The sequence below is a fragment of the uncultured Pelagimonas sp. genome (assembly GCF_947498515.1).
Classification (GTDB): Bacteria; Pseudomonadota; Alphaproteobacteria; order Rhodobacterales; family Rhodobacteraceae; genus Pelagimonas.
Genome location: NZ_CANMKO010000001.1, coordinates 53,507 through 109,709, shown reverse-complemented (window position 1 = coordinate 109,709; position 56,203 = coordinate 53,507). Strand labels below are relative to the sequence as shown.

The window sequence follows — 56,203 nt, the reverse complement described above, 5'->3', positions numbered from 1 at the left end:
GACATTGGCAAGCCGCATTCTGGGATTTGTCCGCGAAATCATGATCCTGAGCCTCATTGGCCCCGGCCCTGTCATGGATGCCTTTGTCGCCGCCTTTCGCTTGCCCAACATGTTTCGCCGTTTCTTTGCCGAAGGGGCGTTCAATGCCGCCTTTGTACCAATGTTTTCCAAGAAATACGAAGCGGATGAAGACCCGGTCGGATTTGCCCGCGATGCTTTAAGCGGCCTAGCCTTGGTTCTAACAATACTCACAGCGCTAGCCTTGATTTTCATGCCTGCCCTTGTCTATGCGACCGCTGGTGGCTTGGCGGGGGACGGACGTTTTGACCTCACCGTCGGGTACGGCCGGATCGTCTTTCCCTATATCTTCTTCATCTCGCTTGCGGCGCTGTTCTCTGGCGTTTTGAACGCGACCGGCCGCTTTGCCGCCGCCGCCGCCGCACCTGTCTTGCTCAACATTTTCTCCATTCTTTCTATGGCCATCGCGCATGCTGTGGGCGGTGAAGTTATCACTTGGCTGGTTTGGACAATACCTTTTGCAGGGATCGCGCAGCTGGCACTGGTTTGGATCGCCACTGATCGCGCCGGAATCAAGCTCCGGCCAACGCGTCCGCGCTGGACGCCCGACATGAAAATGCTGGTCGTGACCGCCGTTCCCGCCGCCCTCGCGGGTGGCGTTATGCAGATCAACCTGCTCGTTGGCCAATGGGTTGCGTCGAGCTTCGACAGCGCCATTTCATGGCTCTATTCAGCGGACCGTCTGTATCAACTACCGCTCGGCGTTGTCGGAATCGCCGTGGGGATTGTTTTGCTGCCTGACCTGTCCCGCCGCCTTAAGGCCCAAGATGAAACAGGCGGGCGCGAGGCGTTTTCGCGGGCTGGGGAATTGTCATTGGCGCTAACCATTCCGTCTGCGGTTGCTTTGATGGTTGTGCCTTTGCCACTCGTTTCTGTTCTTTTTGAACGCGGTGCGACATCCCATGCCGACGCCCAAGCGATTGCTTTGGCCGTTGCGATCTATGGCCTGGGCCTGCCGAGTTTTGTCTTGCAAAAAGTGCTGCAACCGCTGTTTTTTGCCCGTCACGACACCAAAAGCCCGTTTCGCTATGCGGCTTGGGCGATGGTGATCAACGCCGTGCTGGCCTTTGGGCTTGCACCCGTGATCGGCTGGTTTGCACCGGCGATCGCAACGACGGTCGCGGGTTGGGTCATGGTGGCGATGCTGGCCAATGGCGCGCGCAAAATGGGGGACGTCGCCCGCTTTGACGGCCGCTTTTACAGCCGCCTCTGGCGCATTTGTCTTGCTTCGGCCGTGATGGGCGGCGTTCTTTGGGCGGCACATCTGGCGTTGAGCCCATGGCTCTATACCCAATATGTCCGATATTTGGCGCTTTTGGTACTGATTGCCATCGGATCACTCGCCTATGGCGTATCGGGTCAGATGATTGGCGCGTTTAGCATTTCGGAACTGCGCGGCATAATACGGCGACGCAAATAATCAATTTCGCCGCATCAACTCCAAGAACCGTGACCAGCCGCCGGGAACCAGCAAAACGGTGATCACAAACCCTGTGGCAAATCCGGCCAGCTCGGCAACCCAAGAATTATCGCCACCGAATAAGAGCGCAAAAAGGAACTGGATCACCAAAAGCATCCCGATCAACCGGAACGCCAAAATCTGAGGCGCGCCCAAGGCCCCGAGCTTTGCCCACATGAAATATGTGAACCCGCCAATAAGACCGTAGGCAGGCGGATAGGCCCCGATCAAAATGCGCGGATCATCAAACACCAGCCCATAGGCCAAGGCCCCAACGGCGGCGGTTGAGAAATAGATTACCACAAATTTCCAAGCCCCGAGGGATTCGGCCACGATTTTGCCCATCGCCAAAAGGATCACCATCGCAAACAGCCCGTGGGTGAAATTGGCGTGGACAAACACGTAGCCGAAAAAGCGGATCAGGTGTTCGACCGGCCATTGCCCGGTGGTGATCATCCATTCAAAGACCTTGTCTGAAAAGCCAAACCGCTCCCACGCTTCGATGCGCCAACCAACGGCGGACCGATCACCGATCAATCCGCGCTCGGCGAGATTGAAGGCCAACTCCAAACCCGCCATCACCAGAAAGAGGGCCACCACAACCGGAGGAAGCGGGTTAACAGCGCGTTCATTATGCGGATGGGTCATTTCTGCTCTTTCTTGACGATGCCTGATGCCATGGGTAAGCCACACGAGTTCATTATTCCAGACGGAGATAGAAATATGACAGAGGGCGTCCAAACCCCATCTGCATTTACCCCACGCATCTTTTCGGGGATCAAACCCTCGGGAGGGCTGACGCTGGGCAACTACCTTGGCGCGATCCAGAAATTTGTCGCCGCTCAGGATGCTGGTACCGAAAGCATCTTTTGCGTGGTGGACCTGCACGCCATCACCGTCTGGCAAGACCCCAGCGATCTGCGCACTGCCACCCGCGAAGTGGCGGCGGGCTATATCGCCTCGGGCCTTGATCCGGCGAAATCGATCCTTTTCAACCAAAGCCAAGTGCACGAGCATGCGGAATTGGCATGGATATTCAACTGTGTCGCACGTGTTGGTTGGATGAACCGCATGACCCAGTTCAAGGAAAAAGCCGGTAAGAACGCGGAAAAGCAATCGCTTGGGCTATATGCTTACCCATCGCTGATGGCGGCGGATATTTTGTTGTATCACGCCACGCATGTCCCGGTTGGTGAAGACCAGAAACAGCACGTTGAGCTTACCCGCGATATCGCGGCCAAGTTTAACCACGACTACAAGGTCGACTTTTTCCCAATCGCCGAACCGGTCATCGAAGGCCCAGCCGTACGGGTGATGAACCTGCGCGACGGGTCCAAGAAGATGTCGAAATCTGGTGAAAGCGACATGGAACGCATCAACATGCTCGATGATGCGGATAAGATTGCCAAGAAGTTCAAGAAAGCCAAGACCGATCCGGAACCGCTTCCGGAGACGCTTGACGGATTAGATGGCCGCCCCGAAGCGCGCAATTTGGTCAACATTTATGCGTCGCTATCTGGTCAAACCTCTGAACAGGTGATCAGCGACTATGCCGGGGCCGGTTGGGGCAAATTCAAACCTGCGCTGGCGGATTTAGCTGTCGAGAAGCTTGCGCCAATTTCGGACGAAATGCGACGCTTGATGGATGACCCGACTGAGATCGACAAAATCCTTGCGCAAGGGGCCGAAAGAGCCCGTGCCATCGCGGCACCGGTCCTGAAACGGACCTACGACATCGTCGGAATGGTGCGTTAAATCAAAGGCGTCGCTGGGGTCGACTACCTATCAAGAACCCAGCGGCGCGCCTCTTCCAACTCTGCCCGTTTGAACGATTTCATCCGTATCCCCAAAGTGCTGGGAGCCGCAGAAATGATCGGGCAATACCAGCCGATATCCGACACAATCGCCACCCGGTCGATATGCGCCAAAAGCCCGCCATCTGCGGGCCCCGGTTCGGTGGCGATTTGCTCATCGAAACCCGCGAAACTGTCGATGATTTCGATGACCTGAATGCTTCCTTGTACCTCAATGAACCCGGCCATTGGCATCATAATAGATGCATAGTCTTCGCGGCACAGAGCGCCACGCACGGTAATCTCTATTGTGCGTCGCTCGGGGAATTCGGCATAGGCCATGGGCACGTTGGGCATCTCCTTTTGCTAAAAAGTAGAACCCCTTACCTTGCGTCACCTTGATCCCAATCAACTAGCGTCACTTACCCCCATAGACAAGACCCGGGCCGACAATCGCAGGGCATGGCTTGGGTCTTGGGCGACCGGCGGCATCACCGGGTCATAGGCGGCCTTGATGACCGCACCGATCTTGGGATGCAAAACAACCTGACCGCTTTCTAGCTTGGCCAAAGGTGAGCGTTCCGAAAACGCCGTTTCGGACCACAAGAGAAAGACTTGAGCGACTTGGCTGAGCGCCAAATCCTCGGCTGGCTGTTTCGCCATGACGTCATCCATCCGCAAAAAGACAAACGCAGCCTGAATGGCACCCGTGTTATCGAACCGAAAAACCCGGTATTGGTTTGCCCCAGCGTCTTTGAGGCGGGCCACCATGTCACCAAGCCCATCGATCAGGCGATCAAGGTCCGGGACGCCAAGCAACTCATCCCAATCGCGGAAAAAGAACATCATGACGTTTGACCCAAGCTCCGGGTCGGTTTCCGCCATTTTGTGATCGGACAAAACGCACAGCGCCTCAAACGCCCCTTTGACCATGCTCAGGGTCTCATCTTCGACACCAAAGACAATCGGCACGATCGGCCTGCCCCAGCGGGCGCATAGATAAGAGCCGTCATTGCGGGTAAACAGTTTCTCGATCTCTTGCGGTGTCATGACGTCTCCTGCGGCTGGGTCTGCCCGATATGGGTTTCAAAACCTGCGCGGGGTTTAGCCACAGTCGGGCTCGCAACACCAGTCGAAATTCCGACGCAGATCAGGCCAATCAAGAGACGCATCACTTACTTGGCAAACAGGTCCGTTTGGCCCGGTGGCTTGGGGGCTGCCATACCAAGATGAGTCCAGGCCTTTTGGGCCAACATGCGGCCACGCGGGGTGCGCTGGATCAGGCCCTGTTGCAACAGGTATGGCTCGACCACTTCTTCAAGTGCATCTCGGCTCTCGCTCAGGGCTGCGGAAAGGGTTTCGATCCCAACCGGGCCACCAGCATAGTTTTCGGCAATCAGTTTCAAATAGCGCCGGTCTGCGCCATCCAACCCAAGGGCATCCACGCCCAAACGGGTCAGGGAGCTATCGGCCAGCGCCTTGGTCACAATGCCACCGCCTTCGACAATCGCGAAATCGACGACACGTCGTAGCAAACGGCCAGCGATGCGCGGGGTTCCACGGGCACGTCGAGCGATTTCAAGCGCCCCGTCGCCCTTCATCGTCACGCCAAGTTTGCGCGCATTGCCGGCGACAATGGTTTCCAATTCAGGGATTTCATAGAAATTCAGCCGGGTCGGAATGCCGAACCTGTCGCGCAATGGCGTGGTCAAAAGCCCCAGCCGAGTGGTGGCTCCGACAAGCGTGAAGGGCTGCAACTCAATCCGAACCGTGCGCGCCGCGGGGCCTTCGCCGATCACCAGATCAAGCTCAAAATCTTCCATCGCCGGATAAAGCACCTCTTCGACGGCGGCATTCATCCGATGAATTTCGTCGATAAACAGAACGTCGTTGCGTTCCAGATTGGTCAGGATCGCGGCCAAATCACCAGCCTTGGCCAAGACCGGCCCGGAGGTCATGCGAAACCCGACCCCCAATTCGCGCGCCATAATCTGGGCCAGCGTGGTTTTCCCAAGGCCGGGCGGTCCATGAAACAACGTGTGGTCCATGGCTTCACCACGTTCACGCGCCGATTGAATGAACACCCGTAGGTTGGCACGGGCTTCGGCCTGACCGATGAAATCATCAAGCATTTGCGGCCGCAAAGCGCGGTCACGGTCGCCGGGCATTTGCTCGGGGCGCAGGGTTGGGTCAGGCTCTGTCATGGTGTGTCCCTAAACGCCTTAGCCCGCCGGTGCGAGCAGTTTCAGCGCCGCGCGGATCAAAGCTGGGGTCTCGGCCTCGGGGGCTTCTCCGGCGGCTTGTGCCACAGCGGCGGCGGCCTCGCTTGGGCCGTAGCCCAAATTACCAAGCGCGGACAAGGCTTCGGATTGTGCCGACGCATTGGTTTTCTTGGCGGGCGCTTTGGGTTTACGCGTCGGTTTAGACGGGGTTTCGATCACATCATCAATGACATCATCCGCCGTTGTCGGTTCCGATTGGCCCATGGCCATGACGGTCGGGGCCTTGTCCTTTAGCTCAATCACCACGCGTTGCGCGGTTTTCGGGCCAACACCTTTGGCCACTTTGATGGAATTCCAATCCTCAAGGGCGATTGCCCGGCTGACGCCATCCGCGCCCAACGCGCCCAAGATCGCAAGCGACGCTTTGGCCCCGATCCCCTGAACCCCCATCAACAGGCGGAACCATTCCTTTTCAACCAAGGTCGGAAAACCAAAGAGCTGCAAAAGGTCTTCGCGCACCAAGAGGTCAGTATAGAGGGCCGTCGCCTCGCCGACGCCCGGTAACGATGCCATGACACGGTCGGTGCAATAGACGACATACCCAACGCCACGCACATCGATCAAAACGTGATCCATGGTCTTGTATTCAATCCGCCCTGCAATACGTCCGATCATGCCCGCACCTTCATTCTGTTTACGCTTTGATGATGCGCGTGGCAGATGGCAATCGCCAAAGCATCCGCCGCATCCGGCCCCGCGAGATCAACGCCGGGCAATTGCATTTTCACCATGTGAGCAATCTGGTTCTTGTCGGCATGACCAACACCAACCACGGTTTTCTTGACGCTATTGGGGGCATATTCGCCAATCGGCAGGCCAAATTGCGCCGGAACCAACAAAGCGATCCCGCGCGCTTGCCCTAGTTTCAGGGTGCCAACCGCGTCTTTGTTCACAAATGTCTTTTCGACGGCCGCAATATCAGGCGCGTATTTGCGCAAAACATCGGTCAATTGTTCATGCAGGGACAGCAGGCGAACCGCCAGTTCTGTGCCTGTTGAGTGGCAAACGCCATTTCCGATATGCCTGAGTCGGCTTCCGTCGACCTCAATCACGCCCCATCCAAGGTTTCTGAGACCCGGATCAATACCTAATACTCGCATCGCTGCCCGCTTATGTTGCTTTTTAAGCACTTCTAGCACGAAAGGGGAACAAACACCAAGGTTAATGCGCTATGTCGCATTTGCGACGCGCGTTGTTCAATAGGCGACAGAGGGCGGCAAAACAGGCTTCTGCATCGCAGAAAAACGACATGCTCACAGTCGTATTTTCACCTTTTATTTTGGTCTGTTAACCACATTTTCCGCCATGCAGAAAACGCATAGAACCCATGCAAAAAACGCCACTTGTCCGGGCACCTCGCCCATTTTATGTGCGGTTTCAGAATTACCAAACTTACTCAAGGAGACTAGACATGGCCGCAATCGACCAGACCCGCCCCTTCGTAGCCGCTGGCTCCGCCAAAGGCTTCGGTTCCGTATTCGCAACACTCGCAGGAACGTTTTCTGCATGGAAAGATGCCCGCGAAACACGCAAAACATTGTCCTCGCTCACCGATCGTGAGCTGGATGATATTGGCCTGAACCGCGCCGACATCGACGTTATTGCGGGTCGCTACTAAGCGGCCCCAACCCCCGTCAACTTGGGTTGAAGGGGATCGTTATTCGCCTCACACTCCCGGGCGAAACAAAAAAGCCGCGTTCCAGAATTGGAGCGCGGCTTTTCTCTATTCATCAATAACGTCACACCACAAAGGGCGACATCACCTCGGCAATTTTGGCGGTGACCGGATCGATCTGCATCAAAAAGGCCCCGATCTTGTCCGACGTGGTTCCACCGGCCAAGGCATCAACATGGCCTTGATAGACGTCCTGACCCAACCAATAGAGCACAAAGCTTTTGAAGGTGAACAATCCGACAATGGCGATGACAAGGAACCGCAACGCATAGTTGCCGGTCTTGTTGTCAGGCACTTGGATAAACCGACCATCTTTGGTTTGTTTATTCACGTACCCCCGCGCCATGCGGGTGTGTTTCTTTCGTACCGCCTTCTGGCGGTTGTCAAATGACTTGAGGGAATCGTCCATGGCAGCCTCTGTTGGTCCGGCCCCCACCGGATACAAAAGAGGTACTGCCAAACTATGGCGAAAATTGGGCAAATGTGGCGAATTTTCCTTAACTCAGGCGAAAATTAACCAGCTTTGCGCAACGTGAGTGTCACCCATTCGCCAATTGTGTCGCGACGAACAAGGTTAACGCCGTTGCTTTCGTACACATCGATCACCTCATCGGCCTGACGCACAAGGATCCCCGATAGGATGGCATAGCCGCCCGGTTGCAGGCTTCGCGCCATGTCAGGGGACAGGTCGATTAACGGCTGTTTAAGAATATTGGCAAAAACCAAATCAAAGGGTGCGCGTTCTGATAGCTTGGTATGGCCAAAGCCCGCCGCCTCGACACAGGTAACTTTACCATTCAGGTTATTGGCGGTCACATTGGCTTCGGCCACTTCGACCGCAACCTCATCGATATCCGAAACAATCACCGGGTCGGGCCAGATGCTCGCCGCGCCCATGCCCAACACGGCCGTGCCACAGCCGATGTCAGCGACATTCTTGCCAACAAACCCCTCACTCGCCAAACGATCCAGCGCCTCAAGACAGCCCTGTGTTGTGCCGTGATGCCCGGTGCCAAAGGCCATAGCGGCCTCGATCAACAGCGGAACACTGCTCTCTGGGATTTTGTCGGCGTCGTGGCTTCCGTAGACAAAGAAACGCCCGGCAACCACAGGGGTCAGATCGCGGCGCACCTTGTCGACCCAATCGGTATCGGGAACCTCGGACACCACAAAGGGGTTAGCCCCATAGGCGGCGGCCAAAAGTGTCAGTTCAATATCATTGGGTTCCTCAAGGAAATACCCGCCAACTTCCCACGTTTCACTGCCATCTTCGATTTCGAAAACGCCGATGCCTGTGGGTTCCGGATCCATATCTTCGAGCGCCAGGCCCAACGCCTCGGCGGCGTCTTTGGCGGGCAATTTGGTAAAGGCGGTGAAGGTGGGCATGGCAGTCTCCGGATACGGGTTCCGCGCCCTCCTACACCACTGATCCTCTTTGCACCAGCGCGCCTATTCCGCCGGAGCCGCCAAACCGCGCGCAAAGATGGTTTCATAGCCGGGCACCGGGTGGCGCGGGATCATCAGCGCCAACCCCAGGCTGATCGCTGCCATCATCGCCGCGAGGATAAATACAGCCCCCGGCGAGACCAGCCACAAATACCCCAACAAAGCCGGCAAAAACACCGCTGCAATGTGGTTGATGGTAAACGCCACAGCCGCCGTTGGGGCAATATCGCCCGGATCGGCGATCTTTTGGAAATAGGTCTTTAGCGCCAGTGCCAGCGAAAAAAACAGATGGTCAAGCACGTACAGCACACAGGCCAGTAAAACGCCCCAGCCGAACCAATAGATGCCGCCATAGGCCAGAAAGACAAGGATCAACCCAATGTATTCAAAGGCCAATGTCCGACGTTCGCCAAACCGCGCCACGGCATGTCCAAAGACCGGGGCGAGAAGAATGGTTGCAACATAATTGACCAGATAGAGCGCCGTGATCTCGTGCACCTCAAAACCAAACCGCTCGACCATCATAAAGCCGACAAAGACGACAAAAATCTGCCGACGCGCACCAGCCATGAATTGCAGCGCATAATAGAGCCAATAGCGGCGGCGCAGAATGAACTTTTTGACCTGCGGGTTTGGGCTTTCGAATTGGCGGAAACCAATGGCGCAATAGGCAACAATCAACAGGGTCAAACCGCCAGAGGCCATAAAGACGGTGTTGTAAGACAACCCCAAGCTTTCCCATGTCAAAACGATCAGCGTGTAGGCAACCAGCGTCGCCGCGGACCCGGCCGCGATCAACCAGCCAAGCACCTTGGGCGCCTGGTCCTTGGGCAGCCATTGCAATTGCAGGCTTTGGTTGACGGTTTCGTAATAGTGAAACCCAATCGAGCTAAACAGAGTGACAAACATAATCCCCCCCACCGTCGGGAACCATGCGGTGACAGCGGTCGCCACGCCCAACAGGGTCAAGGAAAGCAAGGCAAGCACCTGTTCGCGCACAAATAGGATGACCAAAATCACCCCGACGGCAAGAAAACCGGGGATTTCACGGACAGTGTGGAGCCAGCCAATATCCGATCCGTCAAACTGCGCCACTTCGATGACAAAGTTATTGAGCAGGGCCAGCCATGTCGAAAACGACAAGGGCAATGCAATGGCCATCAAAAACAAAAGCGTCACAGGGCGCTGCCAGATTGGCAGAGACTGGGCATCAGATAGGGTAATGGTTTTCATACCCTCGGCTTTACGCCCCCTAAGATGCTTTGGCGAGTCGTCTATTGGTGCGTGAATGCGCATCAAAAGTGTGGCCCACACACATTCAGCAAAAACAAATCATAATTCATGCATGCGTATGATATAAGTCAAGGCGACTCTCATCACATTTGGCGCAGGTTCCGCCAAAGCGGGAAAGGAGCGGCGCATGGATTTGGTTCCCTTGGTAGAGAGCATCGGTGAAAACCCGACGGCGGCTCTGTTTGGTTTGATCACTGGCATCATCTTTGGTGTTGCTGCGCAACGATCCCGGTTTTGCCTGCGCGCCGCCACGGTCGAATTTGCCCGCGGCCGCATGGAAGACAAAGTCGCCGTATGGCTTTTGACCTTTTCAACGGCGGTTGTCTGGGTCCAAGGGGCACAGCTTTTGGGCCTTATGGACACCAGCGAAGCGCGAATGATGGCCGTTCCCGGCAGTTGGTCCGGCGCTGTGGTTGGTGGTTTGATTTTCGGCGCGGGTATGGTTTTGGCGCGCGGGTGTTCCGGACGCCTTTTGGTTTTGGCGGCGACCGGCAATATGCGCTCGATCGTGTCCGGGCTGATCTTTGCGGTCGTTGCCCAGATGAGCCTAACCGGCTGGCTGGCCCCGCTGCGCGATTCTATTGCCTCGCTCTGGATTACATCGGGGGGGCGCAACATGGATTTGCTCTCAGTCGCCCATTTGCCCAAGGAATCCGGTTTGATCCTTGGGCTTTTGATCGCGCTTTTGGCGCTTGAGCTGTCTCGCCGTAACAAGATCGGGTTTACCCGGCTTTTCTTTGCCTCTGGCGTCGGTTTTGCGGCGGCCGTGGGCTATGGGTTGACCTACGCCTTGTCTCAGGTTGCTTTTGAACCGGTGCAAATCGAAAGCCTGACCTTTACCGGCCCGTCGGCCAACACCTTGATGTTCTTTCTTGATCGCAACTCGATCTTGGAATTTGACATCGGTCTGGTTCCCGGCGTTGTAATCGGGTCCTTCCTATCCGCCGTTTTGGCCAAAGAGTTTCAGTTCCAAGCCTTTGAAGGCGCGGGCCCCATGCGGCGCGCAATGATTGGCGCGGTTATGATGGGCTTTGGCGGCATGTTGGCGGGTGGATGTGCCATTGGGGCCGGTGTGAGCGGTGGTTCGATCTTTGCCGGAACCGCTTGGCTTGCCCTATTTTGCATGTGGATTGGTGGCATGGCGATGGACATGGCCCTAGGTGGGCGAAACGAAACGGCAACGGCCTAACCCACACCGGGTCGCGATGGGTTGAAAACCGCCGCAAAGACCCGCACATCACTAGGCACGAGCAGCGTGGGTTTGGCAAAACAACGCAGCTTGCGGGACAGGAGCGGGGCGGTGAGGCCTTTCCGCTCCTGTTTCTTTGATCATGTGGTCATTGGCGGATGCGCCATCCGGTTTTGAAGATCCACCAGATTGCCCCAAGGCACAGCGCCGTAAAGCCACCAATGGCCAAAAGGCTTGTCGCAATAGGCACATCAGCAACCCCAAAAAACGACCAGCGGAAACCCGAAATCAGGTAAACCACCGGGTTAAATTTGGTGATGACTTGCCACACCGGGGGCAACATCGAGATCGAATAAAACGCCCCACCTAGGAACACCAACGGCGTAACCACCAGTAGCGGAATAAGCTGAAGCTGTTCAAAATTACGCGCCCAAATGCCGATGATGAATCCAAAAAGCGAAAAGCTTATGCAGGTCAGCAGCATGAACAGGATCATTGCCACCGGGTGGGCAATATGAATGTCCACAAAAAGCGCCGAGGTCACAAGGATCACAACGCCGATGAACATCGCCTTGGTTGCAGCCGCCCCAACATAGCCGAGCACGATTTCAAGGAAGTTCACCGGAGCAGACAAGAGTTCAAAGATCGTGCCGATGAACTTGGGGAAGTAGATGCCAAAAGACGCGTTGGAAAGCGCCTGTGTCATGACCGAAAGCATGATCAGTCCCGGCACAATAAAGGCCCCATAGCTCACGCCTTCGACCTGATCAATCCGCGAGCCAATCGCCGCGCCAAAGACGACGAAATACAAGGCGGTCGAGATGACCGGTGAAATGAAGCTTTGCGCCAAGGTTCGAAAGAACCTTGCCATTTCAAAGCGGTAGATTGATGCGACGGCTTGCCAGTTCATGCTGCGTCCTCCCCTTGACCATGAACAAGGCCAACAAAAATATCCTCGAGAGAGCTTTGGACCGTGTTCACATCACACACCTTGAGACCCGCATCAGGCAAGGCCGCCATCAAACGCCCAATCCCAGTGCGGTCGGCCTTTGCGTCAAAGGTGTAGACAAGCGTCCGACCATCGTCGTCAAGCGTGAGGTCGAATTGCGACAGGCTGTCGGGGATAGCATCTAGTGGATCGGTTAATTCAACACGCAACTCTTTCTGCCCCATCTGCGCCATAAGCGCTTCTTTTCCTTCAACCAAAAGGATCTCACCGCTGTTGATCACGCCGATCCGGTCGGCAATGGCCTCGGCTTCTTCGATGTAATGGGTGGTCAAAATGATGGTCACGCCATCGCGTTTCAGCTCCTCGACCGTTTCCCACATATCGCGGCGCAACTCGACATCAACGCCGGCGGTTGGTTCGTCCAGAAACAGCACCCGCGGTTCGTGGCTAAGCGCCTTGGCAATCAAAACCCGGCGCTTCATACCGCCAGAAAGCTCCATCACTTTGGCATCCCGCTTTTCCCAAAGCGACAGCTTGCGCAAGACCTGCTCGATAAATGCATCATTGCGCGGTTTGCCAAACAGACCCCGTGAAAACCGCACCGTGTTGATCACCTTTTCAAACGGTTCGAGATTGATCTCTTGTGGCACCAGGCCAATCAGGTTGCGCGCTTCGCGGTAGTTGTCGATGACATCATTGCCGCCAACGACAATGGTCCCGTCGGTCGGCAGCGTGATCCCGCAAATCGCCGAAATTAGCGTTGTCTTGCCCGCACCATTCGGCCCAAGCAGCGCCAAGATTTCCCCTTCTTCGATATCAAGCGACACGCCTTTGAGCGCTTCAAACCCGCCTTCATACACTTTCCGCACGTCGCGGATTTCTACCATTGCCATGTTTGGCCCCCTGATTTCGCCCGCTGTACCCTAAATGTGCACACCGCAAAGGCAATTGTTCAATCCTGCACAGCACCCATGCACAGACCTATTGGTTCGTCCTGTCGCAAACTGGCTGGACGCGTCGTAAACCGGCAGATAGGGCTGGTGCATGACCTCCGAAAAACTCAATCTTCCGGCCAAAGGGATCATGTTTATCCTGATTGGCACGGCTGCCATTTCCGTCAACGACCTGTTGGTCAAAATGTTGTCGGACGGCTATCCGCTGCATCAAACCATCTGGGTGCGATCCTTTGTCGGGCTGCTCTTTACGCTGTTGTTTTTAAAGTTCGAAGGCGGGTTTGCAGCGCTGCGCACCTCGACACCGGGCATTCACGCCTTGCGTGGCGCATTGATCGTCTTTGCGAATATGACATTCTACGCGGCGGTGGCGGTTATGCCGCTTGGCCAAGCCACCGCACTTTTCTTTGTCGCGCCCCTATTTATCACGCTTTTGTCGATCCCTATCCTTGGTGAAAAGGTCGGCATTTTGCGATTGGCGGCGGTTTTGGTTGGCCTCATCGGCGTTGTGATTGTTCAACAGCCTTGGAGCGGCGAATCCAGCGTTCCGCTTTTCGTCCTATTTCTGCCGGTCATCGCGGCGTTCCTCTATGCCTTTACCCAAGTCCTAACCCGCAAACTCGGCGTGTCTTCTCCGGCGTCCGCACTGGCGTTTTATATCCAGTCAACGTTTCTAGTGGTGTCGACCCTGTTTTTCCTGGTCGCAGGCGATGGTCGCTACGCAGAAGGTATCGATAATGACAGTGTCACCTTCCTATTGCGCGCATGGCGCTGGCCGGACACGGGCGACATTCCTGTTTTCATCGGCTTGGGCCTGTGTTCCGGGGCCATCGGCTACTGCCTGAGCGCCGCCTATCGCTCCGCCAATGCCGCCACCATAGCCCCGTTTGAATACATCGGCCTGCCGCTGGCGATCTTTTGGGGATGGATGATTTTTGGCGAATGGCCAGATGTCGCCATGTGGATTGGCTGTACCTTGATCATCGCAGCAGGGTTGTTTGTATTCCTGCGCGAGCAAATAAAAAACCGCCCCCTGCCCGGTCGTCGCAAGCTTTGGGGGCGGCGTTAATTTCGATGGTCGCGTCCGGACGCCCAAAATCCGTGCACGGATTTTGCTGCGCAGGCCGGAAAGGTTAGACCTTTCCGCGAACCGCGTCGATCATCAGTTGCACATTCTCTGGGTCCGCATCCGGTGTGATGCCGTGACCTAGGTTGAAGATGTGCGGCCCATTGGACAAGGCTTTGACGATACGCTTGGTCTCATCCACCAGATCCTGACCACCGGTCACCATATGACGGCTGGCCAGATTGCCTTGAACACAGCCACCGGTCTGAACATTGGCCGCGGCCCATTCGGCGGTGACACTATCATCAAGCGCCACACAGTCCGCCCCGGTCGCCTCGTGGAAACCAACGTATTTGTCGCCCGCCTGACGCGGGAACGCTATGACCGGCAGGTCAGGGAAGCGTGATTTCAGCTCACCGGTAATGATCCGCGCGGGTTCCTTGGCATAGCGGTCAAAATCGTCGCCCTGCAAAGACCCGGCCCAGCTATCGAAGATTTTAACAACCTCGGCACCGGCTTTGACTTGTTCGGTCAAGTAATCAATGGTCGATTCGGTCAAACGGTCGATGATCTTTTCAAACAGCGCCCGGTTTTCCCCTTTAAGCGCATGGGCAGGCCCTTGATCCTTGGTGCCTTTGCCAGCAATCATATAGGTCGCCACCGTCCATGGCGCACCAGCAAAGCCGATCAGCGTCGTTTCCTCGGGCAATTCCTTGCGCAAAATCCGCACGGTTTCGTAAACCGGATTGAGCGTTTCGTGGATCATCTCACCGCGACCCAGCTTGTCAAAATCAGCATCCGAACCGATGGTCGACAAACGCGGCCCTTCACCGGTCACAAACCACAAATCCATGCCCAGCGCCTGGGGCAGCAACAAGATATCCGCAAAGAGGATCGCCGCATCAAACCCATAGCGGCGGATCGGTTGCAACGTCACCTCGGCCGCAAGTTCGGAATTATAGCACAGCGACAGGAAATCCCCTGCCTGCGCGCGGGTCGCTTTGTATTCCGGCAAATAACGCCCGGCCTGCCGCATCATCCAGATCGGCGGAGTGGGCAATGTCTCTCCGGCAAGCGCACGCAAAATGGTTTTGGTCATGACGGCACCTTTGTTGTTTGTCACCCTCGTCCCGCGCCTGAGACAGGATGTCAAGCGCAGCCCATTGTCACCCCGCGCTTGCAGCGCTAAAGCTTCCTCCATGACACAGAAGCCCACAGCAGATGCCCCGTTGAAAATCGGCACCCGCGGATCCCCGCTGGCGCTGGCTCAGGCCCATGAAACCCGCGCGCGCCTGATGGCGGCCTTTGATCTGCCTGAGGATGCATTCGAAATTGTCGTGATCAAGACAACTGGCGATGATCGCAGCTTGATTGACGCGGACCGCCCGCTCAAGGAAATCGGCAACAAGGGCCTTTTCACCAAAGAGATCGAAGAAGCGATGCTAAACGGCGACATCGATATCGCGGTGCATTCGATGAAGGACATGCCGACGGAGCAGCCGGACGGCCTGATCCTCAACACCTATCTACCGCGCGAAGACACGCGAGATGCCTTTATCTGCCCGCAGTTCCAAAGCCTACATGACCTGCCCCAAGGCGCGGTGGTTGGCTCGTCTTCCTTGCGTCGCCGAGCGCAGCTATTGGCGCGCCGCCCCGACCTGCAAGTGGTTGAATTTCGCGGCAACGTCCAAACCCGCCTCAAAAAACTCAACGAAGGCGTCGCAGTTGCCACCTTCCTTGCCATGGCAGGTCTGAACCGTATGTCGATGACCGAGGTTCCCCGGACAGCCATTGAACCAGAAGACATGCTGCCAGCGGTTGCCCAAGGTGCCATCGGTATTGAACGCCGGACAGATGATACGCGGATGGAACTGATGCTGGCGAAAATCCACGACACAAACACCGGTATTCGTCTTGCCGCTGAGCGCGCCTTTTTGGCGGAACTCGATGGGTCTTGCGAAACACCGATTGCGGCTCTGGCTGAACTCGATGGCGGAACACTGCGCCTACGCGGCGAAATTCTCCGCCCAGATGGTAGCACATCTCATGCCGGTGAAATCAGCGGCAAGGCCTTTGACGGTCCGCAACTCGGCCGCCAATTGGCGCAAGAACTTAAAGGAAAGGCCGGTCCGGGTTTCTTTGACTGGCACTGACACCGATGATCCCGCCTTCTGCTTCTTCTTTCCCCAAATATCCTGGGGGTGAATGGAGCTGAAGGCTCCAGAGGGGGCTAGCCCCCTCCGCCACTGGTTTAATTATCCAACCTTCAGAACAATTTTCCCGATATGCCCCGAGCTTTCCATGCGGGCGTGGGCTTGGGCTGCGTCCACAAAGGCAAATTCCGAATCCATCACTGGCGCGATCTTACCTGCATCCAACATGGGCCAAACCTTGTCGCGCAGCGCGTCCGCAATCCGCGCCTTGGCCAGATCGCTTTGCGGGCGGAGCGTGCTTCCGGTGATTGTCAGACGGCGCGTCATCACCTGCGCAAAGTTCAACTCGACCTTGGGCCCTTGCAAAAACGCGATTTGGACGAGCCGTCCATCATCGGCCAAAGCTTTGACGTTGCGCGGCAAATACGGCCCGCCAACCATATCCAAGATTAGATCGGCCCCACCTTCGGCCCGGATCACATCGACGAAATCGGCATCACGGTAATTGATGGCTTTTTCCGCCCCCAACTCCAGACAGGCCTGACATTTTTCATCCGACCCTGCGGTTACAAACACCCGTGCGCCAAACTGCGACGCGAGCTGGATGGCGGTTGTGCCAATCCCGCTTGACCCACCGTGGATCAAGAACCGCTCTCCGGCCTGCAACGCCCCGCGTTGAAACACGTTGGAATAGACGGTGTAGAAGGTTTCCGGCAAACATGCCGCCTCTTTCAGACCCATGCCATTGGGAACAGGCAAGCAATGCGCCGCAGGGGTCGCCACATATTCGGCATATCCGCCACCGGGCAACAAGGCACAGACCTTTTCGCCGATCGCGGGCCACTCAACGCCGCTGCCGACCGCAACAACTTCACCCGATGCCTCAAGCCCCGGAAGGTCCGACGCCCCGGCGGGTGGGTTATACATGCCGGCACGCTGTAACGCGTCGGGGCGGTTAACCCCGGCATAGGCCACTTTGATCACAACCTGACCCGGTCCCGCCTCGGGCATCGGGCGTTCACAGGGTTTCAAAACCTCGGGGCCACCATGTTCGGTGATCTCAATTGCGCGCATGGTTTGTGTCATCGGGGGCTCCTCTTCCGGCTCCCCCTGTTGGTATCACCCTTGCGGCGCGGTGCAAGTGGGGCGCACGTCTTAGAACGGGCGTCCACCGGGAACATTGCGTGGGCCACCCTCGGGCGCTTTGACCTGCTCAAATAGCTTGCCCAAGCCATCCATCACACCGCCAATCACCGGGGCTTTGCGCATCGCCGCTTTGGTTTTCTCAAACTGCATGACGTTTTCAATACGACGGTCCAAGAACTCCCATGTGGCACTATGTCCGTCGGACTGATCCCCCAACCAATACAAAACCACCGAAGAATACACCGCCGAGAGCGTCGCGCGCTTTGAATACCAGTTCAGATCACGCGACGAATCGCCCATCGCAGTCCAAATGCGATCAGAAGTACCCCAGATCAATTTGGCCCCATCCGCCGCATTTTGCGGCAGGGCAAACAAGGTTGTTCCACGCTGAACCAACTCGCGATCATCAACCGCCTCGATCCGGGCGCGCACTGCAAAGGTGACCTTGTCGCGGATGCGCATGTCGTCGAATCCGGCCTCTACCATCCGTGCCACCATCGCGTCATCACCACGCTGATGATACAGTATAGCAAGGTCCAATGCCCCACGTGGGCACAGCGCGCGCGCCATTGCCATGTCCATTCCACAGTCTTGAACAGCGGCTTTAAATGTCTCTTCGTTCCAGCCATCAAACGGCACATGGATCAAAGCAGCATCCAATAGGGGATCAACAGGCGAGGTGGAAATTTGGTCCGACATGTCACGGGTTCCTTTGGTCTGTTCGCTAAGACTAGACAAATTTTAACGCGCTTGCTATAGGCCGAGCTCCTGCAAATCCTTGCAACACAAACTAGAAAGGTGGTGAAAACCACATGCAGGTCAGTGTTCGTGACAACAATGTCGATCAGGCGCTTCGCGCTCTGAAGAAAAAACTGCAGCGCGAAGGTGTGTTCCGCGAAATGAAGCTACGTCAGCATTTCGAGAAACCGTCCGAGAAAAAAGCGCGCGAGAAGGCCGAGGCCATCCGCCGTGCCCGCAAGTTGGCTCGTAAAAAAGCTCAACGCGAAGGCATGATGTAAGCAGTTATTGTTTACGCTGTAAAAGATAGACGACCCCCGAATGCCTTGGCGTTCGGGGGTTTGTCATTTTTGGGACCTTGATTTGCGGTCTAGGACGCTGAAAAGGTAGGGCATCCCTGCCCTTGTCATATTGCGTGCCAGCGGCGAAAATCAGTTTTCTTTGCTTGTCAGGAATTGGACCCCAAATGCCAATGCGCCCGCTGTTCGTGTTTTTAACGGTTTTGCTTGTGACCCCGCTGGGGTGGCAGACGGCGTCTGCGCAGGATATTTCGCGGGTGGTCAGCATTGACCGATTGGCCCAGAGTGACCCCCTTGCCGCGCTTCAGGAAACCGACGTCGCCCTACGTGATCCACGCGCAGTAGGCACCCCGCCTGATATTCGAATTTTGTTGGACCTGCTCCAGCTGCGCGCCGAGTTGCTCGAACAGATGGGCCAAACTTTGCAGGCGGCTGATGCTTGGGCGTCTGTTGCACGCACCCGTGCCTTTTCACGCGCGCATCTGCGCCAAGACCCGGTTCCCGCCTTTCTCAAATCTGCCGCCTTGTATGAGCAAGAACAAGCCCTTGGCCGCGCTCGGCAGGTCACCGAAGCCGCCATTGCCGCGGAAAAGGAAACCGGCCGCGACGACGTTGCTTTGCTAAGCCTTTATGAGCTTTTGGAGCGGCTGGCCAATCTGGATCGTGATCCCAAGGCCGCCGATATGGCATTGGCGGCGCGCGAAGCCCTGACCGGACCAACATTTGAAACACAGGCCGAAAACCCAAAAAACGGATTTCGCATTGTCGATGTCTATTATGCCACTGATCGCGCCCGGACCGGTCAAAGCGATCCGCGCGAGTTTTATGGAACACAGCGCAATACGCATTTGGAATTGGGTGTCGCGCAGGTCACGATCCCTGAAACCCATGTCGCCGGAACCGTCGAGCGCCCGTCGGTGTGGCGGTTGGAGTTCAACCCGTCGCCAACCAAACACATTTTGCTAAAATCGGTGGAACCGGTGAATGCCGATGCCTTCTTTGGCCGCTTACAGGGCGAGTTTACGGCCGATCCGCAGCGTGATCTCTTTGTTTATATTCACGGCTTTAACCATAGTTTCGAATATGCCGCCCAGCGTGCTGCTCAGATCACCTTTGATATGGGCAACGCCGCCGTTCCGGTGCTTTTCTCTTGGCCATCGCGCAATAAAACCGCCGGTTATTTTGCCGATGCCGCCGTTGTGCGCCTTTCGGGGCGGCGTTTGGCGGTTTTCCTTGAGGATTTGGTCCAACGCTCGGGCGCGCGCACGGTGCATGTTCTCGCCCATTCCATGGGATCACGGGCCTTGACCGATGCGCTGGAGATCATGGCCCTGCGCCGAAATGCAAAACCCCAAGACCCACCTGTTTTGGGCCAGGTTATGTTTGCCGCCCCGGATGTTGATACAGAATTATTCGCCGCAATGGCAAATGTTTTCAAACCCTTGGCCAAACGGACAACCCTCTATGCCTCGTCCACCGATTGGGCATTGGTTTCGTCTCACAAGTTGCATGGGACAACGCCGAGAGCCGGGTTGGGCGGCGATCTATTACTGGCCTCCAGTGGGATCGACAGCATCGACATGACCGCCATGGGCGAAGACATGTTGGCGCATAACTACTTTTCCAATGACAGTTCCGCCCTCGCGGATATGGCGACGTTGTTCTGGCAAGATGCCTCGCCGGCACAACGCTGTGGCTTGCAAATACGGTCCGACAGCCAGCAACCGGTTTGGGATTACCGTACCGGGCAATGCCCTTCAAATGACCTGATCAGTGTCTTTTCAAACTTGCAGCAAAAGAACATCCACCAAAGCGAAGACGCGAGAAAGCTGGTGGTAGAGTTGGTGCCCGATCAAGGCAGGATCGAAGTGATCCTATCCTTGATCGAACGCATTTTGACGGATCCGCAATAGGCCTAAATCAGCCCGGGCCGATCATAAAGCACGTCACCTGACGGGCCTGTAGGCGTTTGCAGGCCAATTCAGCAGTATCACGAGACAAGCCCATGAAGTTCGCGTCGAACCCGCGTTTGCCTTTGACCACTTTGCGCAATGAGCCATCCAAGGTGGTGGTTTCCGCCAGAGCGGTCTTTAACAATACCTTTTCGGCGGCAAAGCGGCTGGGATAGCGCCCAACGTTGATACCCCAATGGCGCCCACCGGATGTCGACAAACGTGTCACAACTTCGGCCTTGCGAGAGGGGGATGCCACATCTCTGGGGGCCACGGCTGCAACCGCAACACCCGCCGGTCGGATCACTGGCTTGACTGAGGCCGCTGGCGCAATACCCGGTTTGGTCGGGGCCACAGCCGCGACGTTTTGCACTTCTTTCAGGACACTTTCGATATCATCCTGAACGTCGGCAACCATACGGGATGTATCAGGAATTTTTATCCGTCGCGCTTGTGGTCGCAAGCTTCTTGTGACGGCGGCCGATGCAACGCGCACCGATTTGGCCCGTGCACCGGGTTTGGCCGTCGGTTTAGGCGCTGGCGCTTCAACGACGACCGTTTTTCCACGGCCGGACCCACGGTAGGGCGGCTTTTTGGGGGCCCGAAAGGCAACGCGCGTTGGCGCACGTTTGAACCCCAAATCCAGCAATTCAGCAACTTTGGCGTTGCGCGATGCCGTTGACCGACCACCAAACACCGTCGCGATCACCCGCTCCCGACCACGCTCGGCCGAGGCAACAAGGTTGAACCCAGCGGCTCGCGTATAGCCGGTTTTGATCCCGTCGGCACCACGATAGCTCGACAACAAGCGGCGGTTGGTATGTGAAACGGTTTTAATCCCCGCATCCGCTGTTTTGCGTGACCACAGGTTGTAATACATCGGATAGTCATAAATGACGTGACGACCCAAGATCGTCATGTCACGTGCCGTCGACAGGTGACCGCTTTCGGTTAACCCATGCGCATTGCGAAAAGATGTCCGCGTCATACCCAAGGCTTTGGCCGTGCGATTCATACGGCGCGCAAAGGCGGCTTCGCTACCTTCGATCGCTTCGCCAATCGCTGTGGCCGCGTCATTTGCGGATTTCACCGCAGCCGCCCGAACTAGATAGCGCAGCTTGATCTTTTGCCCAGCCCTAAGCCCAAGTTTCGACGGCGGCTCAGAGGCCGCATGCGTCGAAATCTTGACCGTGGTGTCCATGCTGATTTCGCCGTTCTGCACCGCCTCAAAGGCGACATAGAGTGTCATCATTTTGGTCAGCGATGCCGGATGCAAACGCGTGTCTGCGTTGCGTGCGTGCATAACTTTGCCTGATCGGGCATCCATCACCAAAGCTGCGTAGGGCGCAGCCATCGCGCTGAACGGCACCAATAGGGCCAACCAGATAAACGTGAATAGATACAGGCTCAATCGGCCTGTTTGCCTGCGACGTCCCGTCACGATCTCTGCCTTCTACTGCCTCGGTGGTCCCGGTTTTCCGGTGACCCAATATTGTTATTAGGAGTGACTCTAGCACGGAAACCACTTTCAGAAAAGCCCGCAATCCATTGATTTTTCGTAACTTTATGTTAACCGCCCATTCAACATCTAGGGGTTTCCCCCAAAAGCACCCCTAGACCGGCCATTAAGGCGCAATTGTGACGAATTAAGGCAAAAATGTGGCGACAAATTTTCAGCCAATTTGCGCGACCAAATCGGCCAATTCCGATAAGTTATTGAGAGTGTGAAACCGCGGTGATAGCGGCGGTTCCGCATGCTCAAGATCCCAAGCCAGATCATGGGGAACAAAAACGCCCCAGCTGCCGATCTCGATTGCCGGGCGCACATCAGACTTCATCGAATTACCGACCATCATCGCCGCCTCGGCACCGCCGGGTTTGGTTTCAAAAATCCGCGCATAGGTGGCGGGCACCTTGTCCGAGACAATTTCGACCGCATCGAATAGCTCCCCCAATCCCGATTGCGCGAGCTTTCGTTCCTGATGCAACAAATCCCCCTTGGTGATCAAAACCAGATGATGCCCGCCGCAAACCGCCTCAACGGCCTCACGGGCATGGGGCAAAATCTCCATCGGGTGATCCAGCATGTCGCGCCCTGCCTCCAACAATTGTGAGATAACCGACGCCGGCACCTTGCCATCGGTGACATCAATTGCTGTTTCAATCATCGAGAGCGTGAACCCTTTTACCCCAAACCCATAGTGGCCAATGTTGCGCCGCTCTGCATCGAGAAGACGGGCATCTAGATGCTCGGGCTCTGCGTAATCCCTTAACAACTCCGCGAATCGCTGTTGGGTTAGATGGAAAAAACGCTCGTTATGCCAAAGCGTATCGTCGGCATCGAAGCCAATTGTACGTAATTTCTTCACCTTTCACCTCTTAGCTTTCCCGCGCCCCCTTTTCGTCGCGGTCAGACAGGTTATATAACCGGGCTAACCGTATGAAGGCAAAGCACGCAGCTGATGACAAACACCCTGAACTTCCGGACGCTCGCCCAGAATTTCACCATGACCGACCCAAATGGGCCGGATGATGGCGAAGGGAATGCCGGTATTGCTGTGCAGACACGGCCAAAAACCAAACGGCCACCATTGTACAAGGTGATGCTGTTGAACGACGATTACACGCCGATGGAGTTTGTCGTTCACGTTTTAGAACGCTTTTTCGGCATGACCCATGCCCAAGCATTTGAGGTCATGTTGACGGTTCACAAAAAGGGTCTGGCGGTTGTGGGTGTCTTTTCCCATGAGATCGCTGAAACCAAAGTGAGCCAGGTGATGGATTTTGCCCGCCAAAATCAGCACCCCCTCCAATGCACCATGGAAAAGGAATAGGTCCGCGAGGGCCGTTCTGAGATGAGCATGGATCGCCTCTCCTACGCCACGTCTTCGGCGGGTCTGACCCTGCCTGACGGGAAAATTGCGCTGTTTGGCGCGTTGATTGCCGATGGTCTGGGTGATCTTGATCCCCAACAGGTTGAGGTTATCCAACGGTTTCACCCTGAGTTCACTACTTGGGAAAAACGTGTTGCCACCGGAACCGAGCCCAAAGGCCCCTATGCCACATCCGTTGTGACATTGCCTCGGGTGCGCGCCTTGGCGCAGGTCCGAATTGCGCAAGCCGCGCAGGCAACGCCAGGGGGTTTGGTGGTGATCTCCGGGGCAAAGACCGACGGGATTGACCCGATCGCCAAGGCGTTGAAAAAGAAAGTGACCTTGCTTGGCAATGTGGCCAAAGCCCATGGTCGCTGTCTTTGGTTTCAAGCCTCGGGTGCGTTGGACGATTGGCTTGCGCCAGAGATGAGCCGCAATGCCGAGGGTGATTTTACCGCACCGGGTGTGTTTTCCGCAGCCGGGTCCGATCCTGCGTCTAAGGCGCTTGCCGATGCTCTTCCAAAAACGCTCAAAGGGAACTTTGCCGATCTTGGCGCTGGCTGGGGTTGGCTCTCGCGTGAGATTCTCAAGCGAGATGGCGTTAAAACGCTGCATCTTGTCGAGGCGGACCAAACTGCTTTGACCTGTGCCAAGGCCAACGTCACCGATACCCGCGCAGATTTCCATTGGCATGATGCCACAACGTGGAAGGCCGCCGGAACATTGGACGGGGTTATTATGAACCCGCCTTTTCACACCGGACGCAAAGGTGACCCAAACCTTGGGCAGGCCTTTATCACCAGCGCCGCGCGCCTTTTGCCTGCCCATGGTCAACTGTGGATGGTTGCGAACCGCCACCTGCCCTATGAGGCAACCTTGGAAGCCCATTTTCGCGATGTCAGCGAAATTGCCGGGAATTCAAAATTCAAAATTCTACATGCATCCCGCCCCTCTCGCACACGACGATGAGTTCGGCTAACGTCGCCGCATAGGCGAAGGAGTCTCTTATGGGTTTTTCCATCGAAGGCAAAACGGCGATCGTCACAGGCTCTGCCAACGGCGTTGGTCTGGCGATTGCGCGGCATTTCGTCGACAAGGGCGCAAATGTCATGTTCGCGGATATGGACGAAGACAGTCTCGTCAAGGAATGCGGCACAACGCAAGAAGATGGCAATATGCGCTATTTTGCGGGCGATTTACGCGAACGTCTAACCATGGCTAACCTGCTCTCGGCCACATTGGACGCCTTTGATCGGGTAGATATTCTGGTCAATGGCTCCCGTCAGACGATGCAATCATCTCCGCTTGATTTTGACGATGGGTCGGTTGAGCAAATGTTGTCCCAGAACCTGATGACATCGCTCCGCCTTAGCCAATTGGTCGCCAAACGGATGATCAAACAGGCCGAAGGGCAGGATGAAGGGCAAGTGGGCTCAATTATTAACCTGTCGTCTATCGCCGCGCGTCGGACGCACCCTGAATTGCTCGGTTACTCCGTATCCTGCGCCGCATTGGATCAAATGACCCGGTCGATGGCGGTTGCCCTCGCACCCGAACGTATTCGCGTCAATGCCGTGGCCTTTGGGTCGGTGATGTCCGCAAGTTTGCGCGGCATTCTCAAAGAACACAATGACTATCGCGCCGACATTGAACAACACACGCCGCTCGGCCGCATCGCCGCCCCCGAGGAACTTGCCGAAGCTGTGCAGTTTCTGGCCTGCGAAGGCTCAAGTTTCATGACCGGGCAGATTATGACCATCGATGGCGGGCGCACCCTGCTCGATCCTGTCGCAGCCCCGGCACATTGATGCTTACCCTCTGTCGGTTTACACAACCGCCGACAGGGAGATGACCATGACCGAAATTTTTGCCGACGAGAAAGCCCGCGCCAGCGGCTGGTTTCGCAGCCTGCGCGACGAGATTGTTGCCGCGTTTGAAGGCTTGGAAGACAGCCACGACACCGGCCCCTTTGCCGATCAACCGGCTGGTCGCTTTGACGTGAGCGAAACCAAGCGCCACTCTGATGACGGGTCGGATGCCGGTGGCGGCTTGATGAGCGTTATGCGCGGTGGCCGTGTTTTTGAGAAAGTCGGGGTCAACGTGTCGGCCGTTTTCGGCACCTTGGGCGACGCGGCGCAAAAATCCATGGCGGCACGCGGTGTTCCCGGTATCGAAAAAGACCCGCGCTTTTGGGCCTCGGGCATCAGCTTGGTTGCCCATATGCAAAACCCGCATTGCCCGGCGGTTCATATGAACACCCGGATGTTTTGGACGCCAAATGCCTGGTGGTTTGGGGGCGGATCGGACCTTAACCCCTGCCTAGAATATGACGAGGACACCGCGCATTTTCATGCCACCCAACAAGCTCATCTCGATCCACATGGTGAAAGCCTTTATCCCGAGCTCAAAAAATGGGCCGATGAGTATTTTTACATCCCACACCGCAATCGCGCCCGTGGGGTTGGTGGGATTTTTATGGATGATCGCAATACTGGCGATTGGGAGGCCGACTTTGCGCTCACCCAAGACATCGGTCGCGCCTTCCTTCCGGCCTATGTGCCATTGGTTGAAAAACGCCGTGTGGATGCGTTTGGAGAGGCTGAGAAAGACGCGCAATTGGTGCATCGCGGCCTCTATGCCGAATACAATCTTGTCTATGATCGCGGCACTAAATTTGGCTTGGCGACGGGGCACGACGCCAACGCAGTGTTGATGAGCTTGCCCCCATTGGCGAAATGGGTGTGACGCGGGTCCAAATTCCGTGCACGGAATTTGCAAATCTTTTGCAAAAGATTTGGGTGCGCTTACGCCTTGCGCCATGCCCCTGTGGCCAAACCGTCTAGGCTCCAATCGCCCACGGACCAGCGCACCAAACGCAGGCACGGCAGCCCGACATGGGCTGTCATCCGCCGCACCTGACGGTTGCGCCCTTCGGTAATTGTCAAGGACAGCCATGCATCCGGCACCGTTTTGCGAAACCGTACCGGTGGAGTGCGCGGCCAGAGATCAGGCGGATCAATTCGTTCGGCTTTCGCTGGCCGTGTCAGCCCATCTTTAAGCTCAACCCCCTTGCACAGCGCCGCGATTTGGCTGTCCGAGGGTTCCCCCTCGACCTGAACCAGATAGGTTTTGGGCTTTTTGAATTTCGGGTGGGCAATCTTGGCCTGCAGTTGGCCATCATCGGTTAGAACCATCAAGCCTTCACTATCCCGATCCAAACGGCCCGCCGGGTAAACCCCCGGCACATCAATGTAATTCGACAGAGTTTCACGCTGGCTGCCCTCGGTCCCCTTGTCGGTGAACTGCGACAACACACCAAAGGGTTTGTTGAACAAAATGACGGTCATAGTCGGCGCTCCGCAAAAAAGTCTTTCAATAGATCCGCCGCATCTTGCGCGGCAATGCCGTCATAAATCTCGGGTATATGGTGACATTGCGGATGGTCAAACACCCGCGCACCTTGGGCCACGCCACCTGATTTCGGATCGCCCGCGCCATAGTAAAGCCGCCCGATCCGCGCAAAGGAGATTGCCCCGGCGCACATCGGACAGGGTTCTAGCGTCACATAGAGATCATGCCCCGGAAGGCGTTCAGCGCCCAACACAGAACAGGCCGCGCGGATCGCCAAAACTTCGGCATGGGCGGTTGGATCATTCATTTCACGGGTGCGATTTCCGGCTTTGGCAATGACGCCCCCAGATGGATCAACAACAACAGCCCCAACAGGGACTTCACCCCGGGCGGCGGCGGCGCGCGCCTCTGACAGCGCGATATCCATATAGCTACGAAAGGTCATGACGCCCTATAGCCTCTGCCACGCAAATGGGCTAGTCGTGTTGCCTTGATCCCAATTCGCCAGAGACTGCTAGACATGACAGCTTCCGACACCCCAAAGGGCGACCGTATCGCCAAGGTTATCGCCCGCGCCGGTATTGCCAGCCGCCGTGACGCCGAAAAGATGATCGAAGCCGGGTTGGTGGAGGTCAACGGCGAGGTGATCACCCGCGCGGCCCTAAACGTCACCGAAGCCGATCGCATTGTTGTCGATGGCAACGAGTTGGCGGAACCCGAAGAACCGCGCCTGTGGCTGTATCACAAACCCACCGGTTTGGTGACAACAACCAAAGACGAACAGGGCCGCCCGACGATTTATGACGACCTGCCCGAAGACATGCCCCGCGTCATGAGCGTTGGCCGTCTTGACCTGAATTCCGAAGGGTTGCTGTTGCTGACCAATGACGGCGGGGTGAAACGCAAGCTCGAGCTGCCGTCGACCGGCTGGTTGCGTCGGTATCGTGTCCGGATAAATGGCCGCCCAACGGATGAGGTTCTGGAACCGCTTCGCAAGGGGATTGTCGTCGATGGTCAGCGCTTTCAGCCGATGACCGTCACAATCGACCGCCAGCAAGGGGCCAACGCTTGGCTAACGGTCGGCCTCCGCGAGGGAAAAAACCGCGAAATCCGCCGCGCGATGAATGACATTGGGTTGTACGTGAACCGTTTGATCCGCATCTCGTATGGTCCTTTCCAACTTGGCCAGCTCAAGGATGGGGCCGTTGAAGAAGTGCGGCGCAAGATTGTGCGTGACCAATTGGGGCTTGCCACCGAGCAACCCACAGGAACGGCCAAACGCGCCGTATCCCGCACCCGCAAGCCAAGCACCACAGCAAGACCTAAAACCTTCAAACCAAACGCAAAAGCGCCCAAAGGCAAGGCCACACGTCCAAAGCGAAGCCGTTAAGCTCGGATTAACGTTTCTCGAAGTTACCCGTATCCTGCCCAGATTTCGCCCGGATTCGAGCGCATCACTATGGGTATGTTGACCACAGTTCTTGCCCTTGCGACTCTGCTCGCCACACTGTTTCTGATCCTCGGCAATCTTCGGATGCTCGCGCGCGACACCTATGACGCGCTGGCCCATTCGACGTTTCGCGCCCATTCAGAAGGACAGCTCATGCCACGTTTGGCCTTTGCTGCCTTGTGGTTCATGATCTTCGCCCTGAGCTGTTTTTGATGGAGGGTTTTATGCGTGATTTGAGACGACACCAGCGCCCATCTGATGCGCCAGTCTTTGATTCCGGCCTAAACGTCATGTTTTTGGCGGCGTTTCCCCTTGTTTTATGGATATTCCAGGGGTCTCTGAGCGGTGTTGCCACGGCGTTGCTTGAAATGGGCCTGTTCTCTGTGGCTTTACGGCTGATTTCCCGCGGTCAGGAACTTCAACGGGCTTATGATTTGGCACAGGTCGCAACGGCCCCGAAACTCCCGCGCAAAGTTATCGGCTCTGCCTTGATTGGCATTGTCGTGTTCATCCTTGCCGGACATCATTTCCCAACACTCGTTGCACCGTCCTTTGTCGGTTTGGTCGCAACGGGCCTAAGCTTGACCGCCTTTGGCGTGGATCCATTGGCGGACAAAGGGGCCGACAACCCTGAACTTCTCAATCGGATCGCCGCCGAACATGCTTGGGATCAAGCCGATGATAGCTTGTCGCAAATCACCGATCGCATTGCGCATTTGGACGACGCCGATTTGACCCTCAAGGCGGATGCAACACGTGCCATGGTTATGGGCCTCATGCGCAGCTTTGGAACCGATCCACGAGACCTAGCCAGAATCAGCAAATTGGTGACCAAATTCACTGAAATTTTGCGGGCTGAAACGGACCGCCTAGAAAGGTCGTGGCATGAGGATAACTATCTCTTCGCGCGCAAGCGTTTTATCCTCAAGCTGGATGTTCTCAGCGAAAGCTTTGAAACCCATGCTCGCGAAGGCAGTCAACGAAGCGGCCGCGATGCATTTGATCTCGAAGCTGACCTTCTTTTGGACAGGATGCCCCGAGAATCGGCGGCGTGATGCCGGTCTGACGCTCAAACGGGCCAGTTCCCCCTAGCAAGCACGATACTTTATCCCTAAGTTACAAGGCGAAACCAGACACAACCGGGGGGTTCCATGTCCGGAAGCGGCTTGCAAAAGCTTAGTTATATTTTGTTGATCGTCCTCTTGTTCGGCCTCTCCACTGGCTGGCTAGGGGGCCTTTGAAATGGCACAACGATTTGGTGGGCAATTTAGCCCCGACGGATCAGACGATCCTATAGATGACGTGCCAGCCAAGGGCGCGTATCACAAAGCCAAGGTAAGCCCGGTTGGGGCGCGGTCGAACGTGATGTTCATTCCGCCGATCATTTTGGCTGCGACGTCGATCAACGACGGGGCCGTTGGCTTGGCTGTCGGCCTTGTTGGCGCGGGCGCGTTGATCCTTGGGGCGTGGCTTTTGCGCGAAGGTTTGGAGGCCGAAGCCGCCTATAACGAACGCAAAGTGGCCCGTCGCCCCGGATTTCCGCGCAAAATTGCCGCTGCGGTTCTAACCGGCATCGGGGCCGCCATTGCCGCTTATAGTACCGAACCCGGCATTGTTGCGCCGATGATCTTTGGCAGCGCCGCTGGCGTGTTGCACCTAGGGGCCTTTGGCCTTGACCCGCTCAAAGACAAGGGCATGGAAGGCATCGACACCTTTCAGCAAGACCGTGTTGCGCGCGTTGTGGATGAGGCCGAGGCCCATCTTGATGCGATGACCGACGCCGTTAAACGCGCCGGTGATCGCAAGGTCGAAGCCCGTGTTGAGCGGTTCCAAATCAAGGTCCGTGAAATGATCCGGACCGTCGAAGAAGATCCGCGCGACCTGACCGCCGCCAAGAAGTATCTCGGCGTTTATCTAATGGGTGCCAAGGACGCGGCGGTTAAGTTTTCCGATATCTATGCGCGCAATGAAGACCGTCAGGCGCGCAGCGATTTCATGATGCTTTTGACCGATTTGGAAGAAAGTTTTGGCAAGAAGACCGAGACGCTTCTTTTAGATAATAACGCCGATTTGGCGATTGAAATAGATGTGCTGCGCGAACGGCTGCAGCGCGAGGGTGTACGCCTGTAAAAGGCGGAATTTAAAACGGGGGATCCCATGTCTGAGAATGTTCGTAAGCAAGCCGAAGAGGCGCTGGCCTTGGTCGAAGAAGTCAACGCAGTGATCCTGCCAGAGCCAGGTGAGGCGAACGCCGTTGTGCCATTGGCCCAAGCCGCGCCAGAAGTGGGCGAAGAAATTCGCACACGTATGGATGAGATCGACATGGGTGACACCAACTCGATCGTATCCTTTGGCTCGGCGGCTCAGGCCGAGTTGCAAGAGATTTCTCAGGCGATGTTGACCGATGTGCGCAACAAAGACGTCGGCCCCGCGGGTGACGGCCTACGTGACATGGTCACCACCATTCGCGGTTTTTCGGTTTCCGAATTGGACGTGCGTCGCAAACAAACATGGTGGGAAAAACTGCTGGGTCGCGCCGCGCCCTTTGCCAAATTCACCGCCCGTTTCGAAACGGTTCAGGGTCAGATCGACAAGATCACCGACAGCCTTCTCAAGCATGAGCACACGCTTTTGAAGGACATCAAATCGCTTGATCTTCTCTATGAAAAGACCCTGCAATTTTATGACGAGCTGGCACTGTATATTTCTGCAGGTCAGGAAAAACTGAACGTTTTGGATACCGTCGACATTCCGGCCAAAGAGGCCGAGGTTCAGGCGGCTGACGAAAACGATCAGGTCATGGTGGCGCAACAATTGCGCGATTTGCGCGCCGCGCGTGATGATCTGGAACGCCGCGTCCACGATCTAAAACTGACCCGTCAGGTCACGATGCAATCGCTGCCTTCGATCCGTTTGGTTCAGGAAAACGACAAATCGCTGGTCACCAAAATCAACTCGACCTTGGTCAACACCGTGCCGCTTTGGGAAACCCAACTGGCTCAGGCCGTCACCATCCAGCGCTCGGCCCAAGCTGCCGCCGCGGTGCGTGAAGCCAATGACCTGACCAACGAATTGTTGACCTCGAACGCATCCAACCTGCGCGAAAGCAACAAGATGATCCGCGAGGAGATGGAGCGTGGTGTATTTGACATCGAAGCGGTCAAACAGGCCAATGCCGATCTGATTGGCACCATCCAAGAGAGCCTTCAAATCGCCGACGAGGGCAAAGCACGCCGTGCCGCCGCCGAAGAAGAGCTCAAGAAAATGGAAGCGGAACTCCGCGACACCTTGGCCTCGGCCAAAGCGCGCAAAGACGGTGTTGGTGACAACGCTGCGACTGCGGTTCCGGCCTGATCCAGTTGCGCTGGCGCAAGACATTTGCCGCCTCGGCGGCTTTGATTGGCGTCATGGCCCTTGTGGGCTGTGACGCTTCAACGCTTGCGCCACGCAAAACCTCTGTGACACCGGCGGTGCGACCAACCGGCTTGGTCCCGCCTCCACCAGCGCCTGTTCAACCTGCGCGCCCCACTGGCCCCTCGGCGGCCAGCAAAGAGTTGATGGATTACTACGCACGGGTGCAGAACGACCTTCTCGTTCGCGGCTTATTGCGCACAGATGGCGGTGGCCCGGATACGGCGTTCACCGACACTATGTTGATCCGCAATTTCGAACAAATCGCGCTTGCTGAAGAATATGAACGCGGAGCTGGGTTAACTCCGTCCTCTGGTACGCCCAGCGCGGTCAAGAAATGGACCAAACCGATCCGGATGGTGACCGAATTTGGAGCCGGCGTTCCCAAAGATCAGATCGCCGAAGACCAAGCCCGCGTTGCGGCCTACGCGGCGCGTTTGGCCCGGATCACCGGCCACCCAATCCAAATGAGCGCGCAGGACCCGAACTTTCATGTGTTGTTCATGTCAGAGGACGACACCTCAAAAATCGCCCCTCGGATTCAACAATTGGTTCCCGATGTGACACCCTCGGCGCTTCGCGTGTTCGATGATTTGCCGCGCTCGATCCATTGTCTGGTTGTGGCGTTTTCTGACACGATCAACGGGTACGACTATGGTCAAGCCATTGCGATTATCCGGTCCGAACATCCAGACCTCTTGCGCCGTTCCTGTATTCACGAGGAAATCGCCCAAGGTTTGGGGTTGGGCAACGATGATCCGCGGGCGCGCCCGTCGATTTTCAATGATGATGACGAATTCGCCCTGCTGACCACGCATGATGAAATGCTGCTGAAAATCCTGTATGATCCGCGCCTACGTCCCGGCATGACGCGAGATCAGGCGCGGCCGGTGGTTATTGAGCGTGCGGCGACGTTGGTCAACTAGGGCTCCGCGCCCGTTGCTCAAAGCAAAACCTTCGCTTTAAGTATCCTCCGGTCAGGGACAAGCATACCTGTTTCGCCAACTGAATTATCATCGACTAGATATATGGGTACCTCTGACTTTGGAGAGGCGGACACCTATAGCGAACGGCGACCACGCAAAAGCCTCCCTCCCTTGTTTTCCGCCACCTATCCGCCGACTATCGCGCGTCAAATTCTGGGCCATAGGCGGAAAACTGGCACATTAATCAGCCTTTTCCCCCATGAGTTTCCGCATGTGACTGTAGAAACTCACGACGTGAATGGTTATCTTTTGCTCATCAACGACCCAGAAGGGACCGAGTTTTATGGGCATTTTCGATTTTCTTTCCGGCCAGTTTATCGACGTTATTCACTGGGTGGACGATACGCGCGATACATTGGTCTATCGTTTTGAACGCGAAGGCCATGAGATCAAATATGGGGCCAAACTAACCGTTCGTGAAGGTCAGGCCGCCGTCTTTATCCACGAAGGCCAATTGGCCGACGTCTTTACGCCCGGGCTTTATATGTTGGAAACCAACAACATGCCCATCATGACATCCCTTCAGCATTGGGATCATGGGTTTAATTCGCCGTTCAAATCAGAAATCTATTTTGTGAACACCAACCGGTTCACTGATCTGAAATGGGGCACCAAGAACCCGATCATGTTGCGTGATCCTGAATTTGGGCCGACCCGCATCCGGGCCTTTGGCACCTATTCGGTCAAAGTGGCCGATCCGGCGCTGTTCCTCAAAGAGATCGTTGGCACCGATGGTGAATTCACCATGGACGAGATCAGCTTTCAAATTCGCAATATCATTGTTCAGGAATTCAGCCAGTCGATCACCAAATCCGGCATTCCGGTTCTGGATATGGCGGCAAATACCGGTGACGTTGGCAAGCTTATTGCCCAAGCCATTAGTGGCACCATAGCGCAATACGGTCTTGAGCTGCCTGAGCTTTATATCGAAAACATCTCGCTTCCGCCGGAAGTCGAGAAAGCCATGGACACCCGCACCTCGCGCGGGATCACCGGCAACCTTGACGACCATATGAAATACAAGGCAGCCGAGGCCATGGGCCAAGGTGGCGCCATGGATCAATCCATGGGCATGGGGTTTGGTGCTGGTATGGGCATGAACATGGCCAACCAAATGGCCGGTGGTATGGTCCCAGCCGGGCAGCAACCTGCGCCGGGAATGGCCCCTCCTCCTCCGCCTGTTGAACATGTTTGGCACTTGGCGGTGAATGGACAGACAACTGGCCCGTTTTCCAAAGCTGATCTTGGTCGCATGACAACCACGGGCGAACTCTCTCGCGACACCCATGTCTGGACCCCCGGTCAAGACGGATGGAAAAAGGCCGGTGATGTACAGGAGCTTGCTCAACTCTTTACAGTCATGCCCCCGCCGCCGCCGCCCATGGGCTAACACCTAAGATTGGGCTTGTTTACGTAGGTTTACCAAGGCTTTTTAAGCATGTCGGTCGCCATAGCGTAAGCAGGCCCATCTAGTTCGATACCGGCAGGTGCCATATCACGGGCTTTGACCATGCCAGCTATGCGCCCTGCCTCTTTGTGAACGTGGCTGTGCGCCTTTTGGACAGTCTGAAATTCCGACACACTCGCAAGGTCAGAGCTCGGGCACCGCCTCAAATTGCACGGCGAGTCTAAACTTTACCTACCATTGGGAATGCGCGAACCAAGCTTTCGCAACTTTTGCGTCTATCTCGGTTTTGTTGACATCAAGGACTCCCACTTCAAATGCATTGAGCGTAATGTGTGCCAACGATCCTTAACCGAAGATTAAGAGTTCAAATGCCTGATATTTCTGCGCCTTCACCGCCGGAGACACCGACGGAGGAACACCGATTTCCCTGTGATCAATGCGGCGCAGATTTTCGCTTTGACCCCGATGCTGGGCAAATGGTTTGTGATTTTTGCGGCCATACCGCCCAAGTCACCGAGACAGGCCCTTGGGAGGGCGGCATACGCGAGCTTGATTTCAAGGCCGCGATAAACAACTTGCTCCCCTTGCAAGACATGGAAGAAACCCGCGTATCGAAATGCCCCAATTGCGCCGCCGAAGTAGAATTCGACCCTGATCTACACGCCTCCGAATGTCCGTTCTGCGCGACACCTGTGGTCACGGATACAGGGGAACACAGGCACATCAAACCCAAGGGCCTCTTGCCCTTTGCTTTGGATGAAAAGACCGCGCATGACGCCATGAATGACTGGTTGGGGCGGTTATGGTTTGCACCAAATGGATTGCAGGAATACGCCCGAAAGGGACGTAAAATGAACGGTATCTACGTGCCCTATTGGACCTATGATGCCGATACAAAATCCGCTTATCGTGGCGAGCGCGGTACGATTTATTACGAGACAAGGACCGTGACACGTGACGGGGAAACCCGACAGGAAAGGGTACAAAAAATCCGCTGGACCCCGGTGTCTGGACGCGTGGCGCGCTTTTTCGACGATGTGTTGGTTTTGGCCTCCAAAGCCTTGCCCAAGAAATACACCGACGCGCTAGAGCCGTGGGATTTAAGCGCTATGGAACCTTACCGGCCTGAATTCCTTGCTGGATTTCGGGCCGAAGGTTATCAAATTGACCTGGATGTTGGCTTTGACGAAGCCCGCGCCATAATGGATCGCCAAATTCGCCGCGATGTGAAATTCGACATCGGTGGTGATCGACAGCGCATCCAAGGGCTCGACACACATGTGTCTGATGTGACCTTCAAACACGTGCTGCTGCCGGTCTGGATGGCGGCCTACAAATATCGCGGCAATAGTTACCGGTTTGTTGTCAACGGGCGCACGGGGCGGGTCAAAGGCGAGCGCCCTTGGTCAGCATGGAAGATCACCTTTGCTGTTGTGTTGGGGCTTCTGGTCGCCGCCGGTATTGGCTACGTCGTCGCCATGAACCAATAAGAAGGCAAATGATATGCGCGCATTGTTGCAACGGGTTTCCGAAGCCCGCGTTGAGGTTGACGGGGAGACCATTGGCGAGATTGGGCCGGGTCTACTGGTGCTTGTCTGCGCGATGCAGGGCGACACCGAAGCTCAGGCCGACAAACTGGCCGCCAAAATTGCCAAATTGCGGGTTTTCAAAGACGATGACGGGCGCATGAACCGGTCGGTCAAAGACATTGGCGGAAGCGTATTGGTTGTTAGCCAGTTCACGCTTGCCGCCGATACATCGCGTGGAAATCGCCCAGGCTTTTCATCCGCCGCGGCCCCAGTGGACGGCGAAGCGATGTATGAATACTTCGCCAAGCAGATCGCCGCCCAAGGCCTCCCCATCGCGAAAGGCCAATTTGGGGCCGATATGAAAGTCAGCCTATTGAACGACGGTCCGGTGACCATTTGGATGGACAACGAGGCGTGAGCGACCAAAACCCGTGCACGGGTTTTGCAAATTTCGTCGACGAAATTTGGGAGCCTTACGGCTCCCGGAACGCCTCACGCGATTTATACAACGGCTTGAGAAGATACTGCAAAACCGTCTTTTCACCGGTGTGCAACTCGGCCTGAGCCAACATGCCAGGGCGAATTTCCATCGCCGCCTGACGGTCGGTCATCGACGACATATCAACCCGAATTGACACTTTGTAATGCGCCTCCGTCTCCGGACGGCGTTCATCTTTGTAGGTATCCGCCGAGATCACATCCACACGCCCTTTGAGGGTCCCGTAGATGGTATAATCATAGGCCGTCAATTTGATCGTTGTCTCTTGACCCGGACGGATATTCGCGATGTTTTCCGGTTTGACCTGCGCTTCGACAAACAGCTCTTCGTCCACCGGAATGATTTGCAAAATCTCTTCGCCGGGACGGACAACCCCACCAATTGTGGTGACGCTCAAGTTGTTGACGATGCCGTGCATCGGAGACGTCAGCACGGTCCGGTTCAACTGATCCTGTGACGCCTTTAGGTTTTGCTGCAGTGTAGCCAGCTCTTTGAGCGTGTCCGAATACTCTTCGGCCCGGCTCAATTCCGTCTGCGTGACAATCTCATCATATAGCTTCTTGGCGTCGGCCTGGGCTTTGCGGGCTCGTGTCACTTCGATCAAAGCAACAACCTTTTTGTCCAAAAGGTTTTCCATCAAATCAAGCTCGCTCTGGGCCTGATCCAAAACCCGGCGCGCACCTGAACTTCGGCTGATGAAGTCTGTGTAGCGCGCATAAAGCAATGCTTCTTCAGACGCGACCATCTGCGGCGAACGCATCGCCAAAGATGCGGGGACGTCAAAAGTCGACGCCCCCGCCAGTTCGGCCTCGAGCCGCAGGCGGCGGACCTCGAGGGCGGTGATTTGGTCGCTCAGGTCATCAACCGAGCTTTTGAATTGGGTCCCGTGCAGCCGCGCAAGCACATCGCCGCGCAAGACTTCATCCCCCTCTTTGACTAGCAATTCAGAGAGAATGCCGCCTTCGAGGTTTTGGATGATCTGGGGCCGTGACGAAGAGATGATCTCCCCCTCTGCACGCACAATTTCGTCGACCCAGGCAAAGGATGCCCAGATTACAAAGGCCCAGACCGAAATGGCGCAGAGCCAAATTGTCATGGACGGGCCATTCATGTCCTTTTGCAGCTGTGCTGCAAGATTGGTCGAAGACACAGCCATTATGCAGCCCCCTGTCCGGCCGTGCGCAGGTGATCAAGAACCTGATCGCGCGGGCCATCAATTGCCATACGGCCATTTGCCAAAATCATCGTGCGAGATGCCAAAGACAAGATTGGCACCCGGTGTGTCGCAATCACGGCTGTACGGCCTTGTAACCATGTTTCCAGCCGTGAAATCAGCGTCTTTTCAAGCGTTTGATCAAGGGCCGCCGTCGGCTCATCCAAAAGGCAAATGTCCGGATCCTGAAGCCAAAGCCGGGCCCAGCCGATGCTTTGACGTTGGCCAACCGAAAGGCCTTCGCCACCATCACGGATTTCCAGATCAAGCCCCTTGGGATGGCTTTTGACGAATTGCCCCAACCCGGCAAAATCCAGCGCTTCGAACAGACGTTCGTCATTGCGCTCCATCATATTGAGGTTGAGATTGTCGCGCAGCGTCCCATGAAACAGACGGACGTCTTGGCCCAGATAGCCAATGGTCCGGCGTAAATCACGCGGTTCGATCTGCGACATCTCGGTGCCATCAATCAAAAGCTTGCCCGATGTTGGCGCATAGAGCCCGGTCAGCATTTTCAACAGGGTCGATTTGCCCGATCCATTGGCCCCAAGGATGGCCAAAACCTGACCCTGTTGGATTTTGAGCGCCTGCAAATCCAGAACGGGGGACCCTTCGGGGTCATAGTGATAGCTGGCGTCGCGCAGCTCATATTCACCGTTTAGTTTTTCGCGGCGTAAATAGGTCCGTTCGGTCGAGCGGTCACAATCGACATGGGCAATCGCGTCCAACCCGTCCAGCGCGCTTTTGACATTGCCCCAGCGCGCCATGATACCCGACAGCTGCGTCAAAGGGGCCAGGGTGCGCGACGACAGGATACCAACGGCGATGATCGACCCGACGGTGAATTCACCCGCAAACACAAGGTATGTCCCGGTGATGACCGCGCCGACATAGGTGGCCTGCTGAACGCCTTGGCTCCAAAACGTCAGGGACGCCGCAAGTTTACGTTGTTCGGAAGATTTCAAAGCTTGGACAGCGGTCAGCTCTTCCCATGTCCGCTCAAACCGGTCTTCGGCGCGTTGGGTTTTGATCGTATCGAGCTCAACCACCACTTCTTGGAGCAGACGGGATTGTTTGGAGGATGCGCCCTGCATTTCCTGCGTAAGGCGGATCATTTTCTTTTGCATCAAGAAGCCAGGCACCACCATCATGATGCCCCCGGCGATCAAGACCCAGACAACCGACCCGGCGATCGACCAGACAAGGGCGAGAAAGACGAAGATAAACGGAATGTCGGCCAAGGCCCCTACCGTCGAAGCGGTAAAGAATTCACGGACCGAGCCAAATTCACGCATCGCAGAGAACAGCTGAGACGGTGAACGGCCAACGAGATCAGAGCGCATGCCCAGCAAGCGTTGCATTAGGGTTTTCTGCACCCCCAACTCGATCTGGCGCCCTGCCCCATCGAGCAACTGCGAGCGGGCGACCTTGAGGAAGGCCTCAAGCAACAACGCCAAACCAGCACCAGCGGCCAGGACCCAAAGGGTCGCTTCGGATTGATGCGGGATTACCCGGTCATAAACCTGTAGCGAAAACAGCGCCACAGACACGGCCAACAGGTTGGCAACAAAAGACCCCAAGGCGACTTCGCTGAAATGGCGCGAAAAGCGGCGAAATTCGCCCCAAAACCAATGGATGTTCTCGTCTAACTTGGCATGAGTTTCCGAAAGAACCTTGACCGGAGCCTCAGCGCGAACCAACCGACCCGAGAAAAATGGCCCAAACTCGGCGATGGCCACTTCGGAGCGACGGTCGGTGCCGCTTTCGTCATAGATGGTTAGACCGCCATCTTGTTGACCAAGCACCAAGACGGTCTGACCGTTGCTCATCAAGGCAATGGCAGGCCACAGGGTTGGAACCAAGCTGTCCGGCTCTTCAAGCTCGGCGATCAACCCAGCGGCTTCTAGCCCGGCCTTTAGCGCGACCTCATCATAACTGTCATCACATCCGGCCTCACGCACCAAAGCTTCGAGGATGTCATGCTTGCGGGCGTCCACACCAAGGCGGCTGGCCAGCATCAAGATCATATCAGCGCGCGATTCCGCCTTGTCAGAGTAACGCGATTTGCGTGCAGCGCCGATGCCCGTGCCGGTGGGAACGGCCCGCAACATCGCGTCTTTGGCGCGATCTGCCATGCGGAGGATCTGAGGCGAGGTCAAATCTGCGCCCCTTCGGCCAAACCGCCGCGCAAGCGCGCCAGTTCAAGTTCGGCTCGCGCCGCCTTGTATTTCAGATCGATTTCACGCTCCAGCGCCATTGCATAAGTCTCGTACACACCAACTACATCCATTACTTGTCTTTGACCGCCGTCATATTGCGCCTGGAACAGGTCGAGGTTCTCCTTGGCCCGCTTGGTCAAGGTCGTGGCCTCAATTGCTTGTCGGCGGTAGGATTCAAGCTGACGCGACTGTGCCGCAATATCGCGCGCGGCATCTTCGCGGGCTTCTTCGACCCGGCGGGCGGCAGTTTCCTTGGTCACTTCAAGGGCTTCGAACTCGGCCATTGTGCCTAGGCTAAACAGAGTATCTGTCGAGATCGTCGCCCCGATATCCGGCCCGCTTTGACCGCCCTTGGCGTTGACAAACAAACCCGGCAAATGCTGCGCCCGGCTGATCTTGGCTTCGGCAATGGCACGTTCCTGTTCGCCTTTTGAGCGCAACACACCAAGCGCCTCAGCGCCGCTATCGGACCGCAATCCGCCAATCCCGCGCAGGTCGTTTAGCTGACGGGCCGACATGGCGTTCAGCTCCGCCATGGCGGTTACGGTGGCTTCTTGTGCCTCAGAGGATCGGGCCTGCATCGACGACAGTTTTTGCTGCAATACATTGAGGTCGGACATATCCGATACGCCGCCATTTACGCGCTGCTGCATGACCCATTCGAATTGGCTCATATCCTTGATCGCAATGGCCAGATGGCTTGAGACGTCCCTGTTTTGCTCGGCCTTGAGGTAAAGGGACAAGGCGTCGTGAACCCGCTGATTGCCATCTTCAACAAGGGTTACGGCGGCGATTTCAACATTGGCTTTGGCGAGATCACGCTCGGCTTTCTTGCGCCCGTTGTCAAAGATCACCTGATTGATCACCAGATCGGTGACAAATTCGCCAAGCGAGTTCAATGAAACGTTGGGACCGATGGAGGGAAGCCAGTTGTATTTGGCCGCTTGCTCTCGCAATCGCGCAACCCGCAACTCGGCTTCGGCCACGCGGGCATCGGATGCGATCACGGCATCGGCCACGCGGTTATAGGGCGTTCCCGAGATCAAGACCGATGGTCGGCCCTGCAATGCCCGTATGATCTCGGATGAATCCGAGGCCCGGACAACCGCTTTCTTGGGTTTGCCAGCTGGGGCCACCGCATCCGGCTCAGCCCCTTTGAAGCGAGAGACTGCGCCCTCACCCATATCTTTCATGCATCCGGGCAGCATCGCAACAGCGATGATCAAGCCCAGGCTCCGCCTGCTCATACTCATAGTCGTGCCCCCGTATCGGCGCGATTAATTTTTATAATTTCGGGATCCAGGGCCCGGTTCAGCCGGGCCTCTGGACGTTTTATACTGGTACTTAAACGACGTTAGTCGACACGTTGGTGATGTCGTCGTCAATCAACAGAGTTGCATCACCCAAGGTAAAGACGTTGTAGGTCTCGCCACCTTCGGTCTGCGTACCGGCCGCCTGAGCACCGGTGATCGTAACGCTATCGTCAACCCCACCATGAACAACCAGAGTGTCCGAGTTGGACGACAAGGCCGTCAGCTGGGCTTCTGTGATGGTCAGATGGCTATCCTCGGCGAACTGCAAATCGATTGTTTCGATGTTGAAGCCGGACAAGGTCGATGCCAAATCGTCGGTCATCGTCACTTCGGACGTCGCCAGATCATCCGTCACCAGATAGGAGCTCGACACGTTGCCTGCGCCATCCGTCGAAGTAAGAACCAAGTGCGATCCATCCGGAACAGCGTCCGAGAAGCTATGGAATGTCAGATCCAGAGCATCAACATCAACTTGGCTTTCCAAGGCAACGCCGACAACGCTCGGGCTTGAACCTTCGCCACCAATGACGCGCCCGATTTCAACGGTATCATCGCTGATTTCGGTCCGGATTTGGTCGACACCTTCATGGTTGCGGCCATAGCCTTCCCAAGCAAGTTCGCCGGGGGCTTCGGTATCAACATTGATGGTTTCGGTCACAGTGCGGGTGTTGCCAGCAAGGTCCGTGGCTTCAACCGTTGCGATCTGAGGACCAGTGCCCGGCAAGATCGAGCCGGGAGGAATGTCCACAGTCCAGCCACCATTTGAGTTAACCGTCGCGGTGTGTGCAACGCCACCAAAGGTCACAACAACCGTCGATCCAACTTCGACCTGACCACTCATTTCAAAGCCCTGAGCCGCCTCTTCTGCGTTGACAATGTCATCGCGCGTGGTGGGATCAGTCGACACATTGAGGCGGTTGACCTCGGTATCGATGTCAAAATTGGTGGTGGTTTCGGCTGTGTTACCCGCAACATCCGTTGTCTGGATCAACGCGCTTGTCGCATGCTCACCCGCTGGGATTTCGCTTACCGAGAAATCCACAGACCAGTTGCCATCGCCATCAACCGTCGCCGCACGTGTCACCCCATTGAAGGTCACAGCAACGGTGCCTCCGGGTTCTGTTGTGCCCGCCAGTGTAAAGCCATCCGACGCCTCGTCAGCGTTGATAACATTGTCGCCCTCAACCGGGTCGCTGCTAACGCCAAAGTTCAGAACTTCGGTATCAACATCAACACTGTCGGTGCGGGTAAGCGTGTTACCTGCGCTGTCGGTGATCGTTGCGGTGATATCGGCCGTGTAGGTGCCCGGTGCAATTTCGCTAGCGGCAAAAGGTGCCGTCCAGATACCGCTGGCATCGGTTGTGACCGTGTGGGTCACGCCGTTCATGGTCACATCAACCGATTGGAACGGTGTCGATGTTCCGGTCAGGACCACACCATCCGACGCTTCGGCAAAGTTGACCATGTCATCCCCTTCGACCGGAGCCGGCGAGATGGTGAGCAACCCTGCGTCTGTATCAACGCGAACCTGCTGAGAGATCGTGTCCGAGTTGCCGGCCAGATCGGTAGAAACCGCCGTCATGGTGACCGTGCGGTCGCCGCTTGGCAATTGCGCCGCCGAGAAGCTGGCGGACCAGCTGCCATCAGCTGCAACCGTTGCCGGAACGGTTACACCGTCCAGCGTCACATCAACGGTGCCGCCCGGCTCGGTTGTGCCGGTCAGGGTTAGCCCTTGCGAGGCCTCTTCGGCATTGATCACACCATCGGCCCCACCGGGGGTCGATGTGAAGTCAAAGTCACGGACCAGCGTATCGACATCAACGGTGCCCGTTGCCGTCGCCGTGTTACCGGCGGCATCGGTAGAGACCGCGGTTACGTCCAAAGTGGTTTCACCAGTGGGCAAGTCAGAGGCCGCAAAATTCGCGGTCCAGCTACCGTCCGAGGCAACAACCGCCGTGTGTGTCACACTGCCCATTGTCACTTGAACCGAGGCACCTGCTTCGGCTTGGCCGGTCAGGACAACACCGTCAGAGCGTTCTGCCGCGTTTACGACGCCTTCACCTTCGACATTGGCCGTCATCACCGAGACATTGGTTTCGGTGTCGATATTGATCGTTCCGGTCGCCGTTGCAACGTTGCCCGCCGCATCGGTGGAGACCGCGGTTACATCCATTGTGGTGGTGCCGGTCGGCACATTGTCCGCCGGAATTGTGACGCTCCAGCTACCGGAGGCATCGACAACAGTGGTCAACACTGTGCCACCAACGGTGACTTCGATCGCGGCACCCGCTTCGCCAACACCGTTTAGAACCACACCATCGGCCCGTTCCGCAGCGTTGACGGTTCCGTCACCCTCTACGTTGCCGGTCGCCATGGCGATGTCGTTTTGGGTGTCGATGTTGATGCCACCAGACGCCGTAGAAATGTTCCCGGCCAAATCGGTGGAGGTCACGGAAACGTCCGCAACCGTGGTGCCCGCTGGCAAGAAGCCCGCGCCAATGTCCACAGACCAAGTGCCGTCATCACCAACCGTGGTTGACCACGTGTTGCCGTTGATTGCGACTTCGATCGACGAACCGGCTTCGCCCGTACCGCCAACAGTCACCGTGCCGCCATGTTCAACAGCGTTGACAATGCCATCTGCGGCCACTGTCGAGGTATCAACTGTCACACCGGCTTCGGTGTCGACATTGAACGTGTGCGACATGGTCACAACGTTGCCCGAAATGTCGGTCGAAACGATCTGAGCTGTGGTGCTGTAGGTGCCTTCGGCCAACATCGAGCTGTCGAATGTCACGCTCCAGTTGCCATCGCCATCTACGGTCACAGACTGCATCTGCCCTTCGATGGTCACCTCAACGGTTGATCCCGCTTGGCTTGTACCGGTCAGGGTCACACCCGCCGCATATTCGCCCGCATTGATCATGTCGTCACCGGTCAAAGGCGCATTGCCCAAGGTGACTTCGTTAACCGTATCGATCTGAATTTGTTCGTTAATAACCGTCGAATTGCCGAAACTATCGGTCGCGGTGATCACCACGTCTTGGGTGTATTCACCCGCAGGCAGTACCGTCGCATCAAAGGTAAAGGACCAGCTGCCATCTTCGCCAACAACAACTGTCTCGCTGTACTCGCCGATGGCGATTGTCAGAGAAGAACCAGCTTCGGCCGACCCCGAGATTTCAACACCGTCCTGATGGTCTTCGCCGTTGAACAAATCGCCCAACGAAACGGTGCCTTCCGTGGCTTCTAGTGCCGGAGGTGTCGTATCAATTTCGAAGGATGGCCCGTCAAGGTTGGTAACGTCGCCGTCGGGATTGGTCACAACGACTGGGATGTCGTTATAGATGCCGTCCGCAGGGAAATCTTCCCCGGTGAATATAGCTTCCCATGTTCCGTCTTCACCGATTTGGGTTGTGACTTCTTCTTCGCCGATTGTCACGACAACATCGGACCCCGGTTCGCCGGTTCCAGTGATTGTGATCGCCGGATCGTCGCCGCCACCGATGTCATAGCTATTGTCAGGGTCATCAACAGTCGGAACGATAGGGTCATCACTACCGCCTCCGCCGCCACCACCACCTGAGCCAGCACCGGCAATCAATGCCGCGGTCCCAAGACCAGCGGCGCCAATTCCGCTCATGCCAGCACCCGCAGCCCCCAAGAGACCAGCGCCAAGCATCGAGACTTCTTCACCTTCAGGATCATAAGGAAGGGTGCCGTCAAGCGCGACCTGAGGATCATCAACAAAGATCAACTCTTCGGTCGGGCTCCATTTGCCCCATGTTTCGGTCGGCCCGTATTGCGCAAACAACGCACCACCGTCGGCCTCTACAAAACTCACTTGGTTCAGCTCGCCGCCGGAGCTGAGGAACAGACGGCTTCCATCGCCGCTGTCCGAAAAATAGCCCTCAAGCACGATTACCCGACCATCTGCCAGAGTAATCAACAAATCATCTGCCGCGCGGTCGTACCCACGCAAGTCAGATTGACTCAAATTCAAGGAAATGTCCTGTCCGCCCTGGGCATTGACGAGAAAATCCTCGTCACCACCACCAACAGAACCACGCTCAATCGCACCCGCACGGGTGCGCACCACGAAATCGATCGCGCTCATGATAACACCGCTCTACCTCTACGTGACCGTTTGTTTTTTTATGGTCACTTTTTTTTGCTCTGCCCATCTTTTAACGCAATTCCCTGAAACGCGCTAGAAGGAATATGGGGGAGGTAGCAAAATCTTGGGGTTAGAGGGCGAATCGGCACGAATTGGGCGCAAAGCTGTGGCAAAAAAGCGGCATTCCCGCCGGGTCAAAGGTTAACGCAAGCCCCCGTCTCGGCGGATTTTTGGGCCGCGTGGCCAATGCGCACCGCCCATGCTCCATCGCTTAGGGTGACATCTACGGGCTTTTCACCACGCACCACGGCCAAAAAGTTCTGATGCTGATAGAAGGTCGATCCGTTGTGATCCCCTGCCTCCAAAAGCGCCTCTTCGACCGGAATTTCCAGAGCAACAGGCCCCTTTGGTGCCCGCGGGCTCACGATCACCTGCGACACCGGTGGTTCGCCCAAATGCTCTGGCCAAAATCGCCCTGGCCCCGGAACCAAAGCTTCGATTTTGCCTTTTGGCCCCACGGCACTCAGCTCTTCTTGATAACGAGAGCCTTCTGCAAACATGCACAGTTCCAACATGGCCCGCGTGCCATTGGCAAAATCGACAATCACATAGCCACTGTCCCAAATATCGGAGTCGGCACCGTCATAGGTTTCGCCAATATGATTAACCGCCTGCCCAGCGCTGGCCATGACCCGCACCGGATCGGACCGCAACGCCACCCGCATCAGATCAAAGAAGTGACAACATTTCTCGACCAACGTCCCGCCGGTTTTGGCGTTGAAGCGGTTCCAATCCCCAACCTTTGTCAAAAACGGGAAGCGGTGTTCGCGGATGGTGAGCATTTTAACACCGCCCGTGGCGCTTTCTAGCTCGTCCAGAAACTTAGCCACTGGCGGCATATAGCGATACTCCATCGCGACCCAAATCGGGGCAGGATAGGATGCTTTGACCGCGTCGATCCGCGCGGCGTGATCCGGGTCGGTATAGAGCGGCTTTTCCATCAAAAGTGGCAAGGGACGCGTGCGGGCGATTTCTTCGAGCTGCTCCACATGCAGGTAATTGGGGCTTACCACCAACAGGCAATCCAAGGCGTCATCCGCCAAAAGATCACCAACCGAAGCGTAAAACACAGCGTCCGGCACAATCGCACCGGCCTTGTCTGCCATTCCAGCGTCAGGTTCAAAAATCGCCTGCACACGCGCACCATCCAACAGGGCGATATTGCGCAAGTGCTCTTGCCCCATCATGCCGCAGCCGATGACGCCATAGTTGATGATCTTAGTCATTCTCTTCCCTGTCTTATTTTAGTCGCGACACGTAGGTGGCCACGTTTGTATCGATCCAGCCGCGCGAAACCTCGACCCGGCTGCCATCATTTGCGAGGCTGACCCGTGTCGCCAAAACCGTTGGCGTGCCGGGCGCAAGGCCATAGCTGTCCGGGGCCCAGTCAGGAACTTCGGACACAGAGAACCGGTCTTCGGCTGATTTTATCCATAGACCCAGCTTTTCGCGGTAATAAAGGTAAAGCGATTCCGAAAGATCACCCTCGGACACTTCGCTCGTATAAGACGCGTCCAGCCAGATTTCCTCGACGACCGCCGGTTTGCCGTTCAGGCGACGCAAACGCCGAATGCGATGCGCCTCATCACTTGCCCCAAACTCTGGAAGGTCATCTGGCTTTGTCACGCGATCCACCGACAACAATTCCGCAGTGGGCAAGCCCCCCCCCTCATGGAGCTCGACCCGGAAAAACGTATACACTGACTGCACGTCGCTTTGGGCGCGCACATAGTTTCCAGACCCTTGAATGCGCTCAAGCATACCCTTTTTCGTCAAATCTGCCAATGACTTGCGCAACGTGCCAACCGAGGTCCCAAGCTGCGCCGCATATTCCCGTTCGGGTGGAAGCCGTTCCCCTTCGGCCAATCGGCCAGCATTGATTTCACGGATCAGCATTTCACTGATCTGAAGGTAAAGCGGCAGGGAATGGCGGTCTCTCATCAGGCGGTATTCCAAAATTGATCCACCATTGATTTACTCAGAATCGGATGCTACGCAAGAGAAAATGCATGGGAGGTGCACCTTAATGACAATCGTACCCATCACGTCCCCCGATCTGGACGCGGCAGAAGTTTCATGGTTCGCAGCGCTGTGCTCGGACGACTACGAATTCCTTGGCGTGCCGGATGGCAAGCTACGCTCAAGCTGGGCGCATTGTTCGGGCATCGTCAAAGAGGCCGAAGCACAAGGGTTTCGCAATATCCTGTGCCCATCCTCCTATCAAGTCGGCCAAGACACCCTCAGCTTTGTTGCCGGATGCGCGCCGATTACTGACAAGATCAACATGCTGGCCGCCGTGCGCTGTGGTGAGATGCAGCCCATCATGCTGGCCCGCACGCTTGCCACGCTCGACCACATGCTCGAAGGGCGCCTAACGGTGAACATCATTTCTTCTGACTTTCCCGGTCAAAAAGAAGAGAGCAGTTTTCGCTATCAACGCTCCCGCGAAGTGGTTGAGATTTTGAAACAGGCCTGGACCCAAGACAAAATCAACCACAAGGGCGACGTGTATGATTTTGCCGAACTCGGGACTGACCCGGTGGTGCCTTATCAAACCGGTGGGCCTTTGCTCTATTTTGGCGGCTATAGCCCTGATGCGCTTGAGCTTTGCGGCCAGCATTGCGACGTTTACCTGATGTGGCCCGAACCCAAAGACCAGCTTGCGGAACGCATGAAAGCGGTGAATGCCGTCGCCGAACGCTATGGTCGCACGCTTGATTATGGCTTGCGGGTGCACTGCATCGTGCGCGACACCGAAGCCGAAGCCCGCGAATACGCCCAGCACATCGTCAGCAAGCTAGACGACGATAAAGGTACGGAAATTCGCGACCGCGCCTTGGATTCCACCTCTCTTGGCGTCTCCCATCAGGCCAAAAACCGCGAACTCGCGGATATGGAAGGCTTTGTTGAGCCGAACCTTTGGACCGGTGTTGGACGGGCGCGATCCGGCTGTGGCGCGGCGCTTGTTGGCTCAACCGATCAGGTTCTGAGCAAGCTGGAAGAGTATCAGAAAATGGGCATGCGCGCCTTTATCTTGTCGGGCTATCCGCACATGGATGAGTGCAAGCATTTTGGCGAAAAGGTCCTTCCTCAGATGAAGACTTGCTCGCTCCCCCAAGCCTATGGACGGGTGCCAACATCGGCCCCGGCCACACCTTTGGCGGCAGGTCCACGCCGCTAACCCGATCGCTTTGGTGATGTCGCTGTTGAACCCTTCCTTTCAAAGCGATATCGCCCAAGCACCTTTAATTTAGGTAACTTTTGAAATGGCTGCCGCGCCTCGCCCGGCCTGACGGAGATCAAAATGGATCGTATCAAACTCAATGACGCGCTGGACATGAGCCGCCTCGTTTATGGCATGTGGCGTATTGGCGATGACGCAGACACCAGCGCCGCCCACATCCAGAACAAGATTTCCGCCTGCCTTGATCAGGGCATCACCACAATGGATCAGGCCGACATTTATGGCGGTTACGAGGCCGAGGAAATCCTTGGCAACGCTTTGACACCCGAGCTACGCAACCAGATCGAGATCGTCACCAAATGCGACATCGTCGCGCCGATGGGCCGCTATAGCGATGCGCCGGTCAAGTATTACGACACCAGCCGCGCCCATATCATGGCCTCGGTTGACCATTCGCTGCGCCTGATGAAAATCGATCACATTGATCTCTTGCTCATTCACCGCCCCGACCCTCTTATGGATCACAATGAAACCAGTGCTGCGCTGGATGATGTTGTAGCAAGCGGCAAGGTTCGCGCCGTTGGCGTGTCAAACTTCCGCCCCTATGATTGGGACCTGCTGCAATCAGGCATGAAAACCAAACTGGTCACCAACCAGATTGAAATGAGCCTGCTGTGCCACGATGCATTCACAAACGGCGATTTGGCGCATCTCCAGCGCCTCGGCATTGCACCGATGGCTTGGTCGCCGCTTGGTGGCGGTGCCTTGTTTGATACCGACAACGCCGGATTGCGCAGCAAGCTTGCCGAAATCGGTGCCGCACAGGGAGTGGATGAGGCTGCCGTCGCGGTTGCGTGGCTTTTGGCCCACCCTGCAAGCATTCTGCCGGTTCTAGGCACCAACAATCTGGACCGGATCAAACAGATCGGTGATGCTGCCAAAGTAGAAATGGATCGCCAGACTTGGTTTGCGCTTTATACAGAAGCGCTTGGCCACGAAGTCGCCTGATCCAGAGAAAGCGAAGAACGTGACGATGCAAACCACCCGATTTGATCCGGCCCAGTCCGACCCACGTGCCTTTCGCGATGCGCTGGGGCGGTTTGGCACCGGTGTGACCGTGATCACCTGTGCGACCCCAACCGGGCCGCTCGGGATCACCGCCAATAGCTTTGCCAGCGTCTCGCTTGACCCGGCCTTGGTGCTTTGGTCGCCGGCCAAAGGGTCGTCACGCTATCCGTTTTTCATGTCCGCTGAACATTTTGCGATCCATGTGATTGCGGAGGAGCAAAAGGACATCTGTCAGGGCTTTGCCCGGTCGGGTGACGCATTTGATGGGCTGGATTGGGAAAACAGCCCGCGTGGCGTTCCCCTGATCAACAATTGCCTGTCGCGTTTTGAATGCCAAACGCACGCCACGCACGACGGCGGTGATCATTCCATTATCGTGGCCAAAGTGATCGAAGTGGCGACCCGCACCGGGGATCCATTGATGTTCTTTGGCGGGCAATACGGCGGCTTTGCGCCCCAATGAGACGAATCATCATTTTCGCCATTGTGGAAACAATACCCGCGCGCAACATCCCATTGTTGCGCGTGCCTTTTGCTATCCTCGCGTAAACAATAGAGGAATCCGCTACTTGTCAGGTGGCGCTGGCTTGGGCAGTCTGAAAGAATTGCAGATAACATTTTCGTGACCAGCCCAAGGGTAACCCTATGCGTATTCTTTCCCGGCTTTCCATTTCTCTGGCAACGGCCTGTGTCATGGCCACATCTTCGGCCAATGCCGACACCATGTCCAAATCGGATTTCATCAATTTTGATCCAAAGCAGGCCGCGCTGGGGCAGCTTTTGTTTTACGATAAAATCCTGTCGGGCAATCAAAACATCAGCTGCGGCACCTGTCACCATCATACGCTCGGCGGAACCGACGGCGTTAGCCTTGGCATCGGCGAAGGGGGCGAAGGGCTAGGGCCAAATCGCAACCCCGGCAGCGGTGAGACCAAAATCGCATCACGGATTCCGCGCAATGCCCCGGCCCTGTGGAACTTGGGGCACCGCGACGTGCGCGTGCTGTTTCATGATGGTCGCGTCGAGGTTACAGACGCAAAGGGCGGCCGTTTTGAGACACCGGCCGAGGCGCGCCTCCCTCACGGATTAAACTCGATCCTTGCGGCGCAGGCGCTATTCCCGATGAGTTCAGACGCCGAAATGGCCGGAATTGCCTCCGAAAACCCGGTCGGAGCCGCCTTTGAAGAGCGAATTGATCATGGCTGGGAAGCGGTCGCCAATCGGGTGCGCAACACCCCTGAATATGAGCCACATTTTGCCAAAGCCTTTCCGCATGTCGCCGCGGCCCAAGACATCACAATTGTCGAAATCGCCAACGCGTTGGCCGCGTTTATCGGCACTGAATGGCAAAGCTTTGACAGCCCCTATGACACCTACCTAACCGCCGGAACGCCGTTGCCTGCAGACGCAGAACGCGGTCGTCAGCTCTTCTTTGGGGAGGCGGGATGCGCACAATGTCACAATGGCCCGCTCTTTTCAGATCAGGATTTTCATTCTGTTGGCGTGCCGGCTTTTGGCCCCGGACGCATCGACGGGCAACGCGATATCGGACGTATGGAAACCACCGGCGATCCCGATGACGCCTACAAATTCCGCACACCATCCCTTCGCAACATCGCGCTAACCGGCCCCTATGGCCACAACGGGGCCTTTCCGACCCTGCGCGACATGATCCGACACATGGCCAACCCCGAAGGATCACTCGCAGATTGGACGCCGGATATGGCCAGTCTCCCCAAGGTCGCCTGGCTTCAGGATGCGGATTTCAAAGTCATGTCAGACCAGAACGAAATGCAGCGTCTATTGGCCAATCTCGACACCACCAAGGTCTCGCTTAGCGACGCTGACATTTCCGATATCGAGGCCTTCTTGCATACCCTGACCGGCGCAAGCGCAGAAGCGCTGCCAATGGGCCGCCCCGACACCGTGCCAAGCGGCTTGCCGGTCGATTAACGTCAAGATGCCTTGAGCAATTCTCGGATCACAGGCTGCTTGCGCGGCTTGCGATCCAGAGACCGCAACATCTTTGCCAATTGCTTTTCCTGAACACGCCGCGCCGCCGCTTTGGGGGTAAACCAACGGCGGGTCCGCTGTTTGCGTTCTTTCCAATCGCGCTTCAGCTTTTCAACGATCATTGGGTAAACCCGCACGACACAAGGCAAGGGTTTGCCGTTGTCTAACACCTTGTTGTATTTATAGGTTCCGATCACATCGCGGCTAATTCGGCCTTTGATGCCCGCCTCTTCCAACGCTTCGATCGACGCGGCCTTCCAGGGTTTGGTGTTATCCATTTCCCAACCCTTGGGCACAATCCAGCGCCCCGTCCCGCGCGAGGTAACCATTAACACTTCTAACTTGCCGTCTTCGTCCCATCTCAAGGGTAAAGCAGCGATTTGTTCGCCTTTTTTAGCCATACTCGTCCTCATTCGCGCGTTGAGTACATAACGCCTGATTTATGACTTTTACAGGCTAAACAGGTGAAATTTTTGTTAACATGGCCCTTTTTGACCCAAATTGTAGCGTTTCAAGCAGAACAACGCACCGCATGTAGCGCATTTCAGTCACGTTTCGACCAACTCTGTGACACCGCAACAATGCGTTTGTCTGTGCATGCGTACAGGAATGGCCCATCGCACCACGCGCGATCTCGGCTGAGCTAAATTGGCACTACCAGCCGGATAAGCTTTTAAGTCCCGGCCACAAAAATCCCGACAAGTGATCAGTGAAACATATAGCGCGGGATGCAAGAACCTGAGTTTTCCGGAAAGCTCGCAGTCAACGGCAACTGTCCAAAGATTGGCGCAAACCGCTGTAGGGTCGCTAACGACCGGAGCCGGACTAAAAATTGCGTGTAAAACAAAGCGGTTGCCACTGCTTTATAATTCAAAAACCACCAATTTCTTGAAAATGGCGGACCGAGGAGGATTCGAACCCCCGACCCCCTGATTCGTAGTCAGGTACTCTATCCAGCTGAGCTATCGGTCCGTGAGGGCGGGGTTTAGAGTTAGTCGCGAACAAGCGCAAGAGGCAATTTCAACTTTTTACGTCAATTTTCCCATTGGCAGACGAATGACAAATACCGTGCCGGTTTCATCGCTGTTTTTCAACGTCAATTCCCCGCCATGCCCCCGGATCAGCTCAGCGACAATGGCAAGGCCAAGCCCGGACCCGCCCTTGCGGACCCCGCCTTGAAATGCCTGAAACAGGTGCTCCTTGGCTTTGGGGGGCAACCCTGGTCCTGTGTCGGAAACGCGGATGAACCAATCAGTTTCCGATGCCTCCGCCTTGACCGCAATCTCACCGGGTTGACCGCTTGCCACGATGGCTTGCCGCGCATTGCGGATCAGATTGCCCAGCGCGCGATAAAGTTGTTCGGGATCGCCGCGCACCATCATTCCGGCGGGGATGTCTTCGGTGATGGTGAGGTCATAATCACCAATTGCCAATCTTTCGGCTTCTATGACTTCGTTCGCTAGGCTGGCGAGATTGAAATGCGTCAAGGACGGCGCGGGTTCTTCTGCGCGACCAAAGGCCAAGGTGTTTTCACAAAGCGACACCGCCCGCGTGATTGAGTTCACCAGCTTGGGGGCCATGCGCTTGACGGTTGGATCTTCGGACATCTCAATCCGATCCGTAAATAGCTGCGCCGCCGTTAGAATGTTGCGCAAGTCATGGCTGACACGGGCCACAGCGCCCCCAAGTTGCGCCAAGCGATCCTTTTGCTTCAACGCATGGGTTAGTTGGGTTTGCAAGCTGTGCAGCGCTTCTTCGGCCTCGCGCAATTCGCGAACACTGGCCGATGGCTCAATCACTTGACGTGCATCCTCAGGCGCGGCGGAATAGGCCTTCATATGGCCGACCACCCCCTTGATTGGCTTGACCAACAACACCCGCACCGCAAGAAACAGCAAAAACGCTGTGATCACCGAGATAACGGCCGACAAGACCAAGATGTTTAGACCGTAATCAATCATCGCCCGCCGCAATGATCCGGTTTCCATGGTGATTTCGATTTGCTGACCGGCATTCAAGGACGGATTGCCGATCACCCGGATCACTTCGGCTTCGGGTTCGGCCAGCCGCATCATCGCATCGCGGATCAGCGGCATCGCCGTCGCCCCACGCAAGTCAAAGCTCGCCGTGATTTCCGCCGGCATGGGCGAGGACAGCATCAATTCGCTGACCTCATCCCGCCTTAGGGCCACGTTGAACACACCCGCATTCTTGAGAAGCTCTGCCTCCAACTCTTCGGAAAGCATGTCATCCGCCAAAAGAGCCAGCGACGCGATTTGCGCCCGTTCAAGCCGGGTGATCAAATAATCCTCGCGAAAGCGCGCCACCGAAGGGACAAAGATCATGACTTCGGCCAGCATCACAAAGATGGTGGTCAGGATAAGAAAGCGACCTGAGAGTGAATTCAACATAGGTTCTTACGGCAGCCAGCGTTGCACAAATCGGACGACCTTTTTCACGGTGTCATTTTCGAACAATCTAGGCGAGAAATACGCCCCCGCCACCCGCTTGTTCATTTCCGCAACCGTGGGGTACGGCGCGACCATGTTCGACACTGCGCTCATTTTCAAGCCGTTGGCAATGGCAAGTGACCATGTCGAGATTAGCTCACCGGCTTGATAGCCCGCGATTGAGGCCCCGACGGGCTTTCCTTTGACCACCATCACCTTGATCAACCCTTTGGTTTTGCGCTCGGCAATGGCGCGATCATTATGGTGATAATGGAACCGGGCGACCTCAAGCTTGTCACCATATTCTGCCCGTGCCTGCGCTTCGGTCAAACCGACTTGCGACAGCTCGGGCTGGGTATAGGTCGCCCAAGGTATGTGTTTTGTGGTAGCCTTTGCAGGTAGCCCAAAGAGCGCCGAGCGAATAATGATCCCGGCGTGATACCCGGCCACATGAGTGAATTGCAGCCCGCCTGCGGCATCGCCAATCGCGTAGACCTTTTTGTTGGTGGTGCGCAGGCTGTCATCGACCTTGATACCGGTGCGGGTGGTTTCGATCCCGGCTTTGTCTAGGCCAAGCTTATCGACATTGGCCTTTCGACCCACCGCCATCAAAAGATGCGTGCCTTTGAACACCCGGCCATCTTGGGTTTCGACCTCAATCGCTCCGGCTTCACCGCGAATTTCCTTGGCCAAGGCCTCCTCTTCGATCTGCAACCCTTCGGCGCGTAGGTTCTCCAAGACAACCTCAGCCATCTCTGGGTCGTCCTTGCCAAGCGCCTTGGCCCCTTCGATCACCGTGACCTGCGATCCTAGTCGCAAGTGCGCCTGTGCCATTTCCATTCCAATCGGCCCGCCGCCGATCACCAAAAGGTGCCCGGGCTTTTCGCGCAATTCCCATAGGGATTCGTTGGTGAGATAGGGTACCGAATCCAAACCGGGGATCGGCGGCACAAAGGGCGAAGAACCGGTCGAAATCACCACCCGACGCGCCTTGATCTTATATGGGCCGGCTTCAACTTCGGTTGGCGACACAAAGCGCCCGTATTCCCGGATCACCCGAACGCCAAAGCTTTCGAAACGTTCCTGACTGTCCACCGGTTCAATGGTGGCAATCACATCGTTCACATGATCCTTGGCGGCGGCGTAATCCACCTTTGGCACCACATTGGCAACGCCGTAATCGGCTGCATGGGTCATTTCAAACGCGGCCTTGCCGCTGGCGATCAAGGCCTTGGACGGGACACAGCCATAATTCAGGCAATCACCGCCCATCTTGTGCCCTTCAAGCAGGATAACATCCGCGCCCATCTGAGCAGCCCCCGCCGCCGTCGACAATCCGCCGGATCCGGCACCGATAATCAAGAGATCCGTTTTAATCGTTTCCATGATCACAGTTCCTTTTTGCCGCGCAGGGCTTTGATAACAATAGGAAGGGCAGACAAGGCAGCAAGTCCAAGGATTGGGCCAATGATGTGGGGTTCAAAAATAATCCCAAGGTCGGGGCTTTCACCACGGGCGAAGACTTCGCCAAGACCGGCCCCAACCGAGGTGTAGACGACTGTGCCGGGAATGATCCCTAGGAAGGTCGAGACAACAAACCGATAAAGCGGCACCTCAAGAAACGCAGGGATAAGATTGGCGAGAAAGAAAGGCACCGCGGGCACGAGACGGATCAGGAACAGCATCGACCATTGGTTTTCGTCAATGCCATCTTTAATCTGCTTCACCTTGCCTTCTGAGTTTTCCAGCTTGGCCCCCAGACGTGCGCCCAGCCCCCAGCGCGCTGCCAAAAAGATTGCCGTGGCTCCAATAGTGGCCGCCATGACGTTGACCGTAGCCCCCGTCAAAGTGCCGAACAAAAACCCGCCTGTTAGCGTCGCAATCGACGCGCCCGGCAATGAAAACGCCACAATGGCGACATAGGCGGCGGCAAACACGCTAATCGTCAAAACGAAATGGCTATCCCGAAAGGCCAAAAGCGCCTCGCGATTGTCGCGCAGTGTTTCAAAGGTCAGATAATCGCGCAAAGTGACCGCACCGACAATCGCAACAAGCGCGATTGCAATTAGGGGCAGGTACCTTTGAAAACTGTTTGGGGGTGTTTGGGTCATATCGCTCATATCGTTGGGGCTTTCGGTTGTCGCTGTTGTGCAGCAAACATGCGCATGAATGCTACGCAACAACACCTTCCTCACATCCGCTTGATCGGGAGTTATCGCCAGCGTGAGAATTCGCGGTTAATATTGCCAGAGTGAAACATTCAAAGGCGCTTTTCGGGGTAAATGTTGCAAAGACACCCCGATTGACGTTTGACATACCCCAATGACCTCCCTATAGCACGGACTTCAATTAGCACTGGTCTGGCGAATCCGCGCCCTACAGACCAAGGATCTCGGAGTAGCCGCTATGAAACGCACTTTTCAGCCGTCGAACCTCGTTCGCAAGCGCCGTCACGGTTTTCGTTCGCGCATGGCCACCAAAGCTGGCCGCAAGATTCTTAACGCCCGTCGTGCACGTGGCCGCAAGAGCCTGAGCGCATAACTCTCGGCGCTTCGCACATGGCGAGGCCTGATGAGCGACTTCAAAAG

56 protein-coding genes and 1 tRNA gene (2 of these 57 cut by a window edge) are annotated in these 56,203 nt (G+C 56.2%); 27 read left to right on the top strand and 30 right to left on the bottom strand.

The genetic code is table 11. The features are described from left to right. Window positions 1-1,498 carry the 3' portion of a murein biosynthesis integral membrane protein MurJ gene (gene murJ / locus Q1A43_RS00635; RefSeq protein WP_299931696.1) on the top strand. The gene continues 47 nt to the left of window position 1, outside the view, so the window shows 1,498 of its 1,545 coding nt (coding positions 48-1,545); its start codon lies off the left edge, out of view; it ends in the stop codon at window positions 1,496-1,498. Here murJ and Q1A43_RS00630 read toward each other — a convergent pair whose 3' ends face one another. Then, on the bottom strand, window positions 1,499-2,185 hold the full coding sequence (locus Q1A43_RS00630) for a rhomboid family intramembrane serine protease (protein ID WP_299931694.1): 687 nt from the start codon (window positions 2,183-2,185) through the stop codon (window positions 1,499-1,501). A gap of 75 nt (window positions 2,186-2,260) precedes the next feature. Between Q1A43_RS00630 and trpS the strand changes: the two genes are divergently transcribed. Further along, window positions 2,261-3,292, top strand: a complete 1,032-nt coding sequence (gene trpS, locus Q1A43_RS00625; RefSeq protein WP_299925341.1) for a tryptophan--tRNA ligase — start codon at window positions 2,261-2,263, stop codon at window positions 3,290-3,292. 23 nt (window positions 3,293-3,315) lie between these two features. On the opposite strand, the gene Q1A43_RS00620 is transcribed toward trpS, so the two are convergent. The 5 genes from Q1A43_RS00620 to ruvC all read right to left on the bottom strand — a co-directional run bounded on the left by Q1A43_RS00620 (window position 3,316) and on the right by ruvC (window position 6,712). After that, the gene (locus Q1A43_RS00620) at window positions 3,316-3,687 is read right to left on the bottom strand and encodes an STAS/SEC14 domain-containing protein (protein ID WP_299931693.1); all 372 of its coding nucleotides are present in this window, start codon (window positions 3,685-3,687) and stop codon (window positions 3,316-3,318) included. A 51-nt stretch (window positions 3,688-3,738) separates the two neighbouring features. Beyond that, window positions 3,739-4,380, bottom strand: a complete 642-nt coding sequence (locus Q1A43_RS00615) for a hypothetical protein (RefSeq protein ID WP_299931692.1) — start codon at window positions 4,378-4,380, stop codon at window positions 3,739-3,741. A gap of 125 nt (window positions 4,381-4,505) precedes the next feature. Beyond that, window positions 4,506-5,534 (bottom strand): Holliday junction branch migration DNA helicase RuvB, encoded by a 1,029-nt coding sequence (gene ruvB, locus Q1A43_RS00610; RefSeq protein ID WP_299925332.1) that lies wholly within the window; start codon window positions 5,532-5,534, stop codon window positions 4,506-4,508. Window positions 5,535-5,552: 18 nt separating this feature from the next. After that, the gene (gene ruvA / locus Q1A43_RS00605) at window positions 5,553-6,227 is read right to left on the bottom strand and encodes a Holliday junction branch migration protein RuvA (protein ID WP_299925329.1); all 675 of its coding nucleotides are present in this window, start codon (window positions 6,225-6,227) and stop codon (window positions 5,553-5,555) included. Further along, window positions 6,224-6,712 carry a crossover junction endodeoxyribonuclease RuvC gene (gene ruvC, locus Q1A43_RS00600; protein WP_299925327.1) on the bottom strand — a complete coding sequence of 163 codons (489 nt, stop codon included), beginning with the start codon at window positions 6,710-6,712 and terminating at the stop codon, window positions 6,224-6,226. The genes ruvA and ruvC overlap by 4 nt, the downstream gene beginning before the upstream one ends. Before the next feature lie 311 nt (window positions 6,713-7,023). On the opposite strand from ruvC, the gene Q1A43_RS00595 reads away from it, so the two are divergent. Further along, a complete protein-coding gene (locus tag Q1A43_RS00595) occupies window positions 7,024-7,230 on the top strand; it encodes a DUF1127 domain-containing protein (protein WP_299925326.1) in 207 nt (68 codons plus the stop codon). A gap of 121 nt (window positions 7,231-7,351) precedes the next feature. Here Q1A43_RS00595 and Q1A43_RS00590 read toward each other — a convergent pair whose 3' ends face one another. From Q1A43_RS00590 to Q1A43_RS00580, 3 genes are all read right to left on the bottom strand, one after another. Then, window positions 7,352-7,696: a hypothetical protein gene (locus Q1A43_RS00590; RefSeq protein ID WP_299925323.1), complete on the bottom strand. Its 345-nt coding sequence runs from the start codon at window positions 7,694-7,696 to the stop codon at window positions 7,352-7,354. 104 nt (window positions 7,697-7,800) lie between these two features. Then, a complete protein-coding gene (locus Q1A43_RS00585; protein WP_299931690.1) occupies window positions 7,801-8,673 on the bottom strand; it encodes a 50S ribosomal protein L11 methyltransferase in 873 nt (290 codons plus the stop codon). A 63-nt stretch (window positions 8,674-8,736) separates the two neighbouring features. Beyond that, window positions 8,737-9,966 (bottom strand): MFS transporter, encoded by a 1,230-nt coding sequence (locus Q1A43_RS00580; protein ID WP_299931688.1) that lies wholly within the window; start codon window positions 9,964-9,966, stop codon window positions 8,737-8,739. A 187-nt stretch (window positions 9,967-10,153) separates the two neighbouring features. On the opposite strand from Q1A43_RS00580, the gene Q1A43_RS00575 reads away from it, so the two are divergent. Next, a complete protein-coding gene (locus Q1A43_RS00575; RefSeq protein ID WP_299931686.1) occupies window positions 10,154-11,215 on the top strand; it encodes a YeeE/YedE family protein in 1,062 nt (353 codons plus the stop codon). A 148-nt stretch (window positions 11,216-11,363) separates the two neighbouring features. Here the strand turns inward: Q1A43_RS00575 and Q1A43_RS00570 are convergent, their stop codons facing one another. Together Q1A43_RS00570 and Q1A43_RS00565 are read right to left on the bottom strand one after the other, a co-directional pair. Next, window positions 11,364-12,125 carry an ABC transporter permease gene (locus Q1A43_RS00570; RefSeq protein ID WP_299931684.1) on the bottom strand — a complete coding sequence of 254 codons (762 nt, stop codon included), beginning with the start codon at window positions 12,123-12,125 and terminating at the stop codon, window positions 11,364-11,366. Beyond that, entirely contained in the window at window positions 12,122-13,057 is a 936-nt protein-coding gene (locus tag Q1A43_RS00565) for an ABC transporter ATP-binding protein (protein WP_299925310.1), read from the bottom strand. The genes Q1A43_RS00570 and Q1A43_RS00565 overlap by 4 nt, the downstream gene beginning before the upstream one ends. A gap of 151 nt (window positions 13,058-13,208) precedes the next feature. Here Q1A43_RS00565 and Q1A43_RS00560 point away from each other — a divergent pair, with 151 nt between their 5' ends. Further along, a complete protein-coding gene (locus Q1A43_RS00560; RefSeq protein WP_299931682.1) occupies window positions 13,209-14,186 on the top strand; it encodes a DMT family transporter in 978 nt (325 codons plus the stop codon). A gap of 64 nt (window positions 14,187-14,250) precedes the next feature. On the opposite strand, the gene hemE is transcribed toward Q1A43_RS00560, so the two are convergent. Continuing rightward, entirely contained in the window at window positions 14,251-15,282 is a 1,032-nt protein-coding gene (gene hemE / locus Q1A43_RS00555; RefSeq protein ID WP_299931680.1) for a uroporphyrinogen decarboxylase, read from the bottom strand. A gap of 100 nt (window positions 15,283-15,382) precedes the next feature. Here hemE and hemC point away from each other — a divergent pair, with 100 nt between their 5' ends. Continuing rightward, on the top strand, window positions 15,383-16,336 hold the full coding sequence (gene hemC, locus Q1A43_RS00550) for a hydroxymethylbilane synthase (RefSeq protein ID WP_299931678.1): 954 nt from the start codon (window positions 15,383-15,385) through the stop codon (window positions 16,334-16,336). Window positions 16,337-16,438: 102 nt separating this feature from the next. On the opposite strand, the gene Q1A43_RS00545 is transcribed toward hemC, so the two are convergent. Then, the gene (locus Q1A43_RS00545; protein WP_299925298.1) at window positions 16,439-17,422 is read right to left on the bottom strand and encodes an NAD(P)H-quinone oxidoreductase; all 984 of its coding nucleotides are present in this window, start codon (window positions 17,420-17,422) and stop codon (window positions 16,439-16,441) included. Window positions 17,423-17,491: 69 nt separating this feature from the next. Next, entirely contained in the window at window positions 17,492-18,181 is a 690-nt protein-coding gene (locus Q1A43_RS00540; RefSeq protein WP_299925296.1) for a COQ9 family protein, read from the bottom strand. A 113-nt stretch (window positions 18,182-18,294) separates the two neighbouring features. Between Q1A43_RS00540 and rpsU the strand changes: the two genes are divergently transcribed. Further along, window positions 18,295-18,501: a 30S ribosomal protein S21 gene (rpsU, locus tag Q1A43_RS00535; RefSeq protein ID WP_049641104.1), complete on the top strand. Its 207-nt coding sequence runs from the start codon at window positions 18,295-18,297 to the stop codon at window positions 18,499-18,501. A gap of 191 nt (window positions 18,502-18,692) precedes the next feature. Next, complete coding sequence (locus Q1A43_RS00530) at window positions 18,693-20,432, top strand: alpha/beta hydrolase (protein WP_299931676.1); 1,740 nt, start codon at window positions 18,693-18,695, stop codon at window positions 20,430-20,432. Window positions 20,433-20,439: 7 nt separating this feature from the next. Here Q1A43_RS00530 and Q1A43_RS00525 read toward each other — a convergent pair whose 3' ends face one another. Both Q1A43_RS00525 and Q1A43_RS00520 read right to left on the bottom strand, forming a co-directional pair. Further along, window positions 20,440-21,825, bottom strand: coding sequence for a D-alanyl-D-alanine carboxypeptidase family protein (locus Q1A43_RS00525; protein ID WP_299932487.1), 1,386 nt, complete (start codon window positions 21,823-21,825; stop codon window positions 20,440-20,442). A 319-nt stretch (window positions 21,826-22,144) separates the two neighbouring features. Then, entirely contained in the window at window positions 22,145-22,840 is a 696-nt protein-coding gene (locus Q1A43_RS00520) for an HAD family hydrolase (protein ID WP_299931674.1), read from the bottom strand. Between the two features lie 138 nt (window positions 22,841-22,978). Here Q1A43_RS00520 and clpS point away from each other — a divergent pair, with 138 nt between their 5' ends. The 4 genes from clpS to hemF are packed head-to-tail and all read left to right on the top strand — an operon-like array spanning window position 22,979 to window position 26,089. Then, window positions 22,979-23,305 carry an ATP-dependent Clp protease adapter ClpS gene (gene clpS, locus Q1A43_RS00515; RefSeq protein ID WP_299932484.1) on the top strand — a complete coding sequence of 109 codons (327 nt, stop codon included), beginning with the start codon at window positions 22,979-22,981 and terminating at the stop codon, window positions 23,303-23,305. A gap of 21 nt (window positions 23,306-23,326) precedes the next feature. Then, on the top strand, window positions 23,327-24,313 hold the full coding sequence (locus tag Q1A43_RS00510) for a class I SAM-dependent methyltransferase (protein WP_299931672.1): 987 nt from the start codon (window positions 23,327-23,329) through the stop codon (window positions 24,311-24,313). Window positions 24,314-24,351: 38 nt separating this feature from the next. Next, window positions 24,352-25,152 (top strand): SDR family oxidoreductase, encoded by an 801-nt coding sequence (locus tag Q1A43_RS00505; RefSeq protein ID WP_299931669.1) that lies wholly within the window; start codon window positions 24,352-24,354, stop codon window positions 25,150-25,152. A 46-nt stretch (window positions 25,153-25,198) separates the two neighbouring features. Then, on the top strand, window positions 25,199-26,089 hold the full coding sequence (gene hemF, locus Q1A43_RS00500) for an oxygen-dependent coproporphyrinogen oxidase (RefSeq protein ID WP_299931667.1): 891 nt from the start codon (window positions 25,199-25,201) through the stop codon (window positions 26,087-26,089). Between the two features lie 59 nt (window positions 26,090-26,148). Here hemF and Q1A43_RS00495 read toward each other — a convergent pair whose 3' ends face one another. Both Q1A43_RS00495 and Q1A43_RS00490 read right to left on the bottom strand, forming a co-directional pair. Next, on the bottom strand, window positions 26,149-26,691 hold the full coding sequence (locus Q1A43_RS00495; protein WP_299931666.1) for an rRNA large subunit pseudouridine synthase E: 543 nt from the start codon (window positions 26,689-26,691) through the stop codon (window positions 26,149-26,151). After that, complete coding sequence (locus Q1A43_RS00490; protein ID WP_299925267.1) at window positions 26,688-27,140, bottom strand: nucleoside deaminase; 453 nt, start codon at window positions 27,138-27,140, stop codon at window positions 26,688-26,690. The genes Q1A43_RS00495 and Q1A43_RS00490 overlap by 4 nt, the downstream gene beginning before the upstream one ends. Window positions 27,141-27,215: 75 nt before the next feature. Here Q1A43_RS00490 and Q1A43_RS00485 point away from each other — a divergent pair, with 75 nt between their 5' ends. The 7 genes from Q1A43_RS00485 (at window position 27,216) to Q1A43_RS00455 (ending at window position 33,932) form a co-directional block, all read left to right on the top strand. Beyond that, entirely contained in the window at window positions 27,216-28,085 is an 870-nt protein-coding gene (locus tag Q1A43_RS00485; RefSeq protein ID WP_299931665.1) for a pseudouridine synthase, read from the top strand. Between the two features lie 69 nt (window positions 28,086-28,154). Beyond that, window positions 28,155-28,358: a hypothetical protein gene (locus Q1A43_RS00480; RefSeq protein ID WP_299931664.1), complete on the top strand. Its 204-nt coding sequence runs from the start codon at window positions 28,155-28,157 to the stop codon at window positions 28,356-28,358. Between the two features lie 11 nt (window positions 28,359-28,369). Next, window positions 28,370-29,200: a hypothetical protein gene (locus tag Q1A43_RS00475; RefSeq protein ID WP_299931663.1), complete on the top strand. Its 831-nt coding sequence runs from the start codon at window positions 28,370-28,372 to the stop codon at window positions 29,198-29,200. Window positions 29,201-29,387: 187 nt separating this feature from the next. Beyond that, a complete protein-coding gene (locus Q1A43_RS00470; protein ID WP_299931662.1) occupies window positions 29,388-30,275 on the top strand; it encodes a 5-bromo-4-chloroindolyl phosphate hydrolysis family protein in 888 nt (295 codons plus the stop codon). Window positions 30,276-30,302: 27 nt separating this feature from the next. Beyond that, window positions 30,303-31,499, top strand: coding sequence for a toxic anion resistance protein (locus tag Q1A43_RS00465; protein WP_299925252.1), 1,197 nt, complete (start codon window positions 30,303-30,305; stop codon window positions 31,497-31,499). A gap of 53 nt (window positions 31,500-31,552) precedes the next feature. Further along, window positions 31,553-32,482 (top strand): DUF2927 domain-containing protein, encoded by a 930-nt coding sequence (locus tag Q1A43_RS00460; RefSeq protein WP_299925496.1) that lies wholly within the window; start codon window positions 31,553-31,555, stop codon window positions 32,480-32,482. Between the two features lie 343 nt (window positions 32,483-32,825). Next, complete coding sequence (locus Q1A43_RS00455) at window positions 32,826-33,932, top strand: SPFH domain-containing protein (protein WP_299931660.1); 1,107 nt, start codon at window positions 32,826-32,828, stop codon at window positions 33,930-33,932. Window positions 33,933-33,961: 29 nt separating this feature from the next. On the opposite strand, the gene Q1A43_RS00450 is transcribed toward Q1A43_RS00455, so the two are convergent. Continuing rightward, window positions 33,962-34,123, bottom strand: a complete 162-nt coding sequence (locus Q1A43_RS00450; RefSeq protein WP_299925247.1) for a hypothetical protein — start codon at window positions 34,121-34,123, stop codon at window positions 33,962-33,964. Between the two features lie 195 nt (window positions 34,124-34,318). On the opposite strand from Q1A43_RS00450, the gene Q1A43_RS00445 reads away from it, so the two are divergent. Both Q1A43_RS00445 and dtd read left to right on the top strand, forming a co-directional pair. Beyond that, window positions 34,319-35,440, top strand: coding sequence for a TFIIB-type zinc finger domain-containing protein (locus Q1A43_RS00445; RefSeq protein ID WP_299931659.1), 1,122 nt, complete (start codon window positions 34,319-34,321; stop codon window positions 35,438-35,440). A gap of 13 nt (window positions 35,441-35,453) precedes the next feature. Beyond that, complete coding sequence (gene dtd, locus Q1A43_RS00440; RefSeq protein ID WP_299931657.1) at window positions 35,454-35,897, top strand: D-aminoacyl-tRNA deacylase; 444 nt, start codon at window positions 35,454-35,456, stop codon at window positions 35,895-35,897. A 55-nt stretch (window positions 35,898-35,952) separates the two neighbouring features. Here the strand turns inward: dtd and Q1A43_RS00435 are convergent, their stop codons facing one another. From Q1A43_RS00435 to Q1A43_RS00410, 6 genes are all read right to left on the bottom strand, one after another. Further along, window positions 35,953-37,134, bottom strand: coding sequence for an HlyD family efflux transporter periplasmic adaptor subunit (locus Q1A43_RS00435; RefSeq protein ID WP_299925238.1), 1,182 nt, complete (start codon window positions 37,132-37,134; stop codon window positions 35,953-35,955). Next, a complete protein-coding gene (locus Q1A43_RS00430) occupies window positions 37,134-39,326 on the bottom strand; it encodes an ATP-binding cassette domain-containing protein (protein ID WP_299931655.1) in 2,193 nt (730 codons plus the stop codon). The genes Q1A43_RS00435 and Q1A43_RS00430 overlap by 1 nt, the downstream gene beginning before the upstream one ends. Before the next feature lie 20 nt (window positions 39,327-39,346). After that, window positions 39,347-40,636: a TolC family protein gene (locus Q1A43_RS00425; RefSeq protein WP_299931653.1), complete on the bottom strand. Its 1,290-nt coding sequence runs from the start codon at window positions 40,634-40,636 to the stop codon at window positions 39,347-39,349. A 118-nt stretch (window positions 40,637-40,754) separates the two neighbouring features. Next, window positions 40,755-44,840 (bottom strand): Ig-like domain-containing protein, encoded by a 4,086-nt coding sequence (locus tag Q1A43_RS00420; protein WP_299931651.1) that lies wholly within the window; start codon window positions 44,838-44,840, stop codon window positions 40,755-40,757. A 194-nt stretch (window positions 44,841-45,034) separates the two neighbouring features. Beyond that, window positions 45,035-46,126, bottom strand: a complete 1,092-nt coding sequence (locus Q1A43_RS00415; protein ID WP_299931649.1) for a Gfo/Idh/MocA family oxidoreductase — start codon at window positions 46,124-46,126, stop codon at window positions 45,035-45,037. A gap of 13 nt (window positions 46,127-46,139) precedes the next feature. Then, window positions 46,140-46,841 carry a GntR family transcriptional regulator gene (locus Q1A43_RS00410; protein ID WP_299925222.1) on the bottom strand — a complete coding sequence of 234 codons (702 nt, stop codon included), beginning with the start codon at window positions 46,839-46,841 and terminating at the stop codon, window positions 46,140-46,142. A gap of 85 nt (window positions 46,842-46,926) precedes the next feature. On the opposite strand from Q1A43_RS00410, the gene Q1A43_RS00405 reads away from it, so the two are divergent. The 4 genes from Q1A43_RS00405 to Q1A43_RS00390 all read left to right on the top strand — a co-directional run bounded on the left by Q1A43_RS00405 (window position 46,927) and on the right by Q1A43_RS00390 (window position 51,105). Beyond that, window positions 46,927-48,081: an LLM class flavin-dependent oxidoreductase gene (locus Q1A43_RS00405; protein WP_299925219.1), complete on the top strand. Its 1,155-nt coding sequence runs from the start codon at window positions 46,927-46,929 to the stop codon at window positions 48,079-48,081. A gap of 123 nt (window positions 48,082-48,204) precedes the next feature. Next, the gene (locus Q1A43_RS00400) at window positions 48,205-49,092 is read left to right on the top strand and encodes an aldo/keto reductase (RefSeq protein ID WP_299931647.1); all 888 of its coding nucleotides are present in this window, start codon (window positions 48,205-48,207) and stop codon (window positions 49,090-49,092) included. 25 nt (window positions 49,093-49,117) lie between these two features. Then, window positions 49,118-49,615: a flavin reductase family protein gene (locus Q1A43_RS00395; RefSeq protein WP_299931645.1), complete on the top strand. Its 498-nt coding sequence runs from the start codon at window positions 49,118-49,120 to the stop codon at window positions 49,613-49,615. A gap of 182 nt (window positions 49,616-49,797) precedes the next feature. Beyond that, complete coding sequence (locus tag Q1A43_RS00390; protein WP_299931643.1) at window positions 49,798-51,105, top strand: cytochrome c peroxidase; 1,308 nt, start codon at window positions 49,798-49,800, stop codon at window positions 51,103-51,105. Between the two features lie 2 nt (window positions 51,106-51,107). On the opposite strand, the gene Q1A43_RS00385 is transcribed toward Q1A43_RS00390, so the two are convergent. The 5 genes from Q1A43_RS00385 to Q1A43_RS00365 all read right to left on the bottom strand — a co-directional run bounded on the left by Q1A43_RS00385 (window position 51,108) and on the right by Q1A43_RS00365 (window position 55,735). Continuing rightward, window positions 51,108-51,566 (bottom strand): NUDIX hydrolase, encoded by a 459-nt coding sequence (locus Q1A43_RS00385; RefSeq protein WP_299925207.1) that lies wholly within the window; start codon window positions 51,564-51,566, stop codon window positions 51,108-51,110. Window positions 51,567-52,060: 494 nt separating this feature from the next. Next, a tRNA-Arg gene (locus tag Q1A43_RS00380) sits at window positions 52,061-52,137 on the bottom strand. 56 nt (window positions 52,138-52,193) lie between these two features. Continuing rightward, a complete protein-coding gene (locus Q1A43_RS00375) occupies window positions 52,194-53,576 on the bottom strand; it encodes a HAMP domain-containing sensor histidine kinase (RefSeq protein WP_299931641.1) in 1,383 nt (460 codons plus the stop codon). Between the two features lie 6 nt (window positions 53,577-53,582). Continuing rightward, window positions 53,583-55,001 carry an FAD-dependent oxidoreductase gene (locus Q1A43_RS00370; RefSeq protein ID WP_299931639.1) on the bottom strand — a complete coding sequence of 473 codons (1,419 nt, stop codon included), beginning with the start codon at window positions 54,999-55,001 and terminating at the stop codon, window positions 53,583-53,585. Window positions 55,002-55,003: 2 nt separating this feature from the next. Continuing rightward, on the bottom strand, window positions 55,004-55,735 hold the full coding sequence (locus Q1A43_RS00365) for a TVP38/TMEM64 family protein (protein WP_299925199.1): 732 nt from the start codon (window positions 55,733-55,735) through the stop codon (window positions 55,004-55,006). A 286-nt stretch (window positions 55,736-56,021) separates the two neighbouring features. Between Q1A43_RS00365 and rpmH the strand changes: the two genes are divergently transcribed. Both rpmH and rnpA read left to right on the top strand, forming a co-directional pair. Next, the gene (rpmH, locus tag Q1A43_RS00360; RefSeq protein ID WP_072775959.1) at window positions 56,022-56,156 is read left to right on the top strand and encodes a 50S ribosomal protein L34; all 135 of its coding nucleotides are present in this window, start codon (window positions 56,022-56,024) and stop codon (window positions 56,154-56,156) included. A gap of 17 nt (window positions 56,157-56,173) precedes the next feature. Beyond that, window positions 56,174-56,203: the beginning of a ribonuclease P protein component gene (gene rnpA / locus Q1A43_RS00355; RefSeq protein WP_299925196.1), read on the top strand. 369 nt of this gene lie beyond the right edge of the window; 30 of the gene's 399 nt are visible here — the first part of the coding sequence; the start codon lies at window positions 56,174-56,176; its stop codon lies off the right edge, out of view.

Excerpts from the sequence above, each read along its gene's own strand:
- Q1A43_RS00630 (WP_299931694.1), bottom strand. The coding sequence starts at position 2,185 with ATGACCCATCCGCATAATGAACGCGCTGTTAACCCGCTTCCTCCGGTT.
- trpS (WP_299925341.1), top strand. The coding sequence starts at position 2,261 with ATGACAGAGGGCGTCCAAACCCCATCTGCATTTACCCCACGCATCTTT.
- Q1A43_RS00620 (WP_299931693.1), bottom strand. The coding sequence starts at position 3,687 with ATGCCCAACGTGCCCATGGCCTATGCCGAATTCCCCGAGCGACGCACA.
- Q1A43_RS00615 (WP_299931692.1), bottom strand. The coding sequence starts at position 4,380 with ATGACACCGCAAGAGATCGAGAAACTGTTTACCCGCAATGACGGCTCT.
- ruvB (WP_299925332.1), bottom strand. The coding sequence starts at position 5,534 with ATGACAGAGCCTGACCCAACCCTGCGCCCCGAGCAAATGCCCGGCGAC.
- ruvA (WP_299925329.1), bottom strand. The coding sequence starts at position 6,227 with ATGATCGGACGTATTGCAGGGCGGATTGAATACAAGACCATGGATCAC.
- ruvC (WP_299925327.1), bottom strand. The coding sequence starts at position 6,712 with ATGCGAGTATTAGGTATTGATCCGGGTCTCAGAAACCTTGGATGGGGC.
- Q1A43_RS00595 (WP_299925326.1), top strand. The coding sequence starts at position 7,024 with ATGGCCGCAATCGACCAGACCCGCCCCTTCGTAGCCGCTGGCTCCGCC.
- Q1A43_RS00590 (WP_299925323.1), bottom strand. The coding sequence starts at position 7,696 with ATGGACGATTCCCTCAAGTCATTTGACAACCGCCAGAAGGCGGTACGA.
- Q1A43_RS00585 (WP_299931690.1), bottom strand. The coding sequence starts at position 8,673 with ATGCCCACCTTCACCGCCTTTACCAAATTGCCCGCCAAAGACGCCGCC.
- Q1A43_RS00580 (WP_299931688.1), bottom strand. The coding sequence starts at position 9,966 with ATGAAAACCATTACCCTATCTGATGCCCAGTCTCTGCCAATCTGGCAG.
- Q1A43_RS00575 (WP_299931686.1), top strand. The coding sequence starts at position 10,154 with ATGGATTTGGTTCCCTTGGTAGAGAGCATCGGTGAAAACCCGACGGCG.
- Q1A43_RS00570 (WP_299931684.1), bottom strand. The coding sequence starts at position 12,125 with ATGAACTGGCAAGCCGTCGCATCAATCTACCGCTTTGAAATGGCAAGG.
- Q1A43_RS00565 (WP_299925310.1), bottom strand. The coding sequence starts at position 13,057 with ATGGCAATGGTAGAAATCCGCGACGTGCGGAAAGTGTATGAAGGCGGG.
- Q1A43_RS00560 (WP_299931682.1), top strand. The coding sequence starts at position 13,209 with ATGACCTCCGAAAAACTCAATCTTCCGGCCAAAGGGATCATGTTTATC.
- hemE (WP_299931680.1), bottom strand. The coding sequence starts at position 15,282 with ATGACCAAAACCATTTTGCGTGCGCTTGCCGGAGAGACATTGCCCACT.
- hemC (WP_299931678.1), top strand. The coding sequence starts at position 15,383 with ATGACACAGAAGCCCACAGCAGATGCCCCGTTGAAAATCGGCACCCGC.
- Q1A43_RS00545 (WP_299925298.1), bottom strand. The coding sequence starts at position 17,422 with ATGACACAAACCATGCGCGCAATTGAGATCACCGAACATGGTGGCCCC.
- Q1A43_RS00540 (WP_299925296.1), bottom strand. The coding sequence starts at position 18,181 with ATGTCGGACCAAATTTCCACCTCGCCTGTTGATCCCCTATTGGATGCT.
- rpsU (WP_049641104.1), top strand. The coding sequence starts at position 18,295 with ATGCAGGTCAGTGTTCGTGACAACAATGTCGATCAGGCGCTTCGCGCT.
- Q1A43_RS00530 (WP_299931676.1), top strand. The coding sequence starts at position 18,693 with ATGCGCCCGCTGTTCGTGTTTTTAACGGTTTTGCTTGTGACCCCGCTG.
- Q1A43_RS00525 (WP_299932487.1), bottom strand. The coding sequence starts at position 21,825 with ATGGCTGCGCCCTACGCAGCTTTGGTGATGGATGCCCGATCAGGCAAA.
- clpS (WP_299932484.1), top strand. The coding sequence starts at position 22,979 with ATGACCGACCCAAATGGGCCGGATGATGGCGAAGGGAATGCCGGTATT.
- Q1A43_RS00510 (WP_299931672.1), top strand. The coding sequence starts at position 23,327 with ATGAGCATGGATCGCCTCTCCTACGCCACGTCTTCGGCGGGTCTGACC.
- Q1A43_RS00505 (WP_299931669.1), top strand. The coding sequence starts at position 24,352 with ATGGGTTTTTCCATCGAAGGCAAAACGGCGATCGTCACAGGCTCTGCC.
- hemF (WP_299931667.1), top strand. The coding sequence starts at position 25,199 with ATGACCGAAATTTTTGCCGACGAGAAAGCCCGCGCCAGCGGCTGGTTT.
- Q1A43_RS00495 (WP_299931666.1), bottom strand. The coding sequence starts at position 26,691 with ATGACCGTCATTTTGTTCAACAAACCCTTTGGTGTGTTGTCGCAGTTC.
- Q1A43_RS00490 (WP_299925267.1), bottom strand. The coding sequence starts at position 27,140 with ATGACCTTTCGTAGCTATATGGATATCGCGCTGTCAGAGGCGCGCGCC.
- Q1A43_RS00485 (WP_299931665.1), top strand. The coding sequence starts at position 27,216 with ATGACAGCTTCCGACACCCCAAAGGGCGACCGTATCGCCAAGGTTATC.
- Q1A43_RS00480 (WP_299931664.1), top strand. The coding sequence starts at position 28,155 with ATGGGTATGTTGACCACAGTTCTTGCCCTTGCGACTCTGCTCGCCACA.
- Q1A43_RS00475 (WP_299931663.1), top strand. The coding sequence starts at position 28,370 with ATGCGTGATTTGAGACGACACCAGCGCCCATCTGATGCGCCAGTCTTT.
- Q1A43_RS00470 (WP_299931662.1), top strand. The coding sequence starts at position 29,388 with ATGGCACAACGATTTGGTGGGCAATTTAGCCCCGACGGATCAGACGAT.
- Q1A43_RS00465 (WP_299925252.1), top strand. The coding sequence starts at position 30,303 with ATGTCTGAGAATGTTCGTAAGCAAGCCGAAGAGGCGCTGGCCTTGGTC.
- Q1A43_RS00460 (WP_299925496.1), top strand. The coding sequence starts at position 31,553 with ATGGCCCTTGTGGGCTGTGACGCTTCAACGCTTGCGCCACGCAAAACC.
- Q1A43_RS00455 (WP_299931660.1), top strand. The coding sequence starts at position 32,826 with ATGGGCATTTTCGATTTTCTTTCCGGCCAGTTTATCGACGTTATTCAC.
- Q1A43_RS00445 (WP_299931659.1), top strand. The coding sequence starts at position 34,319 with ATGCCTGATATTTCTGCGCCTTCACCGCCGGAGACACCGACGGAGGAA.
- dtd (WP_299931657.1), top strand. The coding sequence starts at position 35,454 with ATGCGCGCATTGTTGCAACGGGTTTCCGAAGCCCGCGTTGAGGTTGAC.
- Q1A43_RS00435 (WP_299925238.1), bottom strand. The coding sequence starts at position 37,134 with ATGGCTGTGTCTTCGACCAATCTTGCAGCACAGCTGCAAAAGGACATG.
- Q1A43_RS00430 (WP_299931655.1), bottom strand. The coding sequence starts at position 39,326 with ATGGCAGATCGCGCCAAAGACGCGATGTTGCGGGCCGTTCCCACCGGC.
- Q1A43_RS00420 (WP_299931651.1), bottom strand. The coding sequence starts at position 44,840 with ATGAGCGCGATCGATTTCGTGGTGCGCACCCGTGCGGGTGCGATTGAG.
- Q1A43_RS00415 (WP_299931649.1), bottom strand. The coding sequence starts at position 46,126 with ATGACTAAGATCATCAACTATGGCGTCATCGGCTGCGGCATGATGGGG.
- Q1A43_RS00410 (WP_299925222.1), bottom strand. The coding sequence starts at position 46,841 with ATGAGAGACCGCCATTCCCTGCCGCTTTACCTTCAGATCAGTGAAATG.
- Q1A43_RS00405 (WP_299925219.1), top strand. The coding sequence starts at position 46,927 with ATGACAATCGTACCCATCACGTCCCCCGATCTGGACGCGGCAGAAGTT.
- Q1A43_RS00400 (WP_299931647.1), top strand. The coding sequence starts at position 48,205 with ATGGATCGTATCAAACTCAATGACGCGCTGGACATGAGCCGCCTCGTT.
- Q1A43_RS00395 (WP_299931645.1), top strand. The coding sequence starts at position 49,118 with ATGCAAACCACCCGATTTGATCCGGCCCAGTCCGACCCACGTGCCTTT.
- Q1A43_RS00390 (WP_299931643.1), top strand. The coding sequence starts at position 49,798 with ATGCGTATTCTTTCCCGGCTTTCCATTTCTCTGGCAACGGCCTGTGTC.
- Q1A43_RS00385 (WP_299925207.1), bottom strand. The coding sequence starts at position 51,566 with ATGGCTAAAAAAGGCGAACAAATCGCTGCTTTACCCTTGAGATGGGAC.
- Q1A43_RS00375 (WP_299931641.1), bottom strand. The coding sequence starts at position 53,576 with ATGTTGAATTCACTCTCAGGTCGCTTTCTTATCCTGACCACCATCTTT.
- Q1A43_RS00370 (WP_299931639.1), bottom strand. The coding sequence starts at position 55,001 with ATGGAAACGATTAAAACGGATCTCTTGATTATCGGTGCCGGATCCGGC.
- Q1A43_RS00365 (WP_299925199.1), bottom strand. The coding sequence starts at position 55,735 with ATGAGCGATATGACCCAAACACCCCCAAACAGTTTTCAAAGGTACCTG.
- rpmH (WP_072775959.1), top strand. The coding sequence starts at position 56,022 with ATGAAACGCACTTTTCAGCCGTCGAACCTCGTTCGCAAGCGCCGTCAC.